We start from the raw sequence: 45,437 nt of genomic DNA on the forward strand, positions 1-45,437 counted from the left end.
GGGCGGGCCGTCAGCCGGCGCCCCCGGTGCCCAGCCGGGAGATCAGGGCGGCCAGCAGTGCGCCGCGGGGGACGACGCTGGACAGGTCGAGCCACTCGCCGGGACTGTGGTCGCCGCCGCCGACCGGCCCGAGGCCGTCCAGGACCGGCAGTCCCGTGCCGGCCGCGAAGTTGGCGTCGGCGACGCCCCCGGTCGCGGCGGCGCCCGCCCGGACGCCGAGTTCCGCGGCCAGGGCCAGGGCCAGGTCCGCCAGGTCCGCCACCTGCGGGGTGCGTTCCAGGGGCGGGCACTCCTCCCCCTCGGCAACCTCCACCGAGGTGCCCTCCACCCAGGTGCGGGAGGCCAGCCGCGCGATCTCGCGGCGGGCGTCCCACAGGCCGTCGCGGGTGGCGGACCGCACCTCCACGTCGAGCACCGCCTCGTCGCAGACCACGTTGGTCCGCGAACCGGCCCGCACCCGGCCGACGTTGACGGTCGTGCCGCCGGGGCCGCCGCCCAGTCCCTGGACGGCGATGAGGAGGTGGGCGGCGGCCAGGGCCGCGTTGGCGCCGCGCTCCGGTTCGACGCCGCTGTGCGCGGCCCGGCCGCGCACGGTCAGGCGCAGGTCGACCACGCCCTTGCGGGCGGTGACCAGGTCGCCGTTCTCACGCGCGCACTCCAGGCAGAGGCCGAAGTCGGCCTCCTTGGCCAGGGCTTCGGTCAGGGGCCGGCTGCCGGGCGAACCGATCTCCTCGTCCGGGGTGCACAGGAAGACCAGTTCGCCCCAGTCCTCGGCGCCCAGGTCCAGCAGGGCGCCGATCGCGGCGACGCCCAGCAGCAGGCCGCCCTTGTCGTCGCAGACGCCGGGACCGTACGCGGTGCCGTCCTCGGTCCGCAGGGGGCGGGCGGCGGCCGTGCCGGCCTCGTACACGGTGTCCAGATGGGCCATCAGCAGCAGCCGTCTGCCGCCGGGTGCCCGGCCGGCCCGGCGGGCGACCAGGGCGTCGCCCAGCCGCCGGCCGTCCGGCGCGGAGCCCACCGGCACGGACCGCACCGTGAAGCCCAGTCCTCGCAGCCGCTCCGCGGCCATCGCGCCGACGGCGCCGACGCCCTCGCTGTCGTACGACCCGCTGTCGACGCCCGTCATCAGCTCCAGGTCGGCCAGGAACGCGGGGTAGCGCCTCTCCACCGCCGCGCGCAGGTGCGCGGCGGTGGGCCGGCGGTGTGCCGGGGCGCTCACAGGACCTTGGCCAGGAAGGAGCGGGTGCGCTCGCGCCGGGGCGAGGTCAGCACGTCGCGCGGGTGGCCGGACTCGACGACCACGCCGTCGTCCATGAAGACGGCGGTGTCGGCGACCTCCCGGGCGAAGCCGATCTCGTGGGTGACGACGATCATCGTCATGCCGTCCTCGGCCAGCCCGCGCATGACGTCCAGCACCTCGCCGACCAGCTCCGGGTCGAGCGCGGAGGTGGGCTCGTCGAAGAGCATCAGCTTGGGCTCCATCGCCAGCGCGCGGGCGATGGCCACGCGCTGCTGCTGGCCGCCGGAGAGCTGGGAGGGGTAGTTGCCGGCCCGGTCGCCGAGCCCGACCCGGTCCAGCAGCCTCAGGGCCCGCTCCCGGGCCGCCGCCCTGGACTCGCGCCGCACCCGCACCGGCGCCTCCATGACGTTCTCCACCGCGGTCATGTGCGGGAAGAGGTTGAAGCGCTGGAAGACCATGCCGATGTCGCGGCGCTGGGCGGCGATCTCGCGCTCCTTGAGCTCGTACAGCACCGAGCCGCGGCGCCGGTACCCGATCCGCTCACCGTCCACGGTGAGGCTGCCGCCGTCCACCCGTTCCAGGTGGTTGACGCAGCGCAGGAAGGTGGACTTGCCGGAGCCGGACGGGCCGAGCAGGCAGCACACCTGCCCGGCGCCGACCTCCAGGTCGATGCCCTTGAGCACCTCGGTGCGGCCGAAGCGCTTGCGGACGCCCTCGGCGAGGACCATGGGTGCGCCGCTCACCGGTTCGCTCCCTTCACGGGCCGGACGGGCCGGCGTACGGACAGCAGTCGCCGCAGCGGGGAGTCGCCGGCGCCGGCGCCCCGCCCGTAGCGGCGCTCCAGCCAGGACTGCGGGACGCTCAGCAGCGAGACCAGCACCAGGTACCAGATCGCGGCGACCACCAGCAGCGGGATGACCTTGTAGTTCTGGGCGTAGACGTCCTGGATGTTGGACATCAGGTCGTGTCCGGCGATCACCGAGACCAGGGCGGTGGTCTTGAGCATGGTGACGGTGTCGTTGCCCATGGGCGGCACGATGACCCGCATCGCCTGGGGCAGCACGATCCGGCGCAGCGTCATGCCCGGCCGCATGCCCAGGGAGTGGGCGGCCTCGGTCTGCCCCTTGTCGATGGACTGGATGCCGCCGCGTATGACCTCCGAGGCGTAGGCGACCTCGTTGAGACCGAGCGCGAGGAGCGCGGCGATCGTCGGGGTGACCAGCTCCGAGGTGGGGGCGGAGAAGAAGGTGACGTCGGTGAACGGGATGCCGATCATCACCTGCTCGTAGAACGCGCCCATGTAGCCCCAGAAGATGATCTGCACCAGGATCGGGGTGCCGCGGAAGACCCAGACGAACAGGGATGCCAGCGAGGACAGCACCAGGTTGTCCGACAGCCGCATGACGGCGACGACGGTGCCGCCGACCAGGCCCATGACCATGGAGGCCACCGTCAGCCACACGGTGGTCCACAGTCCGCTGAACACCAGGTCGTGCAGCAGGTAGTCGCCGACGGTTGGCCAGTCGAGGTTGGGGTTCTTCGCCAGCGACCACAGGGTGCCGCCGCCCGCGGTGAGCGCGGCGGCGGCCGCCGCCCAGCGGCCCCAGTGGCGTACGGGCACGGTCCGCAGCTCCTGGACGCCCTGCTGCGCCGGCGGGTCGTGGTGGTGGGCGGTGACCGCGGTGGAGGAGGCCATGTCAGTCCACCGCCGCGTTCTTGGTGGCCTTCTCCACGCCGATGGAGCGGACGCCGTACTTGTCGAGGATCTTCCCGTAGGTGCCGTCGTCGATGAGCTGCTGGAGGGCGGCCTGGATGGCGTCGGTCAGCTCCGGCAGCCTCTTGCTGACGGCGATGCCGTTGGGCGAGGCGTTGTAACCGCCCTTCGCCTCGGGGTCGTCGACCAGGTCGAAGGTGGAGCCGTCGCCGGCGGTCTTGGCGATGTACCCGGCGGCCGGCTTGGTGATGACGGCGGCGTCGGCCTTGCCGCTGCTGAGCGCGAGCTGGGTGTCGGAGTCCTTGGGGTAGGTCTGGAGGTCGATCTTCCCCTTGCCTGCCTTCGCGCACTCCGGTCCGAGTTCCTGGACGAAGTCGGCCTGGTTGGTGGCGGCCTGGGCGGCGACCCGCAGTCCGCACAGGTCCAGTGCGGTGCGGATCCTCTCCGGGTTGCCCTCGCGCACGAGGATGCCGGTGCCGGAGACCGAGTAGTCGACGAAGTCGACCACCTTCTGGCGCTGCTTGTTGTCGGTCATGGCGGAGATGGCCACGTCGTACTTGCCCGCCTGGATCGCCGGGACGATGCCGTCGAACTTCTGGGGCGTGAAGTCGAACTCGACGCCGAGCCTGGCGCCGAGCGCCTGACCCAGGTCGTAGTCGAGGCCGGTGATCCGCGTACCGCCCTCCTTCTCGAACATCTCGAAGGGCGGATAGGGCACGTCGGAGGCGACGCGGACCTTCCCCGCCTTCCTGATCTGCTCGGGGAGCCTGTCGTGCAGCTCCGGGTCGGTCTCGACGGTGACGCCCGCGACCTTCGCCGGCCGGGTGCCTTCCGCGGTCGCCGGTTCGGCGCCACCGCCGCAGGCGGTCAGCGACGCTCCGCACAGCACGACGGCGCCGAGCGCCAGTGATCTACGCATGGATGGTCCCCTCGGTGTCCTCGAATGAGGTAACAGACGTTACACACGCTTCGAACAGATGAATAGAAGTAACGTTCATAACGAATCTGTGACGCCTCGTCCCCCGGGTGACCGCCGGACGTGGTCGAATGAGGTGTCATGGTCACCTCGCCCCCTCCACCCCCTCCCCCCGTGCCGGGGCCGGCCGTCCCGCCGCAGGACGGGCGCCGGAGCGAACCGGCCGGTCTGTCCGGCCACATGGTCGTGTGCGGCGACAACTCCCTGTCCCAGCGGCTGGTGCTCGAACTCGCCTCCGTCTACGGCCAGAAGGTCACCGTCGTCCTGCCCTCGCTGCGCGGCGGCGACCAGGGCCCGCAGATCGCCGCGCTGGTCGGCGACCGGCACCTGGACGTACGGGCGGTGGAGGCCCAGGTACCCGACGACGAGGCGCTGCGGCAGGCGGGCATCGAGCACGCCGCCGCGCTGGCGCTGACCTCCGGCGACGACCAGCTCAACATCCACACCGCGCTGCGGGCCCGCCGTATCAACCCCGAACTGCGCCTGGTCATCCGGATGTTCAACCGGACCCTGGGCCGCTATCTGGAGGACCTGCTCGACCGGACCATCGCCGCCCGCGTCCCCGGCCTGGACCAGACGGCCGTGGACGCCTCCACCACCGTCCTGTCCGACGCGGACACCGCCGCCCCCTCCATGGTGGCGGCGGCCGTGGTCGGCACCAGCAAGGTGATCCACGCCGGCGGACTGCTGCTGCGGGCCAAGGAGCGCACCGTGGGCACCGCCGACCGCCGCGATCCGCTGTGCACCCTGGCCCTGCTGCCCGACTCCCCGGACTCCGACGAGGGCGACGTCTACACCGACCCCGAGGACCACGACGGCCCCGTGCTGCTGCCCGACCCGCGCGAGCTGGAAGGGCTGCCGGACGAGCGCGGCACCGTCGTCCTGGAGGCGATCACCCGCCGCCCCGACCGGGCCGGCGCCCCCGCTCCCCGCGTGCCGCGGTTACCGGTGGGCAGCTTCTTCTCCCGGAAGCTGCGGGCCGCCCTGCTCGGGCTCACCGCGGTGGTCGTGCTGCTGGCCGCCGCGAACTGGTACGTCACCCGCGAGACGCCGCTGCACGCCGCCTACATCACCCTGCTCAACGTCATGTCCATCAACGAGCCCGAACTGGAGGGCAGCACCGGGGAGCAGATCCTGCAACTGCTGGGCGGACTGGCGGGCACCGCGCTGCTGCCGCTGATGGTCGCCGTCGTGCTGGAGAGCTACGGCACCTTCCGCCGGGCGGCCACCCTGCCGCCCCCGCCGCACGGCATCGAGAAGCACGTCGTCCTGCTGGGCCTGGGCAAGGTCGGCACCCGTGTGCTGGACCAGCTGCTGGAGCTGGGCATCCCCGTGGTGTGCATCGAGCGCGACGACGAGGCGCGCGGCATCGCCACCGCCCGTGCGCGCCGGGTGCCGACCCTGGTCGCCGACGTCACCGAGGGCGGGGTGCTGGAGGACGCGGGGATAGCGCGCAGCCGCGCCCTGCTGGCGCTGACCAGCGACAGCGGCACCAACCTGGAGGCCACGCTCTACGCCCGCCAGGTCAACCCCGGCCTGCGGGTGGTGATGCGCCTGTTCGACGACGAGTTCGCCGCCACCGTCTACCGCACGCTGCGCGACACCTACCCCGGCGCGCAGACCCGCAGCCGCAGCGTCTCGGCGCTGGCGGCACCGGCCTTCGCCGGGGCCATGATGGGCCGCCAGGTGCTGGGTGCCATCCCCGTCGGCCGCCGGGTGCTGGTCTTCGCCGCGGTGTCGGTGACGGGCAACCGGCTGCTGGAGGGCCGCACCGTCGGTGAGGCGTCCCGCCCCGGCTCCTGGCGGATCCTGGCCCTGGACACCGCCCCGCCCGACCGCCGCCGCGCCGATCTGGGCTCCCTCACCTCCGGCGCCCGCACCTACACCCTCACCGGCGACCTCGCCTGGCGGCTGCACGACGGCTATCTGATGACGGCGGGCGACCGCGTGGTGGTGGCCGCCACCCGCGAGGGCCTGGGTACCCTGCTGGCCGGCGAGGACCCGTGCGGGACGGGCGCGGACGGTGCGAGCGCGGACGGCGTGCACGGCGGGGGCGGTGCGGGTGGTGCAGGGGCGGGCAGCCCGGCCCCGGCACCGTGAACCGCGCCGCCGTCCGCCCCGGCGCGCGCTACACCGGGCTGCGCTCCGGTTCCGTCCCGCCCACCGCCCGGTCCGGCGCCGGCTGGGTGACGCGGATCTTGGACTGGCCGTGCGGGAGCCGCTCCCAGTCGTCCATGAGACGCGCCGTCAGGCCGTGGCTGGCGGCGAGGTCGGTCAGCGTCTCGGTGCGGTAGTAGAAGTCCTCGCGCAGCACGTGGTGCTCGCGGCCCTCGGTGCGGTCGAAGGTGAAGTCGAAGAAGCCGCCCGGGGCGAGGATCCGTCCCACGTTCTCCAGGCACTGGTCGATGACGTCCAGCGGGGAGTGGGAGAAGACGCTGTGGGCGTGGACGACCGTGAAGTGCCCCTCGGGCAGGAAGTCGAAGGTCAGGTCGTCGGCGATCGCCAGGTGGGGCAGTTTGTCCTGGAGCCCGTGGCGCACGACGGTCCGCTTGGCCTCGATCAGGATGTGGGGGGATATGTCGATCCCGTAGTAGTGGCCGGGCCGGAGATGGCCGATGAACAGCCGGCCGGCCCGCAGGTTGCCGCAGCCGATCTCCAGCATCCGGTCGTCCGGCCTCAGCCCGTGCTCCAGCAGGTAGTCGAACTGCATCCGCCCGATGGCCAGCCACCGCTCGTACGACGGCCTGCCGCCGACCGCCGCCTCCGGGCTGCGGGCGGCGTCGGAGGCCATCACGGCCCGGTAGTACCCGATGTGGTCGTCGCGGTACCTCGCCCGCAGCCAGGTGTCCCGGGCTGCCCGGCGCAGATGGGCGGGGACGCGTCCGGGGTGGCCGATCGCGTAGCGCACCTTGTGGGCGAGGGTGGCGCGGTTCCGGGAGAGCCTGGAGTCGGCTGGGGTCTTGGTTCCCATGGAGACCTCCGTGTCGCTCGGGGTCGGGCCGGTGGCGTCAGTATGGGCGCGGCACCTTCGCCGCACCCTCCGGCTGATCCGATCGGGTGCCCGCCGGGCGCCCCGGGCAAGCCCCCGCCCGGCGGACCGGACAAGTGCATGGGCGCCGGGGAGGCGTGGTACCCGTCCGCCCCAGGCACCCTCCCCCGGCAAGGAAGCACACCATGATCGTCGTCACCGGAGCCGCCGGACAGCTCGGCCGTCTCACCGTCGAGGCCCTCCTGGAGCGCGGCGTGCCCGCGTCCCGGGTCGTCGCAGCCGTGCGCTCGCCGGAGAAGGCCGCCGACCTCGCCCGGCGGGGCGTACGGGTGCGGGAGGCCGACTACGACCGGCCCGGCACCCTGGCCGCCGCGTTCGAGGACGCCCGGCGGGTGCTGCTGGTCTCCGGCAGCGAGGTCGGCCGCCGCGTCCCGCAGCACCGGGCCGTCATCGACGCCGCCGGGGAGGCCGGTGCGGAGCTGCTGGCCTACACCAGCGTCCTGCACGCCGACACCACCACCGTCCCCGTGGCGCCCGAGCACCGCGAGACCGAGGAGTACCTGCGCGACTCCGGCCTGCCCCACTGCCTGCTGCGCAACGGCTGGTACACCGAGAACTACGAGCAGGCCGCCCGCCAGGGTCTGAGGACCGGGGTGATCGCCGGGGCCGCCGGAGACGGCCGGATCGCGTCCGCCTCCCGCGCCGACTACGCGGCCGCGGCCGCCGCCGTCCTGGCCGACGAGGGAACCGACGGCCAGGGAGCCCACACGGACGCCGTGTACGAGCTGTCCGGCGACACCGCCTGGACCATGGCCGACTTCGCCGCCGTCCTCACCGATCTGACCGGCACCGAGGTCGTCTACCGCGACCTGTCGGCGGACGGGTACGCCAAGGCCCTCACCGGCGCCGGACTGCCCGAGGAGACGGCCCGGTTCCTCGCCGGGACGGACGCCGCCATCGCCGCGGGCCAGCTCGGCGACACCCCCGGCGAGCTCTCCCGCCTCATCGGCCGCCCCACCACCCCGCTGCGCGACACCCTCGCCGCCCTCCTCGGGACCTGACCCGCCGCCCGCCGGACGCAGTCGGCTCCCCGTCAGGCGGCGGGCACCAGGTCGGACGGGTGCGGGGCCCGCCCCGGAGCAGTTCGAACCGGACGGTCTTGCCGACCGGCCCGCCCGGTCCGGCGGGCCCGTCCCCGGCCGGGCAGTCGCCCCAGCGGTCGGCGAGCACGTCGAGGATGAGCAGCCCGCGCCCACCCTCCCGGTCGGGAGGCGGCGGGGACGAGGACGGCGCGGGCACCCCGCCGGGCCCGGCGTCCCACACGCTGACCCGCAGGACGGGATGGAGCCACCGCAGCGTCACGGCGGCGGCGTGCTCGGTGTACCTGACGGAGTCGGTGGCCGGCTCCGAGGTCAGCAGCTCGGCGCGGCCTGCCAGTTCGAGCAGTCCATGCGCGGCCAGTACGGCCCGCAGGGTCCTTCTGGCGATCCCCGGACCACGCGGGTCGCGGGGGAAGCGCAGCTCGTACTCCCAGGGCTCGGCGAACGGGATCGGCTTCGGGAACGGGGCGTGCTCAAGCGGCCCTCCGGTGAGTGTGGAGGGCTGGTCGCGCCGCCGGGCACCGGTACGCGGGCGGTGGCCTGCCGTGCGCCCTCCCGGGCGGGGCACACGGTGCGCTTCCGCTGCGCGCTCGGCGGTACGGCGCGTTGGCGGGTTTCACCGTAGAGCCGAACTCATAACGGGTGCCACCAAACCGATTGGAACGAATCAACCCTTGTTGATCGCGTGGACCGGCACGCCGGACATCGCCAGACTGTGCGCGGACAAGGAGAAGGCACATGGCACCAAGGCAGACCCCGACCATCCGCCAGCGCCGTTTCGGCGCCGAACTGCGGCGGCTGCGCGAAGAGGTCGGCATGTCCGCGGAGACCGCGGCCGGCCTGCTGGGGACGAACCGGACGATGATCTCCAACATCGAGGCGGGTCGTTTCGGCATCAGCGAGGAGCGCCTGCGTCGCCTGGCCAGCATCTACGAGTGCGCCGACCGGGCGCTCGTCGACGACCTGGCCGAGATGACCGGAGGTCGGAGGACCCACTGGTGGGAGGAGTACCGCGGCAAGGTTCCGCCGGACTTCCTCGACGTGTCCGAGGTCGAGCACTACGCGCTGCGGCTGCGCACCGTACAAACCGCCCATCTTCCGGGCCTGTTCCACACCGAAGACCACGCGAGGGCGATCTTCGAACTCCTCGTACCGCCACTGCCCCGCCTTGAGGTGGAGCTGCGCGTGGCCCACCGTCTGGCCAGACAGGCCGTGGTCACCGGCGACAGGGCGATCCCGTACGTGGCCTGATCCACGAGGCCGCCCCGAGGATGCAGTTCGGCGGCAGGGAGACCGCCCGCGCCCAGCTCAACCGGCTGCTGGAGGACGGGGAACGCGACAACGTCACCTTCCTCGTGATCCCGTTCCGGGCAGGCGGGTTCCCCATGGCCGGAGACTCCGTGCTCTACGCCGACGCGCCGAACCCGCGCCTTGATACCGTGCACATGGACTCGCCCACCGGCGCGGTATTCATCGACTCTCCAACGCAACTGGCGCATTTCCGCCGCCGGTTGGACCTGATCGAGGAAGCAGCGTTGTCGCCCGAGGCGTCGAGGGACTTCATCAGCGCGATCGTCAGAGACCTGTGAGAGGTGCCGTCCGTGTCCGAACTCGTCTGGACCAAGTCGTCCTTCTCCGAAGCGGGCGGCAACAACTGCGTGGAGGTGGCCGCAGCCGACGACGGTGACGGCATAGCCGTCCGCGAGAGCACCGACCCCGGCCGCGTCCTCACCACCGACCGCGCCGCCTTCCGCGCCCTCCTGCGGGGTGCGAAGGCCGGAGCGTTCGACCGCCTCGCGCGGTAGCCGCCCGGCACGGCCGGAGCGAGCAGGGTTTCAGCGCACCTTGCCGAAGAACAGGCGCATGTCGGCCGCCAGGGCGTCCGGCAGGTCCATCGCCGTGAAGTGGTGGCCGCCGGGGTTGTCCTCGGGCCAGTGGACGATCGTGTTGTGCCGCTCGGCGAGCCGGCGGAATCCGGGCATGCCGCTGTAGACGCCGGTGGGCACCGCCTTCTGCCCCCTGGGCCAGCCCAGACCGCCGGGTGTGTCGTACATGGGCCAGGACGAGGACCCCCACGTCCCGGTGAACCAGTACAGGCTCACGTTCGTCAGGAACAGGTCGCGGTCGATCACCTCCTCCAGCGGCTTGCCGGAGGCGTTGAACTCGTGGAACTTCTGCGCCATCCACGCCAGCGCCGCGACCGGGGAGTCGTGCCAGCCGTAGGCGAAGGTCTGCGGCGCGGCGCGCAGCAGCGCGTGGTGGTCCACACCGTTCATCCAGTCCTGCCCCTGGAGCCACTCGTACGCAGCCCGCTCCTCCCGCGTCATGCCGGGGAGGTCCTCCTCGGTGGGGAAGCCGAGCCCGCCGATGACGTAGACGCCCGCGACGCGTCCCGGGGCGGCCCTCGCCGCCTCGGGAGCGATGTACGCCCCGAGGTCTCCGCCCTGGACGCCGTAGCGGCCGTACCCGAGCCGGTCCATCAGCCCGGCCCAGATCCGTCCCACCCGGGCGGTGGTCCAGCCGGTCTCGCGCGGCGGTTCGGAGAACCCGAAACCGGGGATGGAGGGCACCACCACGTGGAACGCCCCGGACGGGTCACCACCGTGCGCGCGGGGGTCGGTGAGGTGCCCGACGAGATCGGCGAACTCCACGAAGGAGTTCGGCCAGCCGTGCGTGAGCAGGACCGGCAGTGCACCGGGCTCGGCGGACCGGATGTGCAGGAAGTGGATCTCCTGCCCGCCGATCTCGGTGGTGAACTGCGGAAAGCCGTTCAGCCGCGCCTCCTGGCCGCGCCAGTCGTAGCCTTCGCGCCAGTATTCGGCCACCTCCTCCAACCACGCCCCGGGGACGCCCCGGCTCCAGCCCTCGCCGGGCAGCACGCGGGGCAGCCGGGCCCGGGTCAGGCGGTCGCGCAGATCGTCCAGGTCCTCCTGGGGGACGTCGATGCGGAAGGGGCGGATCTCCTCGCTGCCCATGGCCTTCTCCTCGTCAGGGGGCCGGCAGCACCCCTGCCGGCCGTACCGACGCTAGACGGCATACAGGTCAGAACCTGTCCCACTTCCGGTGCATGCTGGGCGCCATGACCGACACACCGGCCAGGCTGCTGAGACTGCTGTCCCTGCTCCAGACCCCGCGTGTATGGCCGGGCAGCGAACTCGCCGCCCGTCTGGAGGTCAGCGTCCGCACCGTCCGCCGCGACGTCGACCGGCTGCGCGGACTGGGCTATCCGGTGGACGCGGCCATGGGCGCCGTGGGCGGCTACCGGCTCGCCGCGGGCAAGGCCATGCCGCCGCTGCTGCTGGACGACGAGGAGGCCGTGGCCATCGCGGTCGCCCTCAGCACCGTGGCCGGCCACCCGGTGGACGGCATCGAGGAGGCGTCGGTGCGGGCTCTGGCCAAGCTGGAGCAGGTGCTCCCGGCTCGGCTGCGGTACCGGGTCGGGACGCTGCGGACCGCCACGGTGTCCGCCCCGCCCCCGGAGGGCCCGGGCGTGGATCCGCACGGCCTCGCGGTGCTCGCCGGGGCGGCAGCCGGCCGCGAGCGTCTGCGGTTCTCCTACCGGGCGGGCGACGGCACCGAGAGCGCGCGCCTGGTCGAACCGCACCGGCTGGTGGCGGCGGGACGGCGCTGGTACCTGCTGGCGTACGACAACGGGCGCGGCGACTGGCGGATCTTCCGCATCGACCGGATCACAGACCCCCGCCCGACGGGCGTACGGGTGCCGCCGCGCGAGGTGCCCGGGCGGGACGCGGCCGCGTTCGTCACCCGCAGGCTGTTCTCCCTCTCGCCCACCTACGAGGTCCGGGCCACCCTGCGCGTCCCGGCGGACGAGGCCGTCCGGCGGCTCGGCGCCTCCCCGGACGAGGTCGAGCCGGTCGACGCCGGGAGCTGCCTGCTGCGCGGACACACCGACACCCTCCAGTGGCTGGCGGCCCGGCTGCTCATGCTGGGCTGCGATTTCGAGGTGCACGGGCCTCCCGAACTGGTGGCGCACCTGCGCGAGACCGGTGCCCGCGCCCTTCGCGCCGTGGGGAGCCCGGGTTAGGCTCCCGGCGGTACACACCACCGGCGAAGGGGGGCCGCTCCATGAGCGGGACAGGGACCGTGGTCGCGGTCAGCAGCAGCGGCGAGCACTCGTTCGGCAAGCCGAACCGGGAGAGCGTCACGCTGCTGGCCGGGCTCGGGGTGGAGGGGGACGCGCACGCCGGACGGACGGTCAAGCACCGCTCCCGCGTCGCCAAGGACCCCACCCAGCCGAACCTGCGTCAGGTCCACCTGATCCACGAGGAGCTGTTCGTCGAGGTCGGCGAGGCCGGCTTCGCCGTGAAGCCCGGCGAGCTGGGCGAGAACATCACCACCCGCGGCCTCGACCTGCTCGGCCTGCCCACCGGCACGCTGCTGCGCATCGGCGCCGAGGCGGTCGTGGAGGTCACCGGCCTGCGCAACCCGTGCTTCCAGATCGACGGCTTCCGGCGGGGCCTGCTCAAGCAGGTCGTGAGCCGCGACGAGGAGGGCCGCGTGGTGCGCAAGGCCGGGATCATGGGCGTCGTGCGGACGGGCGGCGTGGTCCGCCCCGGCGACGCGGTCGGGGTCGAACTGCCGAACGGCCCGCGCCGCCCGCTGGAGATGGTCTGACGCCTGGCCGGCAGACGGGTTACCGGCCGGCGGCCGCAGCGGCGCGGCGCTCGGTGGCGGCGATGGTGGCCGAGCCGACCACTCGGGTGCCGTCGTAGAGGACGATCGCCTGGCCCGGGGCGACACCGCGCACCGGCTCGGTGAAGGCGACGCGCAGCTCGTCGCCGTCCGGACCGCCGACGAGCTCGGCCGTCACCGGCGTCTCACCGCCGTGGGCGCGCAGCTGGGCGGTGTAGGTGCCCGGCCCGGTGGGCGGGGTGCCGCACCAGCGGGGGCGGATCGCCCTGAGGGCGACCACGTCCAGGGCGGAGGCCGGGCCGACGGTGACGGTGTTGTCCACCGGGGAGATGTCCAGCACGTAGCGCGGCTTGCCGTCGGGGGCGGGGTGGCCGATGCGCAGGCCCTTGCGCTGGCCGACGGTGAAGCCGTACGCGCCGGTGTGGGTGCCGAGCTTGTTGCCGTCCTCGTCGAGGATGTCGCCCTCGGCGGTGCCCAGGTGCCTGGCCAGGAAGCCCTGGGTGTCGCCGTCGGCGATGAAGCAGATGTCGTGGCTGTCGGGCTTCTTCGCCACCGCCAGGCCCCGGCGCTCGGCCTCGGCGCGGATCTCCTCCTTGGTGGTGGCGGTGTCGCCGAGGGGGAACATGGCGTGGGCGAGCTGCCGCTCGTCCAGCACGCCGAGCACATAGCTCTGGTCCTTGGCCATGTCGGTGGCGCGATGCAGCTCGCGGGTGCCGTCCTCCCGCAGGACGACGGTGGCGTAGTGGCCGGTGCACACCGCGTCGAAGCCCAGTGCCAGGGCCTTGTCCAGCAGCGCGGCGAACTTGATCTTCTCGTTGCAGCGCAGGCAGGGGTTGGGGGTGCGGCCGGCCTCGTACTCGGCGACGAAGTCCTCCACCACGTCCTGGCGGAAGCGCTCGGCCAGGTCCCACACGTAGAAGGGGATGCCGATGACGTCGGCGGCGCGGCGGGCGTCGCGGGAGTCCTCGACCGTGCAGCAGCCGCGGGCGCCGGTGCGGAAGGACTGCGGGTTCGCCGAGAGGGCGAGGTGGACGCCGGTGACGTCGTGGCCCGCCTCCACCGCGCGGGCGGCGGCGACGGCGGAGTCCACGCCGCCGGACATGGCGGCGAGGACGCGGAGGCGGGGGCGGGGGGCGGGGCTGGGCGCACCGGTCGTATCAGTCATGGCGCCCTCCAGGGTACGGGTCCGGGCGCGGCCCGATGGAACCGTACGGGTGTTCCCGGGCGTTGTGCTCGCCGTGAGCGAGAAAGATGCCCCCGGACACCGCCGGGCGGACGGGAAGGGGCGGCCGGTGGGCCGCCGCGCCCTGCTGGTCGGCGGCGCGGCGGCGGGGCTGGGCGCCCTCGGGTACGCGGCCCGCGACGATCTGGCCCGGACGTGGTGGAAGGTGCCGGGCGTGGACCGGCCGCGCACCGAGGGCGAGGTGGACCATCCGGGCGCGGACTGGCTGCCGGCGTCCGAGGCGAACTGGCGGCGGGCCGACCGGCCCTACGACTACACCATCGACCGGGTGGTGGTGCACGTCATCCAGGGCCCCTACGCGGTGGCCCTGAAGGTCTTCCAGGACCCGTCCCACCGCGCCGCGACGCACTACGTGGTGCGCACCTCCGACGGGAAGGTGACGCAGATGGTGCGGGAGCTGGACGTGGCGTACCACGCGGGCAACCGCGAGTTCAACGAGCGCAGCGTCGGCATCGAGCACGAGGGCTTCGTGGACCGTCCGGAGACGATCACCGACGCCACCTACCGGGCGTCGGCGGCGCTGACGGCCGGGGTATGCGACCGGTACGGCCTGCCCCGGGACCGCGAGCACATCATCGGCCACGTCGAGGTGCCCGGCACCGACCACACCGACCCCGGGCCGCACTGGGACTGGGACCGGTACATGCGGATGGTCCGGGACGTGCCGGTCCGCCAGGCGTGATCCGCCGGGTGTGAGCGGAAAGCGGCCGGCCCTCCCCGGCGGGGACGGGCCGGCCCTCCCGCTTCCTACACGCCGGTCTTCACGTCGGCCGCCACGCCGGTCCCCACGTACTCGCGCAGGTGCCGGGCGGTCAGGGTGTCGCCCTTGGCGACGAGCTCGGCCGGGGTGCCGGTGAAGACGATCCGGCCGCCGTCGTGGCCGCCGCCCGGGCCGAGGTCGATCAGCCAGTCGGCGCGGGCCATCACGGCCTGGTGGTGCTCGATGGCGATGACCGTGTTGCCCTCGTCCACCAGCCGGTCGAGCAGGGCCAGCAGCTGGTCCACGTCCGCCAGGTGGAGACCGGTGGTCGGCTCGTCCAGTACGTAGACCGCGCCCTTCTGGGCCATGTTGACGGCCAGTTTCAGGCGCTGCCGCTCGCCTCCGGAGAGGGTGTTCAGGGGCTGCCCCAGGCTGAGGTACTCCAGGCCGACGTCGACGAGGCGGCCCAGCACGGTGTGCGCCTGGCCGGAGGGGAAGAATTCGTGGGCCTCGGCCACCGACATGGCCAGGACCTCGCTGATGTCCTTGCCGCGCAGTTTGTGGGCGAGGACGCCGGGGGTGAAGCGCTTCCCCTCGCACTGCTCGCAGACCGAGACCACCCCGGCCATCATGGCGAGGTCGGTGTAGACGACGCCGGCGCCGTTGCAGGCGGGGCAGGCGCCCTCGGAGTTGGCGCTGAACAGCGCCGCCCTGACCCCGTTGGCCTTGGCGAAGGCGGTGCGGATGTGGTTCAGCAGTCCGGTGTAGGTGGCCGGATTGCTGCGGCGCGAGCCGCGGATCGGCGACTGGTCGGCCACGACGACGCCCTCCCGGCCGGGCAGCGCGCCGTGGATCAGCGAGCTCTTGCCGGAGCCGGCGACACCGGTGACCACGCAGAGCACGCCGAGCGGGATGTCGACGTCCACGTCCTTGAGGTTGTGCTGCCGCGCGCCCCTGATGGGCAGGTGCCCGTTCGGGGTGCGCACCTCCTCGCGCAGCCGGACCCGGTGCTCCAGGTAGCGGCCGGTCAGGGTGGAGGAGGCGCGCAGCCCGGCCACGTCGCCGCTGTAGCCGATCTCCCCGCCGGCCGTCCCGGCCCCGGGGCCGAGGTCGACGACGTGGTCGGCGATGGCGATGACCTCGGGTTTGTGCTCGACGACGAGAACGGTGTTGCCCTTGTCGCGCAGGCGCAGCAGCAGGTTGTTCATCCGCTGGATGTCGTGCGGGTGGAGGCCGGTGGTGGGCTCGTCGAAGACGTAGGTGACGTCGGTGAGGGAGGAGCCGAGGTGGCGGACCATCTTCACCCGCTGCGCCTCGCCGCCCGAGAGGCTGCCCGAGGTGCGGTCCAGGCTCAGGTAGCCCAGCCCGATCTCGACCAGCGAGTCCAGCAGCTGCCGCAGGCTCGCCAGCAGGGGCGCCACGGATTCGTCCCCGATGCCCGCGACGAACCCGGCCAGGTCGCTGATCTGCATCGCGGAGCACTCGGCGATGTTGACGCCGTCGATCCTCGACGAGAGGGCGGCGGCGTTCAGGCGCGCCCCGCCGCAGGCCCGGCAGTCGGCGAAGACCACGGCCCGGTCGGTGAAGGCCCGGATGTGCGGCTGCATCGACTCGCGGTCCTTGGCCAGGTAGGTGCGGCGGACCCTGGTCACCAGCCCCTCGTAGGTGGCGTTGCCCATGGCCGTCCTGACCTTGGTCGCGGGCTTGTACAGCAGGGCGTCCCACTCCTCGGGGGTGAAGTCCGCGAGCTTGGTGTCGGGGTCGTAGAAGCCGGAGCCGGCCATGATCTGCCAGGACCACGAGCCGACGGGGAACCCGGGCACGGTGATCGCGCCCTCGTTGAGGGTGCGGTCCCGGTCCACGAGCTGGTCGATGTCCATCTCGGAGACCCGCCCGAGGCCCTCGCACTCCGGGCACATGCCCTCGGCGCTGTTGAAGCTGAAGGCGGTGGAGGTGCCGATGTGCGGGGTGCCGAGCCGGCTGAAGACGATCCGCAGCATGGTGTGGGCGTCGGTGGCGGTGCCCACCGTGGAGCGGGAGTTGGCGCCCATCCGCTCCTGGTCGACGACGATGGCGGCGCTCAGGTTGTGCAGGCCGTCGACGTCGGGACGGCCCAGGCTCGGCATGAACGACTGGACGAAGGCGGTGTACGTCTCGTTGATCAGGCGCTGCGACTCCGCGGCGATGGTGCCGAAGACCAGCGATGACTTGCCGGATCCGGAGACACCGGTGAAGACCGTCAGGCGGCGTTTGGGGATGTTCAGGGAGACGTTCCGGAGGTTGTTCTCCCGGGCACCGCGCACCTGGATCGTGTCGTGGCCGTCGGCGGCGTGCGGCGGTCGGGGACTGGAGGAATCTGCGGGCATCCGGCTTTCCCTTGCTGCGAGTCGCGGTGGTGGTCGTGTCCCGGGCAGGCTGCCGGGCCGGCCCGCGCAAAGCGGTGCCGGGCGGTGGCCGGGCCGATGAATTGCGTACACTGTACTCGAACGGTCGGCCGCACGGACCGGTTTCGGACAGGGGCGCAGACGCCGATGCGGCCGGACCCGGGTCCGGCCGCATCGGTGAAGGGGGTTCGCGGTTACGACAGCCCGGCGCCGCGGGCGCGCTCCACGGCCGGGCCGATGGCGGCCGCCACCGCGTCCACGTCCGCCTTGGTGGAGGTGTGGCCCAGCGAGAAGCGCAGGGTGCCCCGGGCCAGCTCCGGGTCGGTGCCCGTGGCCAGCAGGACGTGGCTGGGCTGGGCGACGCCGGCGGTGCAGGCCGAGCCGGTGGAGCACTCGATGCCCTGGGCGTCCAGCAGGAGCAGCAGCGAGTCGCCCTCGCAGCCGGGGAAGGAGAAGTGCGCGTTGGCGGGCAGCCGCCCGGCCGGGTCGGGGTCGCCGCCCAGGACCGCGTCCGGCACGGCCTCGGTCACGGCCGCCACCAGCGCGTCCCGCAGGGCGCCGACATCACGGGCGAACCCCTCGCGCCGCTCGGCCGCCAGCCGCGCGGCGACCGCGAAGGCGGCGACGGCGGGCACGTCGAGGGTGCCGGAGCGCACGTCGCGCTCCTGGCCGCCGCCGTGCAGCAGCGGGGTGGGGGCCCACTGCCGGCCCAGCAGCAGTGCGCCGACGCCGTACGGGCCGCCGATCTTGTGGCCGCTGACCGTCATCGCGGCCAGTCCGGAGGCGGCGAAGTCCACCGGCACCTGGCCGACGGCCTGGACGGCGTCCGCGTGCATCGGAATGCCGAACTCGGCCGCCACCGCCGCCAGTTCGGCGGTGGGCTGAAGGGTGCCGATCTCGTTGTTGGCCCACATCACGGTGATCAGGGCGACGTCCTCGGGCCTGCGTACGACCGCCTCGCGCAGCGCCTCGGGGTGGACACGCCCCAGGGGGTCGACCGGCAGCCACTCCACCCGGGCGCCCTCGTGGTCGGCCAGCCAGTGGACGGCGTCGAGGACGGCGTGGTGCTCCACGGGGCTGGCCAGGACACGGGTGCGGACGGGATCGGCCGCGCGCCGGGCCCAGTACAGGCCCTTGACGGCGAGGTTGTCGGCCTCGGTGCCGCCGGAGGTGAGGACCACCTCGCTCGGCCGGGCGCCGAGGGCGGCGGCGAGGGCCTCGCGCCCCTCCTCCACCGTGCGCCGGGCCCGCCTTCCTGCCGCGTGGAGGGAGGAGGCGTTGCCGACGAGGCCGAGCTGGGCGGTCATCGCCTGCACCGCCTCCGGAAGCATCGGGGTGGTGGCGGCGTGGTCAAGGTAGGCCATGGTTAACCGATTCTACGAGCCGCCCGGGCCTGGACGGGAGCGAGGACCGGCCAGAGGGCCGGTCCTCGCTCCCGGGGCCCCGCCCCGGACGCCACGGGGCGGGGCGGGGGGCGCCTTCAGTCGGCCTCGGCGCCCTCAGTCGACCTTGTGCTCGGCCTGGAACATCCAGTGGTGCTTCTCGAGGTCGGCGATGACCGAGATGAGGATGTCCTGGGTAACCGGGTCCGGCTTCTCGGTGGCGTCCATGCGCTCGCGCATCCGGTTCACCACGGAGGCCAGCGCGCCGACCATGACCTCGACGGCCTTGTCGTCCTGGTGCCAGCCGCTCTCCACTCCGGTGACGGCGCTGCCGGAGGCGAGGGCGGAGGCGCGGCCGTCGGGGGCCAGGCCCAGGGCCGCGGCGCGTTCGGCGACGGTGTCGGAGTAGGTGCGCGCGGTCTCCACGACCTCGTCGAGCTGGAGGTGGATGGAGCGGAACCGCGGCCCGATCACGGTCCAGTGGACCTGCTTGGCCACCAGCGACAGATCGACCAGGTCCACCAGTGCGCCCTGCAGCGCCTCTCCGACGACCTTGAGGTCCTGGTCGGGCAGTGTGCTCTTCACGGCGTACATCCGTTGACCACCTTCACTTCTCTCACATGGGAGATTTGTTGCGTCTGGCGTTTTTCGTCCCTTTTCAGGCTACCCGTGAAGGGCTTCGCCACTCCCGCGCCACCGGCCCCGCCCGTCCGGTCGCGCACCGCGTTCGCGCCGGTCACAGCGGGTGCCGGGGCACTCGGGCGACGTCGTTACGTGTGCCCCGCGCCGCCCTCCGCATGCGGCCGCGGCCCCGGCCCCCTCACAGGAGGGGGCCGGGGCCGCGGCCGGGTCCGCGCTCAGGCCGGCAGGGCGCGGGCGAGCTGGCGGGACTGGGCGACGAGCCGGTCCTCGCTGTCCCAGACGTCGGCGTCCTCCTCCAGGAAGCCGCCGGCCAGGTTGCGGGTGGTGATGGACACCCGCACCGGCCCGGGGGCCGGGCGCCGGCGGACGTGGACGGTCAGCTCCACCGTCGGGACCCAGCCCGACAGGCCCAGCTCGAAGGCGGTGGGCGGCAGGGCGTCCACGGCCAGCAGCAGGGAGAGGGGGTCGTGGTCGCGGCCGTCGGCCAGCCCGAACCAGCCGCGCATCTCACCGCGCCCGCTGGGCGCGCCGACCGCCCAGCCGACGGTGGCCGGGTCCAGGCGCAGGTCGATCTGGTGGGTGATGGGCGGAACGGCGGACGGGTCCATGCCGTCCCTGGCCCCGAGGCAGCTCTCGTACGGCGGGATCTGCGGCGGCTTGGCGCTGGTGCGGACGTCGTCGGGCAGCGCGGCCAGATCCCCGTAGCTCGCCAGCACGCGGATGCGCTCGACCTCCTGCCCGTCCTCGTCCCGCTGGAGGAGGGAGGCGGCGCCGGTCGACAGGGTGCGGCCGGCGCGCACGGCGGTGGTGCGCACGGTCGCCGGGCCGGGCCGGGAGGCGGTGAGGTAGTGCGCGGTGATGGTGAAGGGGTCGGGGTGCGGCAGCGCGTCGCCGAGGGCGCGGCCGAGCAGGGCCAGCAGGTAGCCGCCGTTGACGGCGTGCCCGATGGTCCACTGGTCGGAGAGGTCGGCGCCGTAGACGCCCTCCCCCTGTGCGATGACGGCCGTGTCGCGATCGAACGCGCTGGTACCGATGGTTGCCTCGGTCATGGCAGTACACGGTACAGGCTTTTATTACCGGCTAGTAGCCAAGTCTCGGCAGCCCCCTCACGCCTCCTCCTCGCTCCCCTCGGTCCGCTGGCTGCGACGGTGCCAGGCCCTCGGCGCGCGCCAGTTGTAGCGCAGGGCCAGCAGCCGCAGGACGAAGGCGAGGGCGGCCGCCGCGCCGCTGGTCACCCCGTTCAGCTCCCCGGCCTTGATCAGCAGCGCCACCGCCGTCGCCCCGACGACGGCCGGCACCGCGTAGACCTCGCGGTCCCAGCGCAGCAGCGAGGGGACCTCGTTGGCCAGGACGTCGCGCAGCACACCGCCGCCCGCCGCCGTGGCCAGCCCCATGACGACCGAGGCGGTCAGACCGAGCCCGTAGGCGTGCGCCTTGACCGTGCCGGTGACGCAGAACAGGCCGAGCCCGGCCGCGTCGAAGACCATCACCGCCCGGTTGATCCGCTCCACCTGCGGGTGGAGGAAGAAGACCAGCACCGTGGCGGCCAGCGGGGTCAGCAGGTAGCCGAGGTCGGTGAAGGCGGCCGGGGGCACCGCCCCGATCACCAGGTCCCGGAAGAGCCCGCCGCCCAGCCCGGTGACCGAGGCGAGCAGCGCCATGCCGACGACGTCGAAGTTCTTGCGGACGGCGAGCAGCGCGCCGGAGACGGCGAAGACGAAGATCCCGGCCAGGTCGAGCCAGTGCTGGACGGAGGGGGTGAACAGATCCACCCCCCGGTTGTAACAGGTGCCGCGTACGCCGCACCGCCCGCCTCCGCGCTCATGGGGCGGAGGCGGGCGGTGCGGGGGGATACTGCGCCCGGGGGCCGGGAGAGCGGGGCGTACGGCTCACTCGGCCGCGGTCGCGGCCTTCTCCGTCTTCTCGTCCTTCTCCGTCTTCACGGCAGCGGGCGACCCGGTGCTCCCGGTGCTCCCGGCCGGCTCGGCCTGCCCGGCCGCTTCGGTGTGCCGGCCGTGGTGCTCGGCGTGCCCGGCCGGGACCACCTGGGCCGCGTTGTGCGTGGGGCTGATCCGGCCGTCGGCGATCTCCTCGGCCCAGTGGCAGGCCACCCGGTGCCCGCCGCCCAGGTCCCGCAGCTCGGGGCGGTCGGTCGCGCAGCGCGTCTCCTGCTTCCACGGGCAGCGGGTGTGGAAGCGGCAGCCCGCCGGCGGGTTCGCCGGGGAGGGCAGGTCGCCGGTGAGCAGGATGCGCTCGCGGCTGTCCTCGACCTCCGGATCGGGCACCGGCACGGCCGACATCAGCGCCCGGGTGTACGGGTGCCGGGGCTCGGCGTACAGCATGTCGCTGGGCGCCTCCTCCACCAGCGAGCCCAGGTACATCACCCCGACGACGTCGGAGATGTGCCGCACCACGGCCAGGTCGTGGGCGATGACCACGTAGGTCAGGCCCATCTCCCGCTGGAGCTCCTCCAGCAGGTTGATCACCTGGGCCTGGATGGAGACGTCCAGGGCGGAGACCGGCTCGTCGCAGATGATCACGTCCGGTTCCAGGACCAGCGCCCGGGCGATGCCGATGCGCTGGCGCTGCCCGCCGGAGAACTCGTGCGGATAGCGGGAGAGCGAGCCCGCCGGCAGCCCGACCCTCGCCAGGATCTTGCGGATCCTCTCCCTGCGCTCGGCCTGGTCCGCGCCGATGCCGTGGGCCTCCATGCCCTCGGAGAGGATCGACTCGATGTTCTGCCGGGGGTTGAGGCTGCCCAGCGGGTCCTGGAAGACCATCTGGAGCCGGCGGCGGAAGCGGCGCATCTCCTCGTCGGGCAGCTTCGCCAGGTCGGTGCCGTCGAAGACGACCTCGCCGTCGGTGACGTCCACCAGGCGCAGGACCGCCCGGCCCAGCGTGGTCTTGCCGCAGCCCGACTCGCCCACCAGGCCGTACGTCTGGCCCGGCTCGACGGAGAGCGAGACACCGTCGACGGCGTAGACGTGGCCGACCGTGCGGTCGAAGAGGACGCCCCTCCGCACCGGGAAGTGGACCTTCACACCGTTCAGTTGGAGCAGGCTCATGCTCCGGCCTCCTTCTCGGCCGTGCCGGCCGTCTCGACCGCGTCCTTCTCCGCCGGCCCGTCCCCCTCCGGCCCGGTGCCGTCGGCGGCGCCCGCCCCCGGCACCTCGTCCGGCTCGGGCAGCGCGGAGCGGCGCAGTTCGGCGGCGCCCCCGGAGAGCACCGGGTTGACGCACCGCACCTGGTGCCCGGGCTTGCGGGGCTCGCCCAGCACCGGGGTGCCCTGGAGGCACTCCAGCGTGTAGTGGTCGCACCGGGGGGCGAAGGCGCAGCCGTCCTCCCAGGCGATCGTGTCGTTGATGGAGCCGCGCACCGGCCTCAGCGGCTCGCCGCGCGGCGCGTCGAGCCGGGGGATGGACCCCAGCAGCCCGTTGGCGTACGGGTGGGTCGGCGCCTCGAACAGCTCGCGCCGCGCGGCGGACTCCACCACCTTGCCCGCGTAGAGCACGTTGACCTGGTCGCACAGGCCCGCGACCACGCCCAGGTCGTGGGTGATCATCAGCAGGGCGGTGCCCTCCTGGTCGACCAGTTCCTTGAGCAGTTCCAGGATCTGGGCCTGGATCGTCACGTCCAGGGCGGTGGTCGGCTCGTCGGCGATCAGCAGCCGCGGCGCGCAGGCCACCGCCATGGCGATCAGGGCGCGCTGCCGCATGCCGCCGGAGAGCTGGTGCGGGTACTCCTTCAGCCGCCGGTCGGGGTCGGGGATGCCGACCCGGTCCAGCAGGGAGGCGGCCTCCCTGCGGGCGGCCTCGCCCTTGAGCCCCCGGTGCCGGGTCAGGATCTCGGTGACCTGGATCCCGATGGGGACGACCGGGTTCAGCGAGGACAGCGGGTCCTGGAAGATCATCGCGAGCTGGGAGCCGCGCAGGTCCCGCATCCTCCTGCCGCCCATGGTCAGCAGGTCGGTGCCGTCGAAGTCGGCCCGGCCGCCGACCTTCACGCCCCTGGAGGGCAGCAGCCCCATCAGGGCGAGCGAGGTGACGGACTTGCCGCAGCCCGACTCCCCGACCAGGCCGACGACCTGGCCCTGGTCGACGTCGAAGGACACTCCCGACACGGCCTTCACGTCGCGCCGGCCGCGCTGGGTGAAGGTGACGGTCAGTTCGTCCACGGAAAGCAGGGCCATGTGATCAACTCCGCAGTTTCGGGTCGAGGGCTTCCCGCATCGCCTCGCCCAGCAGGGTGAAGCCGAGGGCGGTGACGATGATGCCCAGCGCGGGGTAGATCGCGAGCATCGGTGCGCTGTCGAAGTAGTCCTGCGCCTGGGCCAGCATGACGCCCCACTCCGGTTCGGCGGCGTCGGGGTTGCCCAGGCCGAGGTAGGACAGCGCCGCCGCCTCGATGATGGCGGTGGCCAGGCTCAGGGTGGCCTGGACGATCACCGGGCTCAGCGAGTTGGGCAGCACGTGGCCGAGCGCGATGCGCCGCTTGCGCACCCCGAGGGCCCGGGCGGCCAGCACGTAGTCCGAGCCGCCCTGCGCCAGCATGGCGCCGCGCAGCAGCCGGGCGAAGACGGGGATCTGCACCACGCCCACCGCGATCATCACGGTGGTCAGGGACTGGCCCAGGACCGCCGCGATGGACACGGCCAGCAGCAGCGAGGGCAGCGCCAGCATGATGTCGATGAAGCGCATCACGACGGTGTCGATCCGGCGGCCGACCTTGCCGCCCAGCACCAGGGCGGCGCCCGAGGCGCCGCCGATCAGCGCGCCGACGGTGAAGCCCAGCAGCGTGGCGACGATGCCGACCAGCAGGGTCTGGCGGGCCCCCACCAGCATCCGGGAGAACTCGTCGCGGGCCAGGTGGTCCAGACCGAGCCAGTTCTCGGCGCGGGGGCCGACGAAGATGTTCTGGTTGGTGAAGACCTCGCCGCGCCACAGCTGTGCGGTGGGGCTGTACGGGGCGACCCACGGGCCCACGATCGCGACCACCACGAACACACCGATGATGCACGCGCCGATCACGGCCATCTTGCTGCCCTTGAGCCTGCGCCAGGCCTCGACCCACAGACTGGCGCCCGTGGAGGTCTCGGTGGAGGCGGTGAGCTCGGCGAGCCGGTCGATCTTGTCGGTCTTGGTGCTCATCAGTGCACCCGCACTCTCGGGTCGATAAGGCTGTAGGCGAGGTCAACCAGCAGGTTGATGACGACGTACGCAGCCGCGATGAACATGATGAAGCCCACCAGGACCGGATAGTCGCGCTCGTCGATGGCGGTCTTGATGAACGAGCCGATGCCGCCGAAGGCGAAGACCGACTCGGTGAGCACCGCGCCCGACAGCAGACCGCCGGTGAGCAGGCCGATGGCGGTGACCACCGGAAGCAGCGCGTTGCGCAGCACGTGGCGGCCGCGCACCACCTGCCGGCTCAGGCCCTTGGACTCGGCGGTGCGCACGTAGTCCTCGCCGAGCACCTCCAGGACGCTGGCCCGGGTCATGCGGGTGATGATGGCCAGCGGGATGGAGGAGAGCGCCAGGGCCGGGAGCACCAGGTGCATCGCCGCGTCCCAGGCCGCGTCGAACTCGCCGGTGAGGATGCCGTCCAGGACGTAGAAGCCGGTGACCTCGGTGGCGTCGATGCCGGTGGTCTGGCGGCCGAAGCTGGGGAACCAGCCGAGCTGGACGGCGAAGACCGCCTTGAGCAGGAAGGCCAGGAAGAACACCGGGATGCAGATGCCCACCAGGGAGCCGGAGACCGCGGTGACGTCCAGCCAGCTGCCGCGCCGGCGGGCGGCGAAGTAGCCCAGCGGCACGCCGACGGCGATGGCGATGATCATGGCCGATATCCCGAGTTCCACCGTGGCGGGGAACGCCCGGGTGAACTCGTCCCACACCGGCTGGCCGGTCTGGGTGGAGACCCCCAGGTTCAGCTCGGACAGCCGCTTGAGGAAGCGGCCGTACTGGATCCACACGGGCTGGTCGAGCCCGAGGGCCGCCTCGATGCGTGCCTTGTCGGCGGCCGTGGCGCGCTCGCCGAGCATGGCCGCGGCGGGTCCACCGGGCAGCCGGTTCAGCCAGATGAACAGCAGAACCGACAGGCCCAGCAGGGTGGGTATCAGTTGGAGCAGTCTTCGTACGACGAGACGCAACACCCCGCGATGCCCCTTTCTTGGTCCTCATGGGCAGGTCCGCCCGGCCACTTCGGATGCCGTGGCCGGGCGGACCTGCGCGCGGTCATGCTTTTACTTGAAGGAGACCTCGGCGAAGTTCTCCTGCGTCAGCGGGGAGACCTTCGGGGGGTTGACGTCCTTGGCGAACGCGATGGACGGCGGGGAGGAGGAGACCGGGACACCGGGGATGTAGTCCATGATCACCTCGTTGGCCTTCTTGTACAGCTCGACCCGCTTGGCGACGTCCGGCTCGGCCTCGGCCTTCTTCACCGCGTCGAAGACCTTGTCGTCGCGGAAGCCCCACTGCTTGTCGTAGCCGGAGAACCAGGTGCCGATGAAGTTGTAGGCGTCGTTGAAGTCACCGGTCCAGCCCAGCAGGTGCAGGTCGCACGAGCCGGCCTCGGTGGCGTCCAGGTAGTCCGGGGCCCACTTCATGGGCTTGGGGTCGACGCCGACACCGGCCTTCTCCAGGTCGGACTTCATCAGCTCGTACATGTCGGCCGGGGCGGGCATGTACGGGCGGGTGACCTCGGTCGGGTAGCAGAAGGTGACCTTCAGCTTCTCCTCGCCGGCCTTCTTCAGCAGCTCCTTGGCCTTGTCGGTGCTGAACTCGTAGGTGGCGACGTCCTTCGAGTAGCCGTCGACGGTGTCCGGCATGAACTGGGTGGCCGCCACGCCGCCCTCGGGCAGCTGCGTCTTGACGACGTTCTCGCGGTCGATGGCGTGGGTGAGCGCCTGGCGGACGTCCTTCTTCTCCAGGGCCTTGTTCGCCTCCTGCGAGAAGCCCACGTAGAAGATGTTGAACACGCCGCGGACCGGGACCTGGAAGCCTTCCTTCTCCAGGGTCTTCACGTCCGAGGGCGCGACCAGGTCGTAGCCGTGGATGTTGCCGGCCTGCAGCGCCTGGCGGCGTGCGGACTCCTCGGCGATGGTGCGGAAGACCAGCTTCTCGACGCCGGCCTTCTCACCCCAGTAGTCGTCGAACCGCTCGAGGGTGACTTCCTTGTTGCCCTTGTCCCACTCGGTGATCCGGAAGGGGCCGGTGCCCGCGACCGTACCGGCCTCCTGGCTGTACTTGGGGTAGGAGATGGCGTCGTTCTCGCCGGTGGCCTCCTGCTCCTTGTACTTGTCGATGGCCTTCGGGGAGTGGATGGCCAGCGCCTGGAGGGAGAAGCCGCCGGGCAGGTTGGCCGAGGGCTCGTGGACGCTGATGACGGCGGTGTTCTCGTCCTTCGCCTCGCAGCCCTTGTAGTTGGCCTTGGGCGTGTCCTTGTCCTCGTTCTTGGCGAAGCCGCCGAAGACGGTCTGCCAGTAGTACGAGACCGCGCTGTTCTGGTACGTGCCGGTCCAGTTGAACCAGTGGTCGTAGTTCTTGCACACCGCCTCGGCGGTCAGCTTCTCGCCGTCGTGGAACTTCACGCCCTCCTGGAGCTTGAAGGTCCACTCGGTGCCGCTCTCGTCGGACTCCCACGACTTGGCGAGGCCGCCGACCAGCTCGGTGCCGCCCGGCTCGTGCTCGATCAGCGCCTCGAAGGCCTGGCGCGTGACCCGGAACGTCTCACCGTCACTCGCCAGCGCCGGGTCCAGGGAGCCCGGGTCTCCGGCGGCGCCGAAGACGAAGGTTTTCCCACCCTTGCCTTCGTCCTTCTCGCCTCGTTCACTGGCACATCCAGTGGCGATCACACCAACCGCGAGGGTCGCCGCGATCGTCTGGACGACCCTGGAACCGGTTATTCGCATGTTCCACCTCAGGGGTCGGTGACGGTTTGACTGCTGGTCGCCCGAACAGTACTGCGCCCAACCATCGGTGTGAACTGTCCGCATGTCGGTGATATAGACCTGAGACCCTGGCGCCCGAAACGGCGACAGCGCAGGTCAAAGCGTGGATACCGGACGAAACAACCGGCCGCCGGCGGGTCGCGGACCGGCGCCCGCGGGGCCCTGGGAACCCCACCGGTCCGGCCCCGCCGCAGGCCCCGCGGCGAGCCCCGCCGCGCAGGCCCGTCCGGCAGGTGGTTCCACGTCAGTAGGGGCGGGGGTAGCCGTAGCCGTGCCCGGGGGCCGCCGCGGGGGCGGCGGCGTGGGCGTCGCGGTCGAAGAACGGCCGGGAGTTGGCCCGCAGCCACATGGCGACCGGGTCGTACTCGTCCGACATCGACACCGTGGAGACCGCCAGTCCGTCCGGCACCGCGGCCACCGACTGCTGCATCATCGACCGCACCGACTCCACCGCCTGCGGCGCGGAGTCGTACAGGTCGAGGCCGATCACCAGTTGCGGCGCGCCCAGGGCGGGCTGCACCCAGGCCCGGCGCAGGGTGCGCACGGCGGGCGTGCGGTGGGCGTTGTGCACCAGCTGGGCGTAGAAGTGCGGTACGTCCACGGTCGGTTCACCGATGCGAAGCGGCCCGGCCGGCAGCCTCTCCAGCCCGCCCGCGATCCGGCGCAGGTCCAGCCAGGGGACGCCGACGCCGCCGCCGGGCGCGTGCGGGTTGAGCCACAGCCCCCAGCGGTCGGGGAAGAGGGCGGCGGCGATCTCGCGTCCGCCGACCACCTCGTGGTCCCTGGTCCAGCCGGAGGCGGCCAGTTCCTGCTCGGAGGTCACGCAGGGCGCGTAGCCGTGCCCGGCGACCTCCATGTTCCCGTACTGGGCGTCGGGGGACCCGGCCCGGCCGTGCCAGAGCAGCATCCACACCCGGCCGGAGGCGAGGGCGTGCAGCAGCGATTCATAGGTGTCGTACCGCCCGGGCGCCACCTGCCGCAGCAGCTGCTCAACGCTTCCACCCGCGCTCACGTGGGCCGCCCCTTCTCGCGTCGTCCTCGCTCACCGGGCCGCGCGCGCGTCCCGTCCCGACATCCAACCAGCTTACGGTCCGCGCCCGACAGTGCCCGGACCACTCGGCCGTCCGCGGACGCGGACGCCCCGGCGGCGGACGGGCCGGCTTCCCGGTCGCGGCCGCCCGGGACACCGTGCGGCCCGGACGTCAGTACGGCTGGTCCTGGCGGTTGTAGAAGGGCCGCACGCACTGGCGCATCCAGTCCACGACCGGGTCCTGGGCCGCGTCCAGCAGCACCATCTGCACCGGCCAGCGCACCGGCTCCCGGCCCAGCGCGCGGCCGAGCGCGTCGTGCGCCGCGACGCGGGCCTGCGGGTCCAGCAGGTCCAGCTCCACTCCGACGAACAGCGCGGGCGGGTCGCCCTCGACGCTGGCCAGGCCGCGGCGCGCGGTGCGGACCTGCGGCAGCACCGCGAACTCCCCGGCCGCGGCGGCCAGGAAGTCCACCGGCTCCTCCTGCCAGTCGGGCTCGAAGAGCCGGACCCGGGCACCGCTCGCCATCCCCGGAATCCCCTCGCCCCCGCCCTCCCGGCACAGTTCGGCCACGGCGGCCGGGGGCAGGGGGACGCCGACGGTGCCCTCGGGGTTGACCGCGATGCCCACCTGCGGCGGCAGGCCGCGGGCGAACTCCCGCGCGGGCGCGACGGCGAAGGACAGGTGCGAGCCGACGCACTGCAGGAACTGCTGCTCGGAGCTGAAGACGGGGACGTAGGGCGCTCCGTCGAGCTGGATCGTGGGCAGGTCCAGGTTGGGACTCGTCGGCCCGCCGCCCTCGGGCAGCGGCACCCACAGACTGCTGCGCCCGAGCACCTCCAGCAGCCGGGCGCCCGCTCCGGGGGCGCCGAGGGAGGCGGCGAGGGTCTCCTCCAGCTCGTTGCCGGGCCAGCCGCCGCCGTGCCCCGGTCCGTACTGCTGCGGGATGGTCATGGGAAAACCCTATCGGCACCGGGCGGGTGCGTCCGTCCGTCGTCCGCGCCCGCATCCCGGGGGGCGCGGACGGCGGGAGTCAGTCGAACACCACCCCGCGCAGCGCCCCCGCCGCCGTCCGGTCCAGCAGCACCGAGGCGACGCAGCCCGGGGGCAGCCGTCCGGCCTCCGCGTCCGCCACCAGGCGGCGCACCGCCCGCCGGTGCCGGGCGAAGGCGTACGCCGACACCCCGCGCCCCCGCTCCGCCTGCCCGGCCAGCGCCACCCGGGCCGGCACGTCCAGCAGCAGCAGGTGCACGGCCCGCCCGCGCCGCCGCGCGTCCAGGGCCAGCCAGCGGCGCACCCAGCCCTGGGCGCCGCAGTCGTGCACCACCACCCCGGCTCCCGAGGCCAGGGCCCGCCGCAGCGCCAGGTAGTGGGCGATCCTCACCAGGGGGCGGTAGACGGCGTACGGCAGCCGGGCGGGCATCCGCCGCTCCCAGCGCTCCCGCATGTCCTGGGAGTCGATCCGCACCACCGCGGCGTCCTCGGCGACCACGCGGCGGATCAGGGTGGACTTGCCGCTGCCCGGCAGCCCGGAGACGACGACCCGGTCGCCCGCGGGGAAGCGCAGGACCCGCACCGCCGCGGTGCCGCGCAGATCGCGGCCGCCCGCTCTCCCCGCCGCCGCGGGCGCCGCCCTGTCCGCCGCCCTGTCCGCCGCCTTCCCCGGCGCCGTCGCGGTCCTGCGCCGGGGCGGCGCCCCGCCCTGTGCCGTACAAGCACTCTCCAGGCTGCTCACCGGATACGTCCTCCCCGCTTTCGCGCCACGCGCTCGCGGCGTCACCCTGAGCGTGTCAAGAAGGATGACGGCGGACAAGGTGGCCGCTCACCAGGTGTGTCACGGCGCCGTACCCGTCTGGTCACCCCTCCGGCCCCGGACGTGGCGGCGCGGCTTCGCGCCCGCCCGGGGCGGTGTGCGCCGGGCGTGCGATGATGAGCGTGTCAACTGCATACCGGCCGATCGAGTCCGCACGGGAGAGCTCCCGGAAAACGCTGGTCACGACGGTTTCCGGGGCGCCGAAGGAGCAAGTCCTCCCTTGAATCTCTCAGGCCCCGATACCGTGTGGACGAGGCAGATCTGAAAAGCGGGCGGCCCCCGAGCGGAGCCGTCCCACCCAAGGTGCAAGCCGTGGCCCGCCCGTGCGGACTCGCGGCGAACCTCTCAGGTTCCGATGACAGATGGGGAGGGCGTGTCCTTCCCGCCGTCCTCGCACGACATCGCCACCTCACCTGGGAGCCTGCCGACCATGAGTGATTCCCCCCGCCGTACCGCCCTCGACTCCGTGCACCGCGCCCTGGGCGCGACCATGACGGACTTCGCGGGCTGGGAGATGCCGCTGCGCTACGGCAGCGAGCGCGACGAGCACAACGCCGTGCGCACCCGCGCCGGCCTGTTCGACCTGAGCCACATGGGCGAGATCACCGTCACCGGCCCGCAGGCCGGCGAGCTGCTGGACCGCGCCCTGGTCGGCCATCTGTCCGCCGTCCCCGTGGGCCGGGCGCGCTACACCATGATCTGCGACGAGTCCGGCGGCATCCTCGACGACCTGATCGTCTACCGGCTGGGCGAGGAGGAGTACCTGGTCGTCGCCAACGCCTCCAACGCCCAGGTGGTGCTGGACGCCCTCACCGAACGGCTCGGCGCCTCCGGTCTCACGGGCGCCGCCGTGCGCGACGACCGCGACGCCTACGCCCTCCTGGCCGTCCAGGGGCCCCAGGCTCCCGCCGTCCTGGCCGAGCTCACCGACGCCGACCTCGACGGCCTGAAGTACTACGCCGGGCTGCCCGGCACGGTGGCGGGCGTGGAGGCGCTGATCGCACGCACCGGCTACACCGGCGAGGACGGCTTCGAGCTGTTCGTCGCCCCGGGCGACGCCGAGGTGCTGTGGCGGGCGCTGACCGAGGCCGGCGCGGACGCGGGCCTGGTGCCGTGCGGGCTGTCCTGCCGCGACACGCTGCGGCTGGAGGCGGGCATGCCGCTGTACGGGCACGAGCTGACCCGCTCCACCACCCCCTTCGACGCCGGACTCGGCCGCGTGGTGAAGTTCGACAAGCCCGGCGACTTCACCGGCCGTGCCGCCCTGGAGGCCGCCGCCGGGCGGGCCGCCGAGAACCCGCCGCGCAAGCTGGTCGGCCTGGTCGCCTCCGGCCGCCGGGTGCCGCGCGCGGGGTACGCGGTGGTCGGCGCGGACGGCTCGGTGATCGGCGAGGTCACCTCCGGCGCCCCCTCCCCCACGCTGGGCAGGCCGATCGCCATGGCGTACGTGGACGCCGCCCACGCCGCCCCGGGCACCGGGGGTGTGGCGGTGGACATCCGCGGTACGCATGAGCCCTACGAGGTCGTCGCGCTGCCGTTCTACCGGCGCGAACGCTGACGGCCCCGGCCGCCCCGCACCACCAGCCGCACCGCCCCCCGTACCACCAACCGCACCACCCGCCCGGGACACCGTCCCACCTGGCAAGACCCGTTTCTCACACCGCATCCCCGATCAGGAGAATCACGCCATGAGCAACCCCCAGCAGCTGCGCTACAGCAAGGAGCACGAGTGGCTGTCGGCCGCCGAGGACGGCGTCTCGACGATCGGCATCACCGAGCACGCGGCGAACGCGCTCGGCGACGTCGTCTTCGTACAGCTCCCGGAGGTCGGCGACACGGTGACCGCGGGCGAACCCTGCGGCGAGCTGGAGTCGACCAAGTCGGTCAGCGACCTGTACGCGCCGGTCACCGGTGAGGTCACCGAGGTCAACCAGGACGTGGTGGACGACCCGGCGCTGGTGAACTCCGCCCCCTACGAGGGCGGTTGGCTGTTCAAGGTCCGGGTGGCGGACGAGCCGGGGGACCTGCTGTCCGCCGACGAGTACGCCGCCTTCACCGGCGAGTGAGCGGCGGCCCGCCCGCCTCCTCCACGCCCGGATCCGCCGTCCGCCGCCAGCCCACCACGATCGGAAAGACCCGGATGTCGCTTCTGAACAGTTCCCTGCACGAGGTCGATCCCGACGTCGCCGCAGCCGTCGACGCCGAGCTGCGCCGCCAGCAGACCACCCTGGAGATGATCGCCTCGGAGAACTTCGCCCCGGTCGCCGCGCTCCAGGCCCAGGGCTCGGTCCTCACCAACAAGTACGCCGAGGGCTACCCGGGCCGCCGCTACTACGGCGGCTGCGAGCACGTCGACGTGATCGAGGACATCGCCCGCGAGCGGGTGAAGGCCCTCTTCGGCGCCGAGGCCGCCAACGTCCAGCCCCACTCGGGCGCCTCGGCCAACGCCGCGGCGATGTTCGCCCTGCTGCAGCCGGGCGACACCATCCTGGGCCTGGACCTGGCGCACGGCGGCCACCTGACCCACGGCATGAAGATCAACTTCTCCGGCAAGCTGTACGACGTGGTCGCCTACCACGTCGACGCCACCACCGGCCTGGTCGACATGGAGGAGGTCGAGCGGCTGGCGAGGGAGCGCCGCCCGAAGCTGATCATCGCCGGCTGGTCGGCGTACCCGAGGCAGCTCGACTTCGCCGCCTTCCGCCGCATCGCCGACGAGGTGGGCGCGCTGCTGATGGTGGACATGGCGCACTTCGCCGGCCTGGTGGCCGCGGGGCTCCACCCCAACCCGGTGCCGTACGCGGACGTGGTCACCACCACGACCCACAAGACCCTCGGCGGTCCGCGCGGCGGGGTGATCCTGTCGAAGCAGGAGCACGCCAAGAAGATCAACTCCGCGGTCTTCCCCGGCCAGCAGGGCGGCCCGCTGGAGCACGTCATCGCGGCGAAGGCGGTCTCCTTCAAGATCGCGGCGACGGAGGAGTTCAAGGACCGCCAGCGCCGTACCCTGGAGGGCGCGAAGCTGCTGGCCGAGCGGCTGGCGCGGCCGGACGCCGCCGAGGCGGGCGTCGCCGTGCTGTCGGGCGGCACCGACGTCCACCTGGTCCTGGTCGACCTGCGCGACAGCGAACTGGACGGCCGCCAGGGCGAGGACCGCCTGCACTCCATCGGCATCACCGTCAACCGCAACGCCATCCCGAACGACCCCCGTCCGCCGATGGTCACCTCCGGTCTGCGCATCGGCACCCCGGCGCTGGCCACGCGCGGCTTCACCGCCGACGACTTCCGCGAGGTCGCGGACGTCGTCGCCGAGGCGCTGAAGCCCTCGTTCGACGAGGCGAAGGCCAAGGAGCTGGCCGGCCGCGTCTCCGCGCTGGCCGACAAGCACCCGCTGTACCCGGGCCTGTAGGACCGGGGCACGGCACCCGGGTGCGCCGCCCGACCGGCGGCGCACCCGGACCCCGGACCCCGGCACCGTCCGGCACCACCCGGCACCGTCCGGCGCCACCGGCGCCGTTCTCCGCCCCGCGCACCCGCGGGGCTCCACGCCCGCCGCACCCGGCGGGCCGCGAACCACGAGCAGACAAGGGAGTCCGCCACCGTGGCCATCTCCGTCTTCGACCTCTTCTCCATCGGCATCGGCCCCTCCAGCTCCCACACCGTCGGCCCGATGCGGGCGGCCGGGATGTTCGCACGCCGCCTGCGCAAGGAGGGCGTGCTGGACCGCACCGCCTCGCTGCGGGCCGAGCTGTTCGGCTCCCTGGGCGCCACCGGCCACGGCCACGGCACGCCCAAGGCCGTGCTGCTGGGCCTGGCGGGCCACTCGCCGCGCACCGTCGACGTGGAGGCCGCGGAGGCGGAGGTCGAACGGGTGCGGCGGTCGGGCCGGCTGGGTCTGCTCACCGCCGGCGGGGAGGGGGACCCCGAGGGCGGCTCCGAAGGCGGCGAGGGCAGCGGCGGCCACGAGATCGCCTTCGACGTCGACCGCGACCTGGTGCTGCACCGCCGCCGCTCGCTGCCGTACCACGCCAACGGCATGACCCTGGCCGCGTACGGCGCCGACGGCGCACCGCTGCTGGAGAAGACCTACTACTCGGTGGGCGGCGGCTTCGTGGTGGACGAGGACGCGGCCGGCTCCGGCCGCATCAAACTCGACGACACGGTGCTGAAGTACCCCTTCCGTACCGGCGACGAGCTGCTGCGCGCCACCCGCGAGACGGGCCTGTCCGTCTCGGCGCTGATGCTGGAGAACGAGCGGGCCTGGCGGAGCGAGGAGGAGATCCGCGCGGGCCTGCTGGAGATCTGGCGGGTGATGCGCGAGTGCGTGGCCCGCGGCCTGTCCCGGGAGGGCATCCTGCCCGGCGGCCTGAAGGTCCGCCGCCGCGCGGCCGCCTCGGCGCGGCGGCTGCGCGCCGAGGGGGACGCCGCGGCGCGCGCCATGGAGTGGCTGACGCTCTACGCGATGGCGGTCAACGAGGAGAACGCCGCCGGCGGGCGCGTCGTCACCGCCCCCACCAACGGCGCGGCGGGCATCATCCCGGCCGTGCTGCACTACGCCATGGAGTTCGTGCCCGGGGCGGACGACGACACGGTGGTGCGCTTCCTGCTGACCGCGGGAGCCATCGGACTGCTGTTCAAGGAGAACGCCTCCATCTCCGGCGCCGAGGTCGGCTGCCAGGGAGAGGTCGGCTCGGCCTGCTCCATGGCCGCGGGCGGCCTCGCGGAGGTCCTGGGCGGCTCCCCGGAGCAGGTCGAGAACGCCGCCGAGATCGGCATCGAGCACAACCTGGGCCTGACCTGCGACCCCGTGGGCGGCCTGGTCCAGATCCCGTGCATCGAACGCAACGGCATGGCCGCGGTCAAGGCGGTCACCGCGGCCCGGATGTCCCTGCGCGGCGACGGCCGCCACCACGTCTCCCTGGACAAGGCCATCAAGACGATGAAGGAGACGGGCGCGGACATGAAGGTCAAGTACAAGGAGACCGCCCGCGGCGGGCTCGCCGTCAACGTCATCGAGTGCTGAGGAGGCCGCCCTGACCTGCGGTTCCTGTCCTTTCGGAGTTGTCGGGCCCTTTCTCGTCTACACAACGGAAAGTCCCTGAGAACTCCCTCGGAAGAAGCGGAAAGTCCCTGAAAAGTCCCTGGGAAGGGGCCGGGCGGAGCACCCGCACAGCACCTGATCAGCTCCGGAGCCCCCGGGCGGGCAGCCGTACGGATGCCCGCCCGGGGACTGGCTGTCTCGGAAAGCGCAGCGCAGCAGGCCAACCACTTGGCTGGCCCGCCTCCTGAAGCTTCCGCCTCACCCTTCTTTCTCCATGCCCATCACAGCGCCTCCTCTCTGTCACCATGTACGGGTGACAGAGAGAAACCTAGGTCAAGGAACGGCAAAGCCGTTCTAACTCCGCAGGTCAGGAAGTGTCCTCTCCGCGCGAGCGGAGGTGTCCCGCAACCCTAGCGCGTCGGTACCTGGCGCGTCTCGTCCTCTCCGCGCGAGCGGAGGTGTCCCGCCGACCACCGCGGGCCCGGAGGCCCGCCCGGCGTCCTCTCCGCGCGAGCGGAGGTGTCCCGTCACCATGCGCGCTCACATCCGACGCACCAGCGTCCTCTCCGCGCGAGCGGAGGTGTCCCTTTTCGCAATCGAAATCGGAAAACCCGCAACGGGTCCTCTCCGCGCGAGCGGAGGTGTCCCGACGAATGCCGCCTCATGGTCCAGGCCGCCCGCGTCCTCTCCGCGCGAGCGGAGGTGTCCCGCTGCCAGTGGCCGCTTGCCGTCCATCCAGTCCGTCCTCTCCGCGCGAGCGGAGGTGTCCCGACCTGTGGTTCGACCAGACCGTCGGGGGGTGAGTCCTCTCCGCGCGAGCGGAGGTGTCCCGACGGACTTCGCGCGGCAGGTCAAGGACCCGACGTCCTCTCCGCGCGAGCGGAGGTGTCCCGTAGTCGCCGGACGGGCCGTAGATCCGGAACGTGTCCTCTCCGCGCGAGCGGAGGTGTCCCGAACTCCTTGTGTGCGGCGTCGGGGGTGTCCGTGTCCTCTCCGCGCGAGCGGAGGTGTCCCCGTACGAGCCGGACTTCGGGTGCAGAATCACGCCGTCCTCTCCGCGCGAGCGGAGGTGTCCCGCCGAACAGTCCATGTTCTGGGAGAGCCACGGCGTCCTCTCCGCGCGAGCGGAGGTGTCCCGCCGCCGCCAACCGCCGCGCCCTCGCCGCAGCCGTCCTCTCCGCGCGAGCGGAGGTGTCCCGTCCCGGCGGCTGCGCGGGCCTGAGGCGGCGTCGTCCTCTCCGCGCGAGCGGAGGTGTCCCGACCCTGGCATGGCTCCAGCCGCGCCCTGGGGAGTCCTCTCCGCGCGAGCGGAGGTGTCCCGGTCACGAAGAAGTACCCCAGCCTGAAGAAGACGTCCTCTCCGCGCGAGCGGAGGTGTCCCGCCCTGGACCACACTGGCCCTCGGTATCGCGCTGTCCTCTCCGCGCGAGCGGAGGTGTCCCGGCGCCCTATCTCGGGCTGGTTCAGGTGGGGTTGTCCTCTCCGCGCGAGCGGAGGTGTCCCGACGGCCGGTCTGTGGCTCTACCCCGGCCCGCCGTCCTCTCCGCGCGAGCGGAGGTGTCCCGCGGGGAAGCGGCATGAGCGCAGTCTTCCCCGAGTCCTCTCCGCGCGAGCGGAGGTGTCCCGCGGGCCTGGGACGGCAGCGTGCTCGCGGCGCAGTCCTCTCCGCGCGAGCGGAGGTGTCCCGATCGTCACCGGATAGTTCCGGGAGCCGGTGCCGTCCTCTCCGCGCGAGCGGAGGTGTCCCGAACCCGGACCGGTTGGCCGACTGCACGTAGGGGTCCTCTCCGCGCGAGCGGAGGTGTCCCGGAGTACCCGCCGTACTTGCACGCGACGTACAGGTCCTCTCCGCGCGAGCGGAGGTGTCCCGGACTGACCGAACCATCAACGGGGGGGGAGAACGGTCCTCTCCGCGCGAGCGGAGGTGTCCCGTCCGGGCGCACGGCGTGCTCGAGGGCGTCGGCGTCCTCTCCGCGCGAGCGGAGGTGTCCCGGTGCTGCCTGGAGGTGGCGATGCCGTGGAGGGGTCCTCTCCGCGCGAGCGGAGGTGTCCCGTACCGCGGCACGCCGCTCTCGGGGTCCGGCGAGTCCTCTCCGCGCGAGCGGAGGTGTCCCCTGCGCACGACCCCCTGGAGCTGTACACGGGACGTCCTCTCCGCGCGAGCGGAGGTGTCCCCTGCGCACGACCCCCTGGAGCTGTACACGGGACGTCCTCTCCGCGCGAGCGGAGGTGTCCCGGCTCAGCACGTGAAGGTGAAGGAAGTGCTCAGGTCCTCTCCGCGCGAGCGGAGGTGTCCCGGCCAACAAGGCGGGCGTCGAGGGCTCCGAGCAGTCCTCTCCGCGCGAGCGGAGGTGTCCCGTGGTCGACCAGGGACGCGTCACCAGGGCGGATGTCCTCTCCGCGCGAGCGGAGGTGTCCCGAACGGAACTCCGTCCAAGGGTCTCATGCAGACGTCCTCTCCGCGCGAGCGGAGGTGTCCCGTCGGCGGTGGCGTGGCTGAGGACGATGTGGCTGCCCTCTCCGCGCGAGCGGAGGTGAACCAGACAAGCGGCCGAGCTACCGCTACCTCTGACACCATGACTTGGTGTTGAGGAGCCACTGTGGTCAAGCAACGACAAAGCCCTCCTAACGTTGCAGGTCAGAAAGCTGGCCCCGCGCGAGCGGGGGTGGTCCGGCTTCGGCCGCCGGTGGTTACTCCGGGGCCGCCGCGTCGACCGTCGCGGGCCCGGCGGACGGGACGGCGGCCGTGGTGGTGACGGTGAGGTGGGGGTGGGTGAGGCCGCAAGTGCGGTGGAGGCGGTTGCGGGCGGTGACCTGTCCGGCCAGCGCCTCCAGATGGACGGCGTGGGCCAGGCCCGCGAGGCCGGTGTCGTCGAGTTGGAGGCGCCAGCGGTTGGCTGCGGTGTCGTAGTGAGCTTCGATCAGGGCCTCCCACAGGGTGCCGGCTGCCGCGGGGGCGGCGGTCAGGTCGGGCAGGAGGTGGGTATAGCGGCGCAGCAGCATCTCGTGCGGCTGCAGGGCGATCTCCTGCCAGGCGGGGTCGGTCTGCTTGGCGGTCCAGGCGGGGCACGGCCGGTCGGCGTTAGTGCGGTGGTGGTGCCAGGCCAGCGCGTCCATGCCTTCGGGGGTGATCCGGGCGGCCCGGGCCTCGGCCGGGCGGGCAGCGTGGGCGTGCAGCACCTCGTGCGCGGGGACGGTGCGGCACAGCCCTGTCCACTCCATTGCCCGCACCACCCGCTCGTCGGCGGCCATCCCGGGATCGTCTGCTGGCGCGAGGGCGGATCCCTCTGTCAGTCCTCGCCTTCACCATCTACGGTGGCCGGACCGTCGACATTACAACCGTGAGCGTCCCGGCCAAGATCGCGTCGATGGGTCTGTCGGACCTGAGATGAGTCACCGGCCAGCGCCCCGCCTGACGGAGCTCGAGGAGCACGACCGGGTAGACCTCTGGAGGCCCCGCAGGGCATCCACGACCACTCCCCACCATGGGAGCGTGACATGTGAAATGTTACTATCTTGGGAGTGGATCAACGACGATCGGAGGCACGGGGTGGAGCGTCAGGACGGGTTGCGCAGTGTCGGGAGCCACGATCGCGCGATACCGGACGCGCTGGCCGCATGCTTCCGGCAGGGGTGGGCGAATACGGGCCTGAAGCTACCGCCCCTACCCGGGGCGGTGTACGCGGCCAAGCGGCGCGCGGCGGTGTCCGAGCGGTTCCCCAATGAGCGAATCGTTATCCCCTCAGGCGGGCTCAAGGCCCGGAGCAACGACTTCGACTACACCTTCAGACCGCACTCCGCGTTCATCCACCTCACCGCCGAGCAGGGGACGCAGGCGGTGCCCGACAGCGTCCTGGTGTTCGAGCCCACCGGGACCGGGCACTCGGTCACCCTGTTCACCCGACCGCGGTCGCCGCGCGACGGCGGACCGAACGGCACGGAGTTCTACCGCGACCGGCAGTACGGCGAGTTCTGGGTCGGGCGTCACCGGACGCTGTCGGAGACAGCCGACGCCTTCGGCATCGAGGCCGCCGCGCGCGGCGAGTTGGAACGAGCCCTCGGCGCAGATGTCCCGACCCGGGTGCTGCGCGGCGAGGACGCATCGGTCGACGCCCTGGTGCCACCCGCACCTGGCCCCGAGGCTGAACTGCGCACCTTTCTGTCGGAGTTGCGACTGGTCAAGGACGAGTGGGAGATTGAGCAGCTGCGCACGGCCGTGGAGTCCACGGTCGCCGGGTTCCACGACGTCGCCGGCGAGCTGCGCCACGCCACGGGCTTGGCACGGGGTGAGCGCTGGATCGAGGGCACCTTCAACCGGCGGGCCCGGCTGGACGGTTACGGCCTAGGCTTCGAGACCATCGCGGCGGCCGGCGCGCACGCTTGCGTCCTGCACTGGATGCGCAACGACGGCCCGGTGCGGGATGGGGACCTGCTCCTGCTGGACGCCGGTGTCGAGGCCGACTCCTTCTACACCGGTGACGTCACCCGCACCCTGCCCGTCAGCGGGCGTTTCACCGATGTCCAGCGCCGGGTCTATGACCTGGTCTTCGCCGCCCAGTCGGCGGGCATCGCCGCGCTGCGGCCCGGCGCGCGGTTCAGCGACTTCCATAACGCCGCGATACGGGTCATCGTCGAGGGCCTCGACTCCTGGGGCCTGCGGCCCGGCGGGACGGAACTCGCCCATGACTCCACCCTGTACGGCCGGTACACCGTCTGCGGCACGGGCCACATGCTCGGACTGGATTGTCACGACTGTGCCAGTGCCCGTAACGAGAATTACGTGAACGGCACGCTTGAGGCTGGCCATGTCCTCACCGTCGAACCGGGCTTGTACTTCCAGCCCGACGACCTGACCGTGCCTGAGGAGCTGCGCGGCATCGGTGTCCGGATCGAGGACGACTTCCTCATCACAGACGACGGCTCGGTATGCCTGTCCTCGGGCCTGCCGCGCAGCGCGGACGAGGTCGAGGCCTGGATGGCGTCGCTGCGATGAGCACGCGCCACCCGCTCGTGGACCGGGCCGCCGGGCCGCCCGCCGAGGCGGCTCTGGCCGTCGCCGAGGCCGCCGGGCTGATCCGGGTGGCCGTAAGGTGGCCTTTCCGGCACCGGTCGTGTGGGAGGGCGTCGTCGCCGAGGCTGGTGGCGAGGTAGTGCGCCGCGCCCATCACGTCCTGGCAGAGACCTCGGCCGAGCCCGACGACCAGACCTGGCACCGGGCGTCTGCACTAGGCCGTGTCTGGTAAAGATCACTTCGTTGATTCGCGGAGCCACAGGATCAGCGCGGCCAGATGGAGCCCGGCTCGGTAGCGGGCGGCGAGCTTGTCGAAGCGGGTGGCGATGGCGCGGAACTGCTTGAGCCGGTTGAAGCACCGCTCGACCACATTGCGGCCCTGGTAGACCTCACGGTCGAAGGCCGGTGGCCGGCCGCCGGCCGAGCCCCGGCGTCGTCGGCCGGCCACCTGATCGGCGCGTTCGGGGATGGTGACGCCGATGCCGCGCCGTCGGCACCATCCCCGAATCGCGCGGGAGGAATAGGCCTTGTCCGCCACGATGTGCTCGGGCCGGGTGCGCGGCCGTCCCCGCCCGGTCCGGGGAACGCGGACGGTCTCCAGAACCTCGGTGAAGGCCGGGGCATCACCGGCATGGCCGGGAGTGAGCACGATGGCCAGCGGCAGGCCGCGGCCGTCGACGGCCAGGTGCGCCTCGGTGCTCAGCCCGCCCCGGGACCGCCCCAGCGCCTGGCGATGCGCCGCAGATGCCGGATCTTCCGGTTCGTCCCCGCGTGTCGCCTCCTTTTGCGGGCGCCGGCGGCGTGCTGGTGGGCGCGGTTGATGGTGGAGTCCACCGACGCCGTCCACGCCGCCTGCCCCACCGCATCGTCGCGGACCTGCACGTGCTCCGGCAGGCGGGCCCAGGTGCCGTCGGCCTCCCAGCGGGCGAACCGCTCGCAGACGGTCTGCCGGGGACCGTAGCGCTGGGGCAGGTCCCGCCAGGGCGCCCCGGTCCGCAGCCGCCACAGCACTCCGTTGATCACCTGCCGGTGATCCCGCCACGGCCGCCCCTGGCCGTCCGCTCCTGGCAGCAGCGGCGTTATCCGCTCCCAGGCGGCATCCGTCAACTCACCTCGACCCACCACAAGATCAGTTATCAGAGTGCTCGTGCCCGGACTCCCGCGCGGGGTCCGTCACGAAACGACTCAGCCGGTAGGCGGTCGGCAGCTCCAGGCGCCCACACAGCGTGTCGATCCGGATCATCGCCCCGTCGACTCCTGCCTCCCGAAGGCGACGCAACCGCGTACGCATCTCCGCCTGGTCTCGTGTCTCAACGACCACTTCCCACTGCCCCGCGTCCGGCGCGGTGCGGGCAGCAAGCCGCTGCCGCGCGTCCCCTTGCCGCCACCTTCTCTTCCTCTGCCCTGGCACCTGCCCAGAATCACTGACTGTCGTCAGGACAGCAAGGCAATCGGACCAAGCACGCACCCGCTCGGTGTTCATTTCTCAGACAGGCCCTAGTCACGGCCGAGCTCCCGGTCTGCTTGGTCCATGCGCTGGCCGATGCCGCCGCCGCGCGGGACAGCGGCGACTGGGCCTGGGACACCGAGTTCTGCCTGTTGGCGTGCGTCCGCGCCGACGGTTCCCGGCCCAACCTGTTGGTCGCCGCCGCCCGGGATGCCGAGGCGGCCGGGCGCTTCGACCTCGCCTGGACGGCCCTGGACCGACTGGACCGCGCCCCGGCGGCGCGCGCCCGGCCCGCAGCCACTCCCCCATGCGGGCGTGCACCTGGTCGATAGCGGCTCCGGCCCGGCGCAGCGCCTCGGCCTCAGCTGGGGTCTTGCGGATCCGCAGCGCGTCGAGCACCTGCCCGGCGAGTTCCTGCCGGGCGTCGGGCAGCACGGTGCGGAAGGCGGCGGCCTTCTCGGCCCACATGTGATTCTCCACCGCGACCCGCACCGTGCCGCGGGGAAGGCGGGCGGCGACGAGAGCGTACGGGGCCTCGGTCTCGCCCCGGCCGGTGATCTCGATACCGAGGCCCCCGGCCGGGGAGGCGTGCGCCTCGGCCCGCTCCAGCTCCGGTACTACGAGGAAGGGTTCGTCGGCAGCGGGCAGGACGAGGCAGGTGAGACGCTCCAGGGGCTTGGCGTTGTATCCGGTCGCAACCACCCGGCTCGACGATCGCCGAGAGTGGCACATGCGCTTCGAGGCGGCGATGCGGGGCCTGCCCGACCACCAGCGCCGACTGTCGCTGTGCTGCCGCTGCTGTCGGCGTACGCCCGCCCGGGCGAGCCGGGAGCGGGCTCCGCGGTCCCGGCCGCGCGGTTCACCGCGCGGCCGGGACCCTGGGGGTCGGTGGCGGTGCCGTACCCTCGCTCTCACCAGGGTTCATCGGTAAGTGCGTCGCGGATCTGAAGCTGCTCGGCCTGCTGTAGCGGACGCGGGGGGACGTGTGGCGGTCGTCAGCCCCGCAGCCGGGCCATCCAGGCCTCGACCTCGTCCGCCGTCCTGGGCAGGTCGGCCGAGAGGTTCTCGTTGCCGTCGGCGGTGACCAAGATGTCGTCCTCGATCCGGACGCCGATGCCGCGGTACTCCTCAGGCACGGTCAGGTCGTCAGACTGGAAATACATCCCCGGCTCGACGGTGAGCACCATGCCGGGCTCCAGCGTGCCGTCCACGTACAGTTCGGTGCGGGCCTTGGCGCAATCGTGGACGTCCAGACCGATCATGTGACCGGTGCCGGCCAGAGTCCAGCGGCGCTGCAGGCCGAGCGCGAAGACCTCGTCCACCGACCGGTCGCCGAACAGGCCCCAGGAGACCAGGTGCTCGGCCAGGGTCCGCTGGGCAGCGTCGTGAAAGTCCCGGTAGGCGGCGCCGGGCTTGACCGCAGCGATGCCGGCCTCCTGCGCCGCGAACACCGCTTCGTAGACCTTGCGCTGGATCGGGGTGAAGCGGCCGCTGACGGGCAGGGTGCGGGTGACGTCGGCGGTGTAGAGGTTGTTGGTCTCCACTCCGGCGTCGAGCAGCAGCAAATCACCGGGACGGGCAGCGCCGTCGTTGCGGACCCAGTGCAGCGTCGTGGCGTGCTCGCCCGCGGCGCAGATCGAGGCATAGCCGACGTCGTTGCCTTCGATCCGCGCGCGCAGGAAGAACGTGCCCTCGATCCTGCGCTCCAGGGTCGGCTCGTCCGTGCCGAGGACGCGCACGACGTCCTCGAAGCCGCGGGCGGTCGCCTCGCAGGCGAAGCGCAGGTCGGCGATCTCGAACTCGTCTTTGACCAAGCGCATCTCGGAGAGGAAGACGCGGAACTCACCGTCGCGTTCCGCGGTGACCTTGTCATGCAAGGCGGCCTCGACACCGGCGTCGTAGCCGCGCAGCAGGCGGATCGGGCCGGTGGCCTCGGCCAACCGCCCGGTCAGCGTGCGCACATCGCGGCACGGCAGCCCCAGGAGTTGCTCGTTCTCGGCGAGGCTGTTGCGCCGGCCGTCCCAGAGCTCGCCGTGGTAGTCCTGCCAGAACTCGCCACTCTCGCGGTCCGACCGGGGCAGCATGTAGGCGATCGCTCTGTGCGTGCCGTCCTGGCCGGGCTCCAGGACCAGCACGGCGTCCTGCGATTGGTCACCCGTCAGGTAGACGTAGTCGGAGGAAGGCCGGAATGGGTAGTCCGTATCGTTGGAGCGGACCTTGGGGTTACCGGAGGGGATCACCAGCAGTTCGCCGGGGAAGCGGGCGGAGAGTCTGGCCCGGCGGCGCGCGGTGTACGCGGCCTGTGGGATGGTCTTAAGGTCGTGTCGCTCGGTGTCGGCCCAGCCCTGCTTCATGTTCTCGGCGAGTTCGTCGCTCACCTTCCCGAGCAGGCCGTTCTTCCGGCTCCCGCGCTCGCTCTCGAGGTCCTCGGGTACCTGACTCTCGGCTGTCCGCTCAGTCATAACCGTCTCCTGATTCGAATGACTCCAGGCTGCCTTCGGGCGAGCAGCTCTGGTTGTGGGTGGACGGGCGCGGGCGGGCCTCGGCCCGTGAGCCGCATCGGTGTGGTGGGCTGTCTGCCCTTGCACTCCGCCGTTCCGGCGGTAGGCGCAGTTCGCCCGGATTCGCGTCGATACCCGACTCGTGCCATGGATCTGGGGCTGGTTACTCCTCGTTGAGCCCTTGGTCGACTAGTCGCCCGTCCACGCGTTCGGCTACGGCAGCGGTCCGGTTGGGCTGTTGCCCACCGCCCCCTCCGAGGAGCGATCGGCATAATGCTGTCGTCCCGCTGGCATAGCTCGTACGATATACCGAACGCCAGCGAGAGGAAAGAGGAAGTGTGAGCGTCGCCGAGGGATCGGTTCGGGGCGTGCTGGCCGCCAACCTGAAGCGGGTGAGGACCCAGCGGGGACTGTCGCTCTCCGAGTTGTCCCGGCGATCGAAGATCGGAAAAGCCACGCTGTCGCAGTTGGAGTCGGGCACCGGCAACCCCACCATCGAGACAGTGTTCAGCCTCTCGCGCGCCCTGGAGGTGCCTATCTCTGACCTGGTGGATCAGCGGCCATCCGCTGGGGTGACCGTGATCCGCGCCACCGACGTCGAGGTCCTCAGCGGCAAGGGTGTCGACCTGCGTCCGCTACGGCGAATCGAGTCCGGCGGATCCGTTCTTGAGATTTACGACCAGCAGGTGCGAGCCAGTTGTACACAGGAGTCGCTCGGTCACATCGGCAGTGAGCACACCGTGGTCCAGATCGGCAGGCTCGGCGTGCAGGTCGGTGGACGCGAGGTGGAGCTGGGGCCCGGCGACTACGTGGGGTTCGATGCGGCGATGCCGCACTCCTACACGGCCCTCGACGGTCCCGTGCGCTCCGTATTGCTGTTGCACTACCAGGCGGAACAGCGACTGCATCTGACCGGTCCCGGTCAGGATGCCTGCTGTCCCGGTGTCCCGGCCCGGCCCCCTTTGCAGGACACTGCTCCGTCGTGACCATTGGCTCGCCTCACAGAAGATCGACATCTCGCCGTTCGTTATAGCGAACAGATGTCGAGGCGTGCGCCCCTGCGTACCTCCTCTTGATCATGGCCGCTACCTTTCTCCGTGGGGGCGACCGTCTGCGGCTCCGCCATCAGCGGTCTCTCCGCATCGGAACCACGGGGATATCATGCGGCGCGAAGTTGCAAGTCAGGGCTGGCATCGCAGTCTTCGAATTCAAAGGCGTACCGCTCTCCGGGCCCCTCTAGGCGGGCTGTCCGCCACCTACCCCCCTCATGCGCAACATCGGAGCGCACGCTGCCCGGCCGCTCGTGGAACGACTGGCAGGCGATGCTGTCGACTCCAAACTGTTTCCCCACCCTGGTGGTCCGTGCCTCGGCTCTAGAGATTTCCTTAACCATCGACAGCGCCCCCGGGGGTGACGAAAGGAACGATGTCGGTTTCGCCAAGCCACATCATCAATGTCACCAGATCGTCAACCGACGGGGCCTGTCCGCGAATGATGCCGGTTACTGAGGTTGAACTCGTGGTGTCGCAAGGGTTCATCCGGGTCTGATGGTCAGGCCGGTCTCGGCCAGGCAGCCGTCGATGAGGTCGCTGCGGTACTGGATGTGTCGCAGTCCTCGCCGGATG

General features: G+C 72.3%; 36 protein-coding genes, 3 pseudogenes, 1 CRISPR repeat array and 1 riboswitch. Of the genes and pseudogenes, 13 read left to right on the plus strand and 26 right to left on the minus strand.

All coding sequences use genetic code 11. The features are described from left to right. Positions 1–10 precede the first annotated feature (10 nt). Genes ACLIYP_RS09905 through ACLIYP_RS09920 form a run of 4 tightly spaced genes read right to left on the minus strand, consistent with a single transcriptional unit; the run spans position 11 to position 3,873 of the window. Complete coding sequence (locus ACLIYP_RS09905) at positions 11–1,219, minus strand: M20/M25/M40 family metallo-hydrolase (protein ID WP_412712762.1); 1,209 nt, start codon at positions 1,217–1,219, stop codon at positions 11–13. Continuing rightward, entirely contained in the window at positions 1,216–1,968 is a 753-nt protein-coding gene (locus ACLIYP_RS09910) for an amino acid ABC transporter ATP-binding protein (RefSeq protein ID WP_412712788.1), read from the minus strand. The genes ACLIYP_RS09905 and ACLIYP_RS09910 overlap by 4 nt, the downstream gene beginning before the upstream one ends. Before the next feature lie 11 nt (positions 1,969–1,979). Beyond that, entirely contained in the window at positions 1,980–2,936 is a 957-nt protein-coding gene (locus ACLIYP_RS09915; RefSeq protein ID WP_412712763.1) for an amino acid ABC transporter permease, read from the minus strand. A gap of 1 nt (position 2,937) precedes the next feature. Then, positions 2,938–3,873, minus strand: coding sequence for an ABC transporter substrate-binding protein (locus ACLIYP_RS09920; RefSeq protein WP_412712764.1), 936 nt, complete (start codon positions 3,871–3,873; stop codon positions 2,938–2,940). 237 nt (positions 3,874–4,110) lie between these two features. On the opposite strand from ACLIYP_RS09920, the gene ACLIYP_RS09925 reads away from it, so the two are divergent. Further along, on the plus strand, positions 4,111–6,030 hold the full coding sequence (locus tag ACLIYP_RS09925) for an NAD-binding protein (protein ID WP_412712789.1): 1,920 nt from the start codon (positions 4,111–4,113) through the stop codon (positions 6,028–6,030). Positions 6,031–6,058: 28 nt separating this feature from the next. Here the strand turns inward: ACLIYP_RS09925 and ACLIYP_RS09930 are convergent, their stop codons facing one another. Then, on the minus strand, positions 6,059–6,901 hold the full coding sequence (locus ACLIYP_RS09930) for a class I SAM-dependent methyltransferase (RefSeq protein WP_412712765.1): 843 nt from the start codon (positions 6,899–6,901) through the stop codon (positions 6,059–6,061). A gap of 203 nt (positions 6,902–7,104) precedes the next feature. Here ACLIYP_RS09930 and ACLIYP_RS09935 point away from each other — a divergent pair, with 203 nt between their 5' ends. Next, positions 7,105–7,980 carry an SDR family oxidoreductase gene (locus tag ACLIYP_RS09935; RefSeq protein ID WP_412712766.1) on the plus strand — a complete coding sequence of 292 codons (876 nt, stop codon included), beginning with the start codon at positions 7,105–7,107 and terminating at the stop codon, positions 7,978–7,980. Here ACLIYP_RS09935 and ACLIYP_RS09940 read toward each other — a convergent pair. Then, positions 7,922–8,587 carry an ATP-binding protein gene (locus ACLIYP_RS09940; protein WP_412712767.1) on the minus strand — a complete coding sequence of 222 codons (666 nt, stop codon included), beginning with the start codon at positions 8,585–8,587 and terminating at the stop codon, positions 7,922–7,924. The two genes, ACLIYP_RS09935 and ACLIYP_RS09940, sit on opposite strands and share 59 nt — an antisense overlap. A 248-nt stretch (positions 8,588–8,835) precedes the next feature. On the opposite strand from ACLIYP_RS09940, the pseudogene ACLIYP_RS09945 reads away from it, so the two are divergent. After that, positions 8,836–9,608, plus strand: a pseudogene (locus ACLIYP_RS09945) (Scr1 family TA system antitoxin-like transcriptional regulator). 12 nt (positions 9,609–9,620) lie between these two features. Further along, the gene (locus ACLIYP_RS09950) at positions 9,621–9,824 is read left to right on the plus strand and encodes a DUF397 domain-containing protein (protein ID WP_412712768.1); all 204 of its coding nucleotides are present in this window, start codon (positions 9,621–9,623) and stop codon (positions 9,822–9,824) included. A gap of 30 nt (positions 9,825–9,854) precedes the next feature. On the opposite strand, the gene ACLIYP_RS09955 is transcribed toward ACLIYP_RS09950, so the two are convergent. Beyond that, entirely contained in the window at positions 9,855–10,994 is a 1,140-nt protein-coding gene (locus tag ACLIYP_RS09955) for an epoxide hydrolase family protein (RefSeq protein ID WP_412712769.1), read from the minus strand. A 104-nt stretch (positions 10,995–11,098) separates the two neighbouring features. On the opposite strand from ACLIYP_RS09955, the gene ACLIYP_RS09960 reads away from it, so the two are divergent. Together ACLIYP_RS09960 and ACLIYP_RS09965 are read left to right on the plus strand one after the other, a co-directional pair. Further along, on the plus strand, positions 11,099–12,064 hold the full coding sequence (locus ACLIYP_RS09960; protein WP_412712770.1) for a helix-turn-helix transcriptional regulator: 966 nt from the start codon (positions 11,099–11,101) through the stop codon (positions 12,062–12,064). Between the two features lie 41 nt (positions 12,065–12,105). Continuing rightward, positions 12,106–12,654, plus strand: a complete 549-nt coding sequence (locus tag ACLIYP_RS09965; RefSeq protein WP_412712771.1) for an MOSC domain-containing protein — start codon at positions 12,106–12,108, stop codon at positions 12,652–12,654. Between the two features lie 19 nt (positions 12,655–12,673). Here the strand turns inward: ACLIYP_RS09965 and mnmA are convergent, their stop codons facing one another. Continuing rightward, entirely contained in the window at positions 12,674–13,837 is a 1,164-nt protein-coding gene (mnmA, locus tag ACLIYP_RS09970; protein WP_412712772.1) for a tRNA 2-thiouridine(34) synthase MnmA, read from the minus strand. A 73-nt stretch (positions 13,838–13,910) separates the two neighbouring features. Between mnmA and ACLIYP_RS09975 the strand changes: the two genes are divergently transcribed. Then, positions 13,911–14,597 carry an N-acetylmuramoyl-L-alanine amidase gene (locus ACLIYP_RS09975; protein WP_412712773.1) on the plus strand — a complete coding sequence of 229 codons (687 nt, stop codon included), beginning with the start codon at positions 13,911–13,913 and terminating at the stop codon, positions 14,595–14,597. Positions 14,598–14,662: 65 nt separating this feature from the next. Here the strand turns inward: ACLIYP_RS09975 and ACLIYP_RS09980 are convergent, their stop codons facing one another. The 13 genes from ACLIYP_RS09980 to ACLIYP_RS10040 form a co-directional block, all read right to left on the minus strand. Then, a complete protein-coding gene (locus ACLIYP_RS09980; RefSeq protein WP_412712774.1) occupies positions 14,663–16,981 on the minus strand; it encodes an ATP-binding cassette domain-containing protein in 2,319 nt (772 codons plus the stop codon). Between the two features lie 212 nt (positions 16,982–17,193). Further along, complete coding sequence (locus tag ACLIYP_RS09985) at positions 17,194–18,363, minus strand: cysteine desulfurase family protein (RefSeq protein ID WP_412712775.1); 1,170 nt, start codon at positions 18,361–18,363, stop codon at positions 17,194–17,196. Between the two features lie 135 nt (positions 18,364–18,498). After that, the gene (locus tag ACLIYP_RS09990; protein ID WP_412712776.1) at positions 18,499–18,975 is read right to left on the minus strand and encodes a Dps family protein; all 477 of its coding nucleotides are present in this window, start codon (positions 18,973–18,975) and stop codon (positions 18,499–18,501) included. Between the two features lie 263 nt (positions 18,976–19,238). Further along, positions 19,239–20,072 carry a thioesterase family protein gene (locus ACLIYP_RS09995; RefSeq protein WP_412712777.1) on the minus strand — a complete coding sequence of 278 codons (834 nt, stop codon included), beginning with the start codon at positions 20,070–20,072 and terminating at the stop codon, positions 19,239–19,241. Positions 20,073–20,129: 57 nt separating this feature from the next. Beyond that, the gene (locus tag ACLIYP_RS10000) at positions 20,130–20,795 is read right to left on the minus strand and encodes a trimeric intracellular cation channel family protein (RefSeq protein ID WP_245770215.1); all 666 of its coding nucleotides are present in this window, start codon (positions 20,793–20,795) and stop codon (positions 20,130–20,132) included. Between the two features lie 117 nt (positions 20,796–20,912). Beyond that, positions 20,913–22,088 carry an ABC transporter ATP-binding protein gene (locus tag ACLIYP_RS10005; RefSeq protein WP_412712778.1) on the minus strand — a complete coding sequence of 392 codons (1,176 nt, stop codon included), beginning with the start codon at positions 22,086–22,088 and terminating at the stop codon, positions 20,913–20,915. Then, complete coding sequence (locus tag ACLIYP_RS10010; protein WP_412712779.1) at positions 22,085–23,212, minus strand: ABC transporter ATP-binding protein; 1,128 nt, start codon at positions 23,210–23,212, stop codon at positions 22,085–22,087. The genes ACLIYP_RS10005 and ACLIYP_RS10010 overlap by 4 nt, the downstream gene beginning before the upstream one ends. A gap of 4 nt (positions 23,213–23,216) precedes the next feature. Further along, positions 23,217–24,170, minus strand: a complete 954-nt coding sequence (locus tag ACLIYP_RS10015) for an ABC transporter permease (protein ID WP_412712780.1) — start codon at positions 24,168–24,170, stop codon at positions 23,217–23,219. Then, the gene (locus ACLIYP_RS10020) at positions 24,170–25,174 is read right to left on the minus strand and encodes an ABC transporter permease (RefSeq protein ID WP_093661799.1); all 1,005 of its coding nucleotides are present in this window, start codon (positions 25,172–25,174) and stop codon (positions 24,170–24,172) included. The genes ACLIYP_RS10015 and ACLIYP_RS10020 overlap by 1 nt, the downstream gene beginning before the upstream one ends. A 90-nt stretch (positions 25,175–25,264) precedes the next feature. Next, positions 25,265–26,932: an ABC transporter substrate-binding protein gene (locus ACLIYP_RS10025; protein ID WP_412712781.1), complete on the minus strand. Its 1,668-nt coding sequence runs from the start codon at positions 26,930–26,932 to the stop codon at positions 25,265–25,267. Positions 26,933–27,215: 283 nt separating this feature from the next. Beyond that, the gene (locus ACLIYP_RS10030) at positions 27,216–27,983 is read right to left on the minus strand and encodes an enhanced serine sensitivity protein SseB C-terminal domain-containing protein (RefSeq protein ID WP_412712782.1); all 768 of its coding nucleotides are present in this window, start codon (positions 27,981–27,983) and stop codon (positions 27,216–27,218) included. Positions 27,984–28,173: 190 nt separating this feature from the next. Next, complete coding sequence (locus ACLIYP_RS10035; RefSeq protein WP_412712783.1) at positions 28,174–28,953, minus strand: enhanced serine sensitivity protein SseB; 780 nt, start codon at positions 28,951–28,953, stop codon at positions 28,174–28,176. Positions 28,954–29,032: 79 nt separating this feature from the next. Further along, entirely contained in the window at positions 29,033–29,725 is a 693-nt protein-coding gene (locus ACLIYP_RS10040; protein ID WP_412712790.1) for an AAA family ATPase, read from the minus strand. 232 nt (positions 29,726–29,957) lie between these two features. Further along, positions 29,958–30,067, plus strand: a riboswitch (glycine riboswitch). A 175-nt stretch (positions 30,068–30,242) separates the two neighbouring features. Here ACLIYP_RS10040 and gcvT point away from each other — a divergent pair. The 4 genes from gcvT to ACLIYP_RS10060 all read left to right on the plus strand — a co-directional run bounded on the left by gcvT (position 30,243) and on the right by ACLIYP_RS10060 (position 34,835). Next, positions 30,243–31,370: a glycine cleavage system aminomethyltransferase GcvT gene (gene gcvT / locus ACLIYP_RS10045; protein WP_412712784.1), complete on the plus strand. Its 1,128-nt coding sequence runs from the start codon at positions 30,243–30,245 to the stop codon at positions 31,368–31,370. 130 nt (positions 31,371–31,500) lie between these two features. Next, on the plus strand, positions 31,501–31,878 hold the full coding sequence (gcvH, locus tag ACLIYP_RS10050; protein ID WP_093661811.1) for a glycine cleavage system protein GcvH: 378 nt from the start codon (positions 31,501–31,503) through the stop codon (positions 31,876–31,878). Positions 31,879–31,952: 74 nt separating this feature from the next. Continuing rightward, entirely contained in the window at positions 31,953–33,221 is a 1,269-nt protein-coding gene (gene glyA, locus ACLIYP_RS10055) for a serine hydroxymethyltransferase (protein WP_412712785.1), read from the plus strand. 192 nt (positions 33,222–33,413) lie between these two features. After that, entirely contained in the window at positions 33,414–34,835 is a 1,422-nt protein-coding gene (locus ACLIYP_RS10060) for an L-serine ammonia-lyase (protein ID WP_412712786.1), read from the plus strand. A 394-nt stretch (positions 34,836–35,229) separates the two neighbouring features. Next, positions 35,230–37,395: direct repeats of the CRISPR family, unit length 29 nt; unit sequence GTCCTCTCCGCGCGAGCGGAGGTGTCCCG. Positions 37,396–37,544: 149 nt separating this feature from the next. On the opposite strand, the gene ACLIYP_RS10065 is transcribed toward ACLIYP_RS10060, so the two are convergent. Continuing rightward, the gene (locus ACLIYP_RS10065; protein ID WP_279951757.1) at positions 37,545–38,105 is read right to left on the minus strand and encodes a DUF6417 family protein; all 561 of its coding nucleotides are present in this window, start codon (positions 38,103–38,105) and stop codon (positions 37,545–37,547) included. 298 nt (positions 38,106–38,403) lie between these two features. Here ACLIYP_RS10065 and ACLIYP_RS10070 point away from each other — a divergent pair, with 298 nt between their 5' ends. Beyond that, positions 38,404–39,846 carry an aminopeptidase P family protein gene (locus ACLIYP_RS10070; RefSeq protein WP_412712791.1) on the plus strand — a complete coding sequence of 481 codons (1,443 nt, stop codon included), beginning with the start codon at positions 38,404–38,406 and terminating at the stop codon, positions 39,844–39,846. Between the two features lie 253 nt (positions 39,847–40,099). Here the strand turns inward: ACLIYP_RS10070 and ACLIYP_RS10075 are convergent. The 3 genes and pseudogenes from ACLIYP_RS10075 to ACLIYP_RS10085 form a co-directional block, all read right to left on the minus strand. Continuing rightward, positions 40,100–40,989 (minus strand): IS5 family transposase gene (locus tag ACLIYP_RS10075; protein WP_279951756.1). Its coding sequence is split into 2 segments (ribosomal slippage): positions 40,100–40,644 and positions 40,644–40,989, totalling 891 coding nucleotides; the frame shifts between segments, so codons are not numbered across the junction. Positions 40,990–41,593: 604 nt separating this feature from the next. Beyond that, a pseudogene (locus ACLIYP_RS10080) lies at positions 41,594–42,004 on the minus strand (aminopeptidase P family N-terminal domain-containing protein); the annotation flags it as partial. A gap of 302 nt (positions 42,005–42,306) precedes the next feature. After that, the gene (locus ACLIYP_RS10085; RefSeq protein ID WP_279951755.1) at positions 42,307–43,773 is read right to left on the minus strand and encodes an aminopeptidase P family protein; all 1,467 of its coding nucleotides are present in this window, start codon (positions 43,771–43,773) and stop codon (positions 42,307–42,309) included. Between the two features lie 377 nt (positions 43,774–44,150). Between ACLIYP_RS10085 and ACLIYP_RS10090 the strand changes: the two genes are divergently transcribed. Further along, positions 44,151–44,798, plus strand: coding sequence for a helix-turn-helix domain-containing protein (locus ACLIYP_RS10090; protein WP_412712787.1), 648 nt, complete (start codon positions 44,151–44,153; stop codon positions 44,796–44,798). Between the two features lie 548 nt (positions 44,799–45,346). Here the strand turns inward: ACLIYP_RS10090 and ACLIYP_RS10095 are convergent. Then, positions 45,347–45,437 (minus strand): annotated as a pseudogene (locus ACLIYP_RS10095) (transposase); the annotation flags it as partial.

It is taken from the genome of Streptomyces nanhaiensis, from assembly GCF_046614825.1.
In the GTDB taxonomy this organism is placed as follows: Bacteria; Actinomycetota; Actinomycetes; order Streptomycetales; family Streptomycetaceae; genus Streptomyces; species Streptomyces radiopugnans.

Excerpts from the sequence above, each read along its gene's own strand:
- ACLIYP_RS09910 (WP_412712788.1), bottom strand. The coding sequence starts at position 1,968 with ATGGTCCTCGCCGAGGGCGTCCGCAAGCGCTTCGGCCGCACCGAGGTG.
- ACLIYP_RS09915 (WP_412712763.1), bottom strand. The coding sequence starts at position 2,936 with ATGGCCTCCTCCACCGCGGTCACCGCCCACCACCACGACCCGCCGGCG.
- ACLIYP_RS09920 (WP_412712764.1), bottom strand. The coding sequence starts at position 3,873 with ATGCGTAGATCACTGGCGCTCGGCGCCGTCGTGCTGTGCGGAGCGTCG.
- ACLIYP_RS09925 (WP_412712789.1), top strand. The coding sequence starts at position 4,111 with ATGGTCGTGTGCGGCGACAACTCCCTGTCCCAGCGGCTGGTGCTCGAA.
- ACLIYP_RS09930 (WP_412712765.1), bottom strand. The coding sequence starts at position 6,901 with ATGGGAACCAAGACCCCAGCCGACTCCAGGCTCTCCCGGAACCGCGCC.
- ACLIYP_RS09935 (WP_412712766.1), top strand. The coding sequence starts at position 7,105 with ATGATCGTCGTCACCGGAGCCGCCGGACAGCTCGGCCGTCTCACCGTC.
- ACLIYP_RS09955 (WP_412712769.1), bottom strand. The coding sequence starts at position 10,994 with ATGGGCAGCGAGGAGATCCGCCCCTTCCGCATCGACGTCCCCCAGGAG.
- ACLIYP_RS09960 (WP_412712770.1), top strand. The coding sequence starts at position 11,099 with ATGACCGACACACCGGCCAGGCTGCTGAGACTGCTGTCCCTGCTCCAG.
- ACLIYP_RS09965 (WP_412712771.1), top strand. The coding sequence starts at position 12,106 with ATGAGCGGGACAGGGACCGTGGTCGCGGTCAGCAGCAGCGGCGAGCAC.
- mnmA (WP_412712772.1), bottom strand. The coding sequence starts at position 13,837 with ATGACTGATACGACCGGTGCGCCCAGCCCCGCCCCCCGCCCCCGCCTC.
- ACLIYP_RS09980 (WP_412712774.1), bottom strand. The coding sequence starts at position 16,981 with ATGCCCGCAGATTCCTCCAGTCCCCGACCGCCGCACGCCGCCGACGGC.
- ACLIYP_RS09985 (WP_412712775.1), bottom strand. The coding sequence starts at position 18,363 with ATGGCCTACCTTGACCACGCCGCCACCACCCCGATGCTTCCGGAGGCG.
- ACLIYP_RS09990 (WP_412712776.1), bottom strand. The coding sequence starts at position 18,975 with ATGTACGCCGTGAAGAGCACACTGCCCGACCAGGACCTCAAGGTCGTC.
- ACLIYP_RS09995 (WP_412712777.1), bottom strand. The coding sequence starts at position 20,072 with ATGACCGAGGCAACCATCGGTACCAGCGCGTTCGATCGCGACACGGCC.
- ACLIYP_RS10005 (WP_412712778.1), bottom strand. The coding sequence starts at position 22,088 with ATGAGCCTGCTCCAACTGAACGGTGTGAAGGTCCACTTCCCGGTGCGG.
- ACLIYP_RS10010 (WP_412712779.1), bottom strand. The coding sequence starts at position 23,212 with ATGGCCCTGCTTTCCGTGGACGAACTGACCGTCACCTTCACCCAGCGC.
- ACLIYP_RS10015 (WP_412712780.1), bottom strand. The coding sequence starts at position 24,170 with ATGAGCACCAAGACCGACAAGATCGACCGGCTCGCCGAGCTCACCGCC.
- ACLIYP_RS10025 (WP_412712781.1), bottom strand. The coding sequence starts at position 26,932 with ATGCGAATAACCGGTTCCAGGGTCGTCCAGACGATCGCGGCGACCCTC.
- ACLIYP_RS10035 (WP_412712783.1), bottom strand. The coding sequence starts at position 28,953 with ATGACCATCCCGCAGCAGTACGGACCGGGGCACGGCGGCGGCTGGCCC.
- gcvT (WP_412712784.1), top strand. The coding sequence starts at position 30,243 with ATGAGTGATTCCCCCCGCCGTACCGCCCTCGACTCCGTGCACCGCGCC.
- gcvH (WP_093661811.1), top strand. The coding sequence starts at position 31,501 with ATGAGCAACCCCCAGCAGCTGCGCTACAGCAAGGAGCACGAGTGGCTG.
- glyA (WP_412712785.1), top strand. The coding sequence starts at position 31,953 with ATGTCGCTTCTGAACAGTTCCCTGCACGAGGTCGATCCCGACGTCGCC.
- ACLIYP_RS10065 (WP_279951757.1), bottom strand. The coding sequence starts at position 38,105 with ATGGCCGCCGACGAGCGGGTGGTGCGGGCAATGGAGTGGACAGGGCTG.
- ACLIYP_RS10085 (WP_279951755.1), bottom strand. The coding sequence starts at position 43,773 with ATGACTGAGCGGACAGCCGAGAGTCAGGTACCCGAGGACCTCGAGAGC.